The sequence below is a fragment of the Ensifer sp. R-19 genome (assembly GCF_049905105.1).
GTDB lineage: Bacteria > Pseudomonadota > Alphaproteobacteria > Rhizobiales > Rhizobiaceae > Ensifer.
Genome location: NZ_CP184570.1, coordinates 2,226,621 through 2,282,290, shown reverse-complemented (window position 1 = coordinate 2,282,290; position 55,670 = coordinate 2,226,621). Strand labels below are relative to the sequence as shown.

Here is a 55,670-nt window from a genome sequence, read left to right as displayed (position 1 = left end):
CTGCCCTGGGTCGTGACGGCCTATCTCCTGACCGCGACGGCCATGGCGCCTCTTTATGGCAAGATCTCCGATATTCACGGGCGACGGCCGACGATCTTCGCTGCCGTAATCATCTTCCTTGCGGGGTCGCTGATAAGCGCGCTGGCGCCGAACATGCTGACGCTGATCATCGGCCGTGCGGTTCAGGGCCTGGGCGGCGGCGGTCTCTTCGCCCTCTCGCAAACGGTGATCGGCGACCTCGTTCCTCCACGCGAGCGCGCACGCTACGCCGCCTGGATATCCGGAACATGGGCGGTGGCAAGCATCGCCGGGCCGCTGCTGGGTGGCACCTTCGCCGAGCATCTCCACTGGTCATTGATTTTCTGGATCAACATCCCGCTCGGCCTTGCGGCCCTGGCGATCATCAGCAATCCGTTGAAGAAACTGCCTGTTATAACCAGGGCGCACCGGATCGATGGAGCAGGTGCCACATTGCTCGTCGCCGCAACTGCGCTTCTGCTGCTGGCGCTGAATTGGGGCGGCAGCCGCTATGCATGGATTTCGCCGGCGATCGCCGGTTTGCTCGGCTGTTCGGCGCTTCTCTGGGGTGCGTTCGCCTTGCGCCTCCGGCGCGTGACCGAGCCTCTGATTTCGCTCGAAGTGCTCAGCAATCCGATCGTGCGTTATGGAACCCTGGCGATGTTTCTGGCGCAGGGTGCCAATGTCGGCCTTTCGGTCTATCTGCCGGTCTACGCGCAGTCGTTCCATGGCCTCTCCGCCGGTGGCTCGGGGCTGATCATGCTCGGCCTGTTGCTCGGCACCGTATTCGGAGCAACGACCAGCGCGCGGACGATACCGCGCCTCGTCCACTACAAGCGAATGGCGCTCGTCGGCAGCATCCTCAGCTTCCTCTGCCTGGCGGCGCTCGCCGCTCTCGCCGGGCGAACAAACCTATCGGTGCTGGTGCTATTGACCTCGGGCGCAGGCTTCGGCTCCGGCATGACGTTTCCGGTCGCGACCATTTCCGTGCAAAACGCCGTCGACCAGGCGCATCTCGGCGTTGCAACCGGCGTCCTGACCTTCCTGCGATCGCTCGGCGGCGCCCTTGGTGTCGCGATCCTCGGGGCGATCGCGCTCGGCAATGGCCTGCCGCTGGGTGGTGAAGCCATTCAGGCAATCAGTGTAACGACCGCCTCGGCACTGCCATTCGCCTATATTTTCGCCGCTTGCACCGCGGCGATGGTGCTGTCGCTCGCGATGTTCCATCTGATGCCGGAGAAGCCGCTGCGCAGCCGCGCCGAAACCGAGATGCCCGCCGCCATCGATTAGAGGCGCCGCAGAAAGCGCGCGGGCACTTACTAATCGGTGAGACAGGCCCGTTTTCAGATCGCCCGATGACAGAGCGAAGGCGCCCCGGAGTTGCCGCGGCGCCCTCGTCGTTTGATCGTTCGGCTGGCTCTTCCTCTCAAGCAAGAGCTTTCAGGAAAAGACTAGCGCAGCGGGAAGGCGACGGGGCGGATCGGTGCGGCATCGGCCCCGCGGAACTTGAGCGACGCGCCGACAAAGGCGAACTCGTAAATCCGGTCCTTCGACAACTCTTCGAGATTGATGAGCTCGATGATCGGCGCGCCCTGTTGGGCCAGTAGATAGGTGTGGACCGGGATGTAGTTGTTTTCGGTTTCTGCCGGAAACGCTTCGAAGCTCAGGTTGTCGGCACCGACGACCATGGCGCCGCCGTCTTCGACCAGGAACTTCGCCGCATCGATGCTCAGCCCGGGCGGGTTGCTCATATAGGCGGACTTGTCTTCGTAGTGCTGCATGCGCCCCGTGCGGATCAGCGCCACGTCGCCTTGCTGGAGCTTGACGCCCTGGCTGTCGAGCGCCTCCTGCAGGTCCTTGCGGGTGATGCGGTAGTTCTCCGGCAGCATCTGCATGCCCTTCGCCGCCGCGACATCGATCAGGACGCCGCGCGCAACGATCGGCGGCAGTTTCTCCGCGCCGGTGACGGTCCAGCCCTGGTCTCCCAGGTGATCGGCTGCCGCATAACCGTTCCATATCTTGCCGTTCAGGCCGAAGTGGTTCAGCGCATCGATATGCGTGCCCATATGCGCGTACATCGAAACGGCCGAACCGGAGTAACTGACGTGCTGGTTCATCTCCTTGCCGACTTTCATCGGGTCAGAAACCGTTGTGCCGTGCGGCGTGTGTGTCATCCACATCTGGTATGGCGGGTCGCCGGCCGCCTCCCAGCTTGGCATGCCGATGAAATACTCCACCGCGAGGTCGTAGGACTTGGCACCCTCGATACGCGACAGGATCGCAGCGCGCGAGGTGCGCGTAATCAGGTTGAGGCGCCCGATCTCGTCCTTCGGCCCCCAGGGGCTCTTGCCGACCTCCTGCGCGAAGGCCGCGCTCCCCAGCAATCCGGCCACGAGAGAGACCGCCACTGTGCGGCTGAACGTTGCGGTGTTGAACATGGTGAACTCCTTTTTCTGCATTGCCTGAACATCAGGAAGCTGAGCTCACTTTATTGCTGGCGGCATCGCGAATAATCAGCGATATGGAGAATAGATATTTTACTCTGGAGAAATTATGGATCTGCTGGCGGCCATGCGGGCGTTTCGGCGCGTCGTCGAGCTTCAAAGCTTCAACAAGGCGGCCGAAGAGCTCAGACAATCGAATGCGTCGATCAGCAAGCAGATCCGGCAACTCGAGCAACGCCTCGGCACCGTGCTCATTCTGCGCACCACCCGGCGCATGAGCCTCTCGGAGACCGGGCGTGGTTATTTCGCCGAGTGCTGCAGGCTCCTCGACGAACTCGACCAGTTGGAGCGTTCGACATCGGGCGAGGCCGGAGAGATCAATGGCCGGCTGCGGATCAACGCCCCCCTCTCCTTCGGGCTGACGGTCCTTGCGCCGATGCTCGCCCGCTTCATGGCGCTGCATCCGCAGTTGAAGGTCGACATGACGCTCGACGATCATGTACTCGACGTCGTCTCGGAGGGGTTCGATGTCTCGATCCGCGTGCGCGCAGCACTTGCGGATTCATCACTGATTGCCAAGCGGCTCGGCGAGGTCGAACAAATCATCTGCGCCGCGCCCGCCTATCTGTCGGCCAGGGGTACGCCGGCAAGCGTGAGCGAGCTCAAGAACCACGATTGCCTCAGCTACCGGCTCGCCGACCAGCCGGGAAGCTGGATCGTGGAAGGTCCCGACGGCGGGTCGAGCATCGAACTGCCAGCACGCTTCGTCGTCGACAACAGCCTGATGCTGAGCGAGATGGTCCAGGCCGGCATCGGTATCGGCGCCTTGCCATCCTTCATCGCCAACCCGCTGCTCGCCCAAGGCAAGCTCGTGCGGATCCTGCCGCAACACAAACTTGCTGAGCGCGGCATCTATATCGTCTATCCAACCAATCGATTGCTGCTGCCGAAGGTAAGGGCGTTTGCCGATTTCTTCGCCGGCGAGATCCGGCTGGCCGGGTTCTAGGGCGGAAGGTCGCCGGCCCACACGCCCCCATCGCGCCGCCCGAATGAATACCGTCACAGTTGTTACTCCCGCCATTTGATCCGCGGTGCCAAACTACCCTCGATGACGGCACGATAACCTGCATCCCGGCGCTCCGGCCCGCGCGACGCAGGCTTCGTCTAAAACGAGGAGATTGAAAGCCATGACCAAGACAGTCGAGAATGGGCAGGCAACCGACCAGCCAGCCATGCAGAAGCCGCAGGTGGTCTCGCAACAGGCCTGGGAAGAGGCACGCCAGAACCTGCTCGTCAGGGAGAAAGCACACACGCATGCTCGCGATGCGCTTGCTGCGGAGCGCCGGCGCATGCCGTGGATGGCGGTCACGAAGGAATATGTCTTCGAGGGCCCCGAGGGCAAGGAAAGCTTGCTTGACCTCTTTGCCGGCCGGCATCAGTTGATCGTCTACCGCGCCTTCTACGAGCCGGGCGTCTATGGCTGGCCCGAGCATGCCTGCCGCGGCTGCTCCATGGTCGCCGACCAGGTTGCCCACCTTGCCCATCTCAACGCCCGTGACACCACTCTGGTCTTCGCGTCGCGGGCGCCGCAGGCCGATATTGCCAGGCTGAAGGCGCGCATGGGCTGGACGATGCCCTGGTATACCATCACCGACAGCTTCGACCTCGATTTCGGCGTCGACGAGTGGCACGGCCACAACGTGTTCTTCCGCGACGGCGACCGGCTGTTCCGTACCTACTTCATCAACAACCGCGGTGACGAGCAGATGGGCGGCACCTGGAACTATCTCGACATCACCCCGCTCGGCCGACAGGAAGTCTGGGAGGACTCTCCCGAAGGCTATCCCCAGACGCCGACCTACAAGTGGTGGAACTGGAACGACAGCTATGTCGAAGGCGCCGCTCCCGATCGGCGCTGGGTCGAGGTCTCGGACGCGGGCGAGGCAGCGATGCGAAACCAGGACGCGGGCTCGGTGCGATGAGCGCGAGCCTCTCTGCGAGCGCGCGGGAGGTCCACCGGACGGCAGCACGGAGGGCGGCCGATGGGCTCGCCCTCGCAGCGTCGCCGACCTTCGCGCTCATGGCGATTTCGACCGGCGCATGGGGCGCCGACGTCGGGCAGATGTTATGTGCCGGCGAGCAGGGACTGCAGTTCGGCGGGATGACCGTGATGTACATCTTCATGAGCGTCTTCCACCTGACCCCATGGTTACGGCTTCTCCAAACCGGCAAGCGCGAAGCAGCCTAGAGGAGGCCGGTCGACATATCCCCCGGACAAGGCATCTCATCGGCCCTACTTGAAGGCGAAGTGGGGCCAATGTTGCAGACACTCAAAAGGTGTGGAAACGACCGGGACCATATGTCCCTGATATCGGCGAATGGGCATGCTGTTGATTCTGAGAGGTCGTGACCTCTTTGGATTGAAGCGGGGAACGGCTTCCGCAAAGCAGATCCGGCCGCCCACCAACAGCATTGTCTGTAATGGCTGCCGCTTAATGCCGCGCGAAAACGGTTCCGATAGCAGTATTTGATCGAATCGGGATAACGAACTTGAGTGTTGCAACACCTCAGCCGACGCCAACACGTTTCAAGCTGCGCCTGGTGCCATCGCTGGTCGGCGCCCTCCTCTGCGCCGCCGCCCTTGCGTCGTCGCTATACTATCTGGTTGGTCCCCAAAACATTTCCTCGGAAGTGGCGGCGATCGATCCGTCAGGGGCTCCGACAGGAGCAGGCGCTTCCCCGAACCAGCCGAGCTTCGAGATCCTTTACAGCAACGGTGATCAGGGTCTGATGGTTTACGAGGGCTACGTCTATGTCGTGCGACTCGGCGACAAGTTGCCGAACGGCCGTCGCATGATCGGTTTCCAAAAACGGGACGGAAACTGGAACGCGGTGACGCTTTGAGGCCTTCTGCCGGCCGCGCGTTGTGGATGTTAACTGTTTGTTAACGCTCGCTTGCGAGGCAGGAGGAACCCCCATTTAGCCACGGTTGCCACCCAGGGCGAACTGGCGCAACTCTTTGTTAAAGAGTCGTGAATCAGTGCTTTGGATGGTGCAGAATGATTAACAAGAAGCTACAGGATGAACTGGTCGAGCTCGATGAGAGACCTGCGCTCGAGAGCCGCTCGGTGATGAGCGAACGGGCGGTCCAGGGCATCCCGCTCGCGATCGAGGCGGTCATCGGTCGCGCCAGGCTGACGGTCTCTCAGATTTCGAAACTCCACCCTGATGATACGATCCATCTCGACCGCGATTTCGGCGATCCGGTCGAACTCAAGGTCAACGGCATGGTCATCGGCCGAGGGGAAATCGTCTATGACGAATCCAGCAACGCCGTCGGCATCAGGATCATCGATATATCGCCGATCGCGCAGCGCTAGTTTCAAGTTCGCGCCTTCCGCGCCGGAGAGACGCGCAGGCCCTTTTCTTCCGGCATTGATCCGGTCTCCACGCGGTTGTCCGTCGATTGCCTGTGGATCAACAACCAGAACGCGCAAGAGTTAATAGGTTGTTAGGACATACCGAACAATTTTAGCCGCACAGGCAAAGCCTATCCTCTTTTAATTCGCGTCCGAGAGCCTTCTTCGGTGTGCCGGCTGGCAGACCGATCCCATAGCTTCGGGTGGCTTAGATCTGGATGCGTTCGGAATGACATTGATCTCTCTCGCCGTCCGGCTGAAAAGCCGGGCACATTTTTCCCTGAAACGAAACGTCAGTGGCAAAAGCGGAGCGGTCGTCGGCATCACCTTGGGCCGGAGAACGCAGGCAAGGCAACGGCTTGGCATCATCATCGCCGGCTTTGCCGTGATCTTTCTGGTGATCATGGGGCGACTGGTCCAGTACGGACTGGAAAGACCTGTCGAGACGGCGTGGATCAACTACACCAACCACGCTGTGGCCTCCCGCCCTGACATCGTCGATCGGCATGGAGAACTGCTGGCGACCGACGTCAACATGGTGTCGCTCTATGCCGAACCACGAAAGATCGTCGATGCGGACGAAGTCGTCGAGAAGCTCGCGACCGTCATTCCCAATCTCGACTGGCGCGATACGCACCGGAAGCTGCGATCCGGCACCGCCTTCCAGTGGTTGCGGCGACAGCTCACGCCGCGCCAGCAGGCAGACATATTGGCACTCGGCATTCCCGGCATCGGCTTCCGGCCGGAAAAGCGGCGCTTTTATCCGGGCGGATCGACGGCCTCGCATATCCTCGGGCATGTCAACGTCGACAATCAGGGCCTGCAGGGCATGGAGCGCTACATCGATCAGCAAGGACTTGCCGATCTCCGGGCGGCGGGATTGACCGGCAACACCCCGCTCGAGCCGGTCAAGCTCTCGATCGACCTTCGCGTTCAGAGCATCGTTCGGGAAGCGGTTGCGCGCGCCATGATCGACTACCAGGCGGAAGCCGCCGGTGCCGTGGTCTTAGATGTGGAGACGGGAGAAGTTATCGCGATGGCTTCGGTGCCCGACTACGATCCGAACCAGCCTTCGCGCACGCTGCCGGATGGCAATATCGACAAGGAATACGAAAAGGGCTGGTTCAACCGGATGAGCAATGCGACGTTCGAGATGGGCTCGACGTTCAAAAGCTTCACCCTGGCAATGGGACTGGACGCCGGCAAGATCAGCCTCAACTCCGTGGTCGATGCATCGCGCCCCATCCGCATGGGCGGCTTCACCATCAAGGATTTTCGCGGCAAGTATCGCCCCCTCACCATTCCCGAGGTCTTTCAGTATTCATCCAATATCGGAACCGCCGCGGTCGCCGATATGGTTGGCATCGAGGGACATCAGACCTTTCTCACCAGGCTTGGGCTTCTTTCCAGGATGGAGACCGAGCTGCCGGGTGTCGCAACGCCCACGCAGCCCCGGAGCTGGAAGAAGATCAATTCGGTGACCATATCCTTCGGACACGGCGTTGCGACCACGCCGCTGCAAACCGCGGTCGCCGCGGCCGCTCTGCTGAACGGCGGCACCCTGATCTCTCCGACGTTCCTTCCGCGATCCTCCGAGACGGCGAAGGCACAGGCTCAGCAAGTCCTGCAGCCGACGACGAGCGCCGACATGCGCTACCTTTACAACCGCAACGGCCAACTGGGCTCCGGCCGCCACGCCCAGGTGCCCGGCTTCCATGTCGGAGGAAAGACGGGCACGGCGGACAAGGTCATCAATGGCCGATACGCCACAAACCTCAATTTCAATGCCTTTCTAGCGGGCTTTCCCATGGATAACCCGCGCTACATCGTCCTTTCGATCGTCGATGCACCGCTGACGGGCGAGAGAGGCGGCCGTCAGGCAGCGCACACAGCGGCGCCCGTCGTCCGGGAGATCATCAGTCGCGCCGGTTCCTTCCTCGGCGTCCAACCCCGCTTTGGACCCGAGCGCGAACCGCACCTGGTGGCGGACTTCTAAAGCGGTTTGCGGAAAGGAGGCGGTGACGCGGACCGGGAATGGACGCATCGCCGCACCCGCCACCCTTGGCTTCATGCCTCAGCAAGGCTATGTCCATGTCCTGCAGCGCCGCGCTTCTCGTTAGACGCGCTAAGGTCGCTGTAGCACTTTGACGTGCTGCATGTTTTTGCCCTTTGATCGGGCACGACTAAAGGAAACATGCACGAACGACACGATCCGGTACGGGAGGAGCCTCAGATGCTGATCGATGGAAAAGTCTTTATCGTGACCGGTGGCGGTTCGGGCCTCGGCGCAGCCGTCGCGCGGCGGCTGCATGGCGAGGGTGCCCGTGTGGTTCTTGCCGACGTCAACGCCGAGGCCGGACAGAAGATGGCCGAGGAACTTGGCAGCAACGCCCTCTTCCAGAAGACGGATGTCACCAACGAAGCGGATGGCGCCGCCGCCGTTGCAGCAGCTCTGGATCGCTTCGGCCATCTCCAAGGACTGGTGAACTGTGCGGGCATCGCGCCGGGCGAAAAGGTGCTCGGCCGCGACGGCCCGCATCGCCTCGAAAGCTTTTCGCGCGCGGTCGGCATCAACCTCATCGGTACGTTCAACATGCTGCGGCTTGCCTCCGAAGCAATCCAGCGGGAGGAGCCGGGCGAGGACGGCGAACGGGGCGTGATCGTCAACACCGCATCGGTTGCCGCGTTCGACGGCCAGATCGGCCAAGCCGCCTATGCCGCATCCAAGGGCGGCGTCGTCTCGATGACGTTGCCGATCGCCCGCGAGCTTGCGCGCTATGGCATCCGTGTCGTCGCCATTGCACCGGGCATCTTCGAAACGCCGATGATGGCCGGCATGCCGCAGGAAGTGCAGGATTCGCTCGGCAAGAGCGTGCCCTTCCCGCAGCGCCTCGGTAAACCGGAGGAGTTTGCGGCCCTCGTGCAGCACATCTGCGAGAACCGCATGCTGAATGGCGAAGTCATCCGCCTCGACGGCGCCTTGCGTATGGGCGCGCGCTGACAGGACCAGCACCGGCACCGCGCTCGTATTCAACCGGGCGCGGCGTCACGCCTTTACCAAGGCAGATCAGGCGGCCTGATCGACCATCCTGACGACATAGGCGCAGCGGCGGGCGCCGGCGAGGATGTGCTCGGCGCGCTCGACCTCGACCCCGGGGCCAAGCACTGCGCGGAACACGCTCAACTCCGCCCGGCAGAAGCCCTGGCAGCTCGTCGCAGCGGCGCAGATCGGACAATGGTTCTCGACAAACAGCAGCGTTCCGTCGCCGGGATCCTCGTAGGCCGCCATGTAGCCCTCCTGCGACCGCAACCGCACCAGTTCGTCCACCCGCTCGCGCAGGCTCTTCTTGTCACTCATCGCCGCGCTGTAGTTCTCCCGCGTCTCGTTCTCCCGTGCCGCGATCAGCCGATCGATCGCCGCCTCGCCGAGCGTCTGCCGGATCGTCCTCAACAGCTGGACGGTCAGCTCCGCATGCGTGTCGGGAAACTCAGCGTGTCCAAGTGCGGTCAGCCCCCAGAATTGCGACGGACGACCGACGCCTTTCGCCTCCGACCACGATAGGACGAAGCCATCCTCGGCAAGGCGGACGAGCTGCTGCCGGACGGCCTCGCCGGTAATCGTCAGACGCTTGCCCAGTGCCGCCGCCGTTTGCGGGCCATGCAGCTTCAGCGCCAGCATAATGCGCTCTCCCGGCGTGCGGCCGCTGCTTTGCTCCGGATTTAACAAGTGATCGCTTGACATATTCCCGCGCGCAGATTTACAAAGAATTGTCTTGCTAAATACACTCTCATCCATTCGCAGACAAGTGATCCGTCGAGAGTGTCCCGCCCGCAAAGGAATTGATCATGGCCTTCGAACTTCCCGCCCTTCCCTATGCACCCGCAGCACTCGCTGAAAACGGCATGAGCGCCGAGACGATCGAATTCCACCACGGCAAGCACCACCAAGCCTATGTCACGGCGCTGAACGGCTTCGTCGAGAAGGACGCATCGCTTGCCGGCCTGTCGCTCGAGGAGATCATTCGTCTCAGCCACGGCAAGGCGGAACTGGCGCCGGTCTTCAACAATGCCGGCCAACACTGGAACCATATCCTCTTCTGGAAAAGCCTTTCGCCCAAGGGTGGCCAGATCCCAGGCGCGCTCGAAAACAAGATCACCGAAGACTTCGGCAGCGTTCAAGGCTTCAAGGATGCCTTCAAGGCCGCCGCCACCGGCCAGTTCGGCTCCGGCTGGGCCTGGCTCGTACTCGGCCCTGACGGCAAGCTCAAGGTGACGAAGACCGCCAACGGCTCCAATCCGGTCGCAACCAACGAAGGCAAGGCCCTGCTTGGCCTCGATGTCTGGGAACATGCCTATTACATCGACTACCGCAACCGCCGACCGGACTACACCTCGAACTTCCTCGACAAGCTCGCCAACTACGAGTTTGCCGAAGCGGAATTGAAGTCCGCCTGACCTGCCGATGAGCACCGCGAGCCGGAACCGGCTCGCGGATCGGATGGTCAGAGAATTTGCGACGGCCCTCTCGCCCCCGCCTGCGCCTGGGCTTTCGCAAACCCCCGTGGCGTCTCCCCGCCGCCACGGGCTACCTCAGTTGGAACAAGACCCATGCGCCAGACATATTCGCTCTCCGTCGATATCGACGCCCACGCCGACCTGGCCGTGTCGAAACCGGAGTTCGCCGACACCCTGTCGCATCTCGCCGCTACCGTCTGCGTGGCAAGCTCCGGTAGGGGCGCCGATAGTCTCGGCCGGACCGTGACCGCCACTTTCTCGCTCTCCGCCAACCCGCCATCAATCGTCATTTCGATCAAGGCGGACAGTCCGCTCGCCACATTGATCGCCGCTGAAGAGGGGTTCTCGCTGGCCATGCTGGCTGAGGGGCAGGAACTGATCGCGGATGCCTTCGCCGGCAAGATCGAAGCGTCCAAGCGTTACCTCGTCGGCATCTGGGCCGACTGGCCGAGCGGACGGCCAAGGCTTCTCGGGGCCGCCGCTGCGCTCGACTGCGTGCTCAGCGCTTCGATGCAGGTCGGGGACCACACGCTGTTCGTCGGAACAATTGTCGCAACCGAGACTTCCACCCATGCCGACCCCTTGATCTGGAGCCGCCGGCGATATCAGTCTCTCGACAGGGCGAGATCGTTGCCGGCGCCGCCGGGCAAAGGACATGCGGTCCTCGCCCCAACCAAGCCTGCGGCCTGAATCGGCGATCGTGTAGGAGGAACGCCAGCAATGCGGCAAGTGCTCGAAAAGCTCTTACAAGACGGCAAGGATGACGCCCTGCTGCGCTTCACGCTCGGCAGTATCTGCCTTCAGGAGGCGGATCTCGAAACCGCACTTGCCCATGTCGAGCGGGCAATCGCCTTCGACCCGGATTACTCGGCAGCGTGGAAACTGCGCGGTGCCATCCTGCACAAGCTCGCCCGGTTCGAAGAGGCGATCCAGGTCTGGCGCGAAGGTCGCGTTGTCGCCGAACGGAAGGGCGATCTGCAGGCGGCAAAGGAGATCGGCGTTTTCCTGAAGCGCTTGGAGCGACAATGCATCGCTGCCAACAGGAACGAATAGCCGACCCATCGCGGGGGGTAGACCGGGCCGGCAGTGATGCCGAGCCCGAAAGCATCGAGACCGTCAACTCACTTGAAGACCGACGGCAGCCAGAGCGACAGGGCCGGGATGTAGGTGACCGCCATCAGCACCGCGATGCTGGCGCCGAAGAACGGCCAGATGGTGCGCATCGCCTCGCGAATGGAAATCCCGCCAACGGCACAGCCGACGAACAGCACCGTGCCGACCGGTGGCGTGTTGAGCCCTATGCCGGCGTTGAGGATCATCACCACGCCGAAATGCACCGGATCGATGCCGAAGGCCTTCACCACCGGCAGGAGCACCGGCGTGCAGATGATCACCATCGGCGCCATGTCCATGAAGGTGCCAAGGAACAGCAGGATGATGTTGATGACAAGCAGCACGATAATCGGGTTTTCCGAGATCGCGCTGATCGCGCTGATCATCAGCGCCTGCACCTGCAGGAACGCCATCAGCCAGCCGAAGGACGCCGCCATGCCGATGACCAGAAGCACCATGGCGGTGGTGCGCACCGCCCCCATCACCGCCTCGACGAAACCGGTCCAATCCAGCTCGCGGTAAACCAGCATGGCGACGAGGAAAGCATAGAGCACGGCGATGCAAGAGCTCTCGGTGGCGGTGAAGACGCCGGAGCGTACGCCGCCGAAAATGATTCCGATCAGCACGATACCGGGGAATGAGGCGAGCAGGTAATAGAAGACCTTGGAAAATCCCGGAAACGGCTCGGCCGGATAGCCTCTGCGCCTTGCAACGATATAGGCCGTCACCATCAGCGAAAGCGCAAGCAGCAGGCCGGGAATGATGCCGGCGGTAAAGAGATCGGCGACGGAGACATTGCCGCCCGCCGCGATCGAATAAAGGATCATGTTGTGCGACGGCGGCACCATCAGCGCGATGATCGCCGCATTGACCGTGACGTTGACGGCATAGTCGCGGTCATAGCCGCGCTTTGCCATTTGCGGGATCATCAGGCCGCCGACCGCCGAGGCATCCGCCACTGCCGAGCCGGAGATGCCGCCGAAGAGTGTCGAAGCGACGATGTTGACCTGGCCGAGACCACCGCGAAGGTGCCCGACGAGGCCGGCGGCAAACTGGATCAGCCGGTTGGCAATGCCACCGCGCACCATGAGGTCGCCGGCAAAGATGAAGAACGGGATCGCCATCATGGCGAAGATGTTCATGCCGGAATTCAACTGCTGGAACACCACCACCGGCGGCAGGCCGAGATAGAGAACGGTGGCGAAGGAGGCAATGCCGAGGCAAAACGCGATCGGCGTGCCGATGAACATCAAGAGGGTGAAGACCCCGAAGAGGATAGTGTAAGCCATTCAGGCCATCTCCTGCACGACGACATCTGCGGCGACATCGACACCCAGAACCAGATCGATCAAACGCTCGGCGGCAAACAGGGCAATCATCACACCGCCGACAATGAGCGGAAAAAAGTCGACCCCTCCCGGCCAGCCGAGAACGGGAATGGTGGCCGTCCAAGTGCCGACGCAAAGAAGCAGGCCGTAATAGGCCATGGAAGCGCCGAAGATGACGATCAGGCCAAGGCTCGTCAGGTCCATGGCCATTTGCACTGAAGGCTTCATCACATGACGGATGACATCGAGCCCGAGATGCACACTTTCGCGCACGCCGACGGCGGCACCGAGCATGATGAACCAGGCCATGAGATGAAGGGCCAAGGGTTCAGACCAGCTTGGCGAGTCGTTCAAGACGTAGCGGGCAAAGACCTGCCAGCCGACGATCAACGTCATAGCGACCATGCCGGTGCCGGCGATATAGAGCGACGCGCGGCTTAGCGCTCCGAGAACCGGGCGCATCGCCCGCATGAAACGACGCATGTCTCTTCCTCCTCCGCAAAAGCGATCAATGGACAGTTGCGAAAGCCGGCTCCATTCTCGGAGCCGGCCCGCCGTCTGCTGTCACTTGACCGCCTTCACCCGCTCGAGAAGGTCCTTGAGTTTCGGGTCGCTGACGAACTGGTCGTAGACCGGCCCCATGGCGGCGGCAAACTCTTCCTTGTTGACCTTGATGACGTTTGCACCGGCGGTGCGAACCTTCTCTTCCGAGACTTTTTCGCGCGCGCTCCACAATTCGCGCATCTTGCCGACGGAATCCTTTGCCGCCTGGCGGATCAGGCCCTGGTCATCGGCGGAGAGCTTGTCCCAGCTCATCTTGGAGATCACCAGGATTTCCGGGTTGAGAGAATGTTCGGTGAGCGAGTAGTTCTTGGCCACCTCGAAATGACGGGCGGACTCGTAGGACGGCCAATTGTTCTCGGCACCGTCGACGACACCGGTCTCGAGCGACGAGTAAACCTCGCCCATCGGCATTGGCGTCGGGTTGGCGCCGAAGGCCTGCATCATCGCGATCCAGAGATCAGACTGCTGCACGCGGATCTTCAGCCCCTTGAGATCGGCCAGTTTCTCGATCGGCTTTTTGGTCGTGTAGAAGGAACGGGCGCCGGAATCGTAGAAGGCGAGACCGATCAGACCGTGCGGCTCGAAAGCGGCGAGAACCTCCTCGCCGATCGGGCCGTCGACCGTCTTGTGCATGTGCTCGGTCGAGCGGAACAGGAATGGCATGCCAAGGACCATCGTCTCCTTGACGAGGTTGTTGAAGGGCGCCGCATTGACCCGGTTCATGTCGATGACGCCGAAGCGGGTCTGCTCGATCGTGTCCTTCTCGCCACCGAGCACGCCGTTGTTCATGACCTCGATCTTGATCCGGCCGTTGCTGCGCTCGGACAGCAGCTGCCCCATGTACTTCACGGCCTCAACCGTCGGATAGCCGTCCGGGTGGATGTCCGCCGAACGCAAGGTGATTTCCTGCGCCTGCGCCGCTGTGCCGGCAAACGCCAGCCCCATTGCGACGCAAAGCATGCCTGCAATTTTCTTCATGTTTTCCTCCTCCTCTAATCGTGCTTCGGCCTCTCCCAAGGCCGAGTTGCTGCCCGTCCGGGCCGGCATGCGAAATCTCATGTCCTTGGGCCCGACAGGGAGCCTCCCGGCTCCGGCCGCGGGTCGAAGTCACGCCGCCGCGAAGGCCGGCAGCTTGAACAGGTGTTCCGGGTTCTCAACGAGGGCCAGATGCTTTGCCCGGTCGTTGGCAAGCCAGCCGAGGACCAGTTCGGCGAGCCGCGCGTCATTGGGATAGTCTTCCGTTTTCCGGATCATGTTGTGCGGCCAGTTCGAGCCCCAGATGATACGTTCCGGGGCATGGTCGGCGATCCTGCGCGAAAAGGCGGCCACGTCTGCATAGGGCCATCCCGCTCGCGAACTCTCGTAGGCGCCCGCGAACTTGAACCAGACATTGCCCCTGTCGATCAGTTTGAGAAGTGCTGCAATCTCCGGCCCATCCGGGTCGACGCCGGCGAAGAATTTGCCGTGGTGATCGAGCACCCAGCGCGAACGGATGCGCTCCAGCCGCGGCAGGTGGTCAAGTATCCTGTTGCCATCGAACTGCACGGCGATCATCCAATCCGCCGCGTGTGCCCGTGCGTCGATCGCTTCCAGCGCGTCGAGCCCCACCGCGCCACCGGGCAGATCCATGATGCGTGCGCCGACGGCGCCGGATGCGCTCAGCCCGTGCATGTCCGCATCGGACGTGGTTTCGTCGATGACGACGACGGCACGTGCTGCATCCCTCATGGCGGCGACACAGGCAAGCGTGTTGGCGTTGTCCCGCTGGTGGGCATTGCCCTGGGTGATGATCACCCTGTCGATACCGAGCCAATCCATGACCCCGCGATAGGCCGTGACGTCTGGCAACGGTTCAGCCGGTAAAGGCGGACCGCCGGGAAGCGACGGAAACCCCGGCAGATACATGTGCATTTGGGCATCGACCGTGCCCTTCGGCAGACGGGGTTCAGGAGGACAGCCGGAGAGGGTGCGCTCGATCATCTCAAGCCTCGGGCATCTTGAACTGGGCGAGCGCACCGCGATCGATCTCGATGCCGAGACCGGGCGCGTCCGGGATGGCAACGACACCATTCACGGTTTCGATCGGCGCCTTCAGCACCGCCTGGCGGAAGGGATTCTCCGTCCGGTCGAACTCCATGATCGGCTCTATCGGGTTTACCCGCACCGGATCTGGCGTCATCGCCGCCATGAACTGTAGCGCAGCGGCAAGATGCACGCCGGTACCCCAGACATGCGGCACGATGCGCACGCCGTGCAACGTCGCAAGACTTGCGATCTTCGCCATCTCGGAGAACCCGCCGCAGCCGCAGAGATCCGGTTGCAGGATATCGACGGCACGGCTCTCGATCGCCGCCCAAATGCCATAGCGGGTGTGCCAGGTCTCGCCGCCGGCAACCGGGATGGGCTGCCCGGCTCTCACCTCGCGATAGGCCGAAAGCTGTTCCGGCACCACTGGCTCCTCGAACCAGTCGATATCGTAGTCCGCCGCCGCCTTGCCGAGGCGGATCGCCTCGGTGACGGTGTAGCCGTGATTGGCATCGATCATCAGCCGCATTTCATCGCCGATCGCTTCGCGCACGGCACGGATGACGCGCAGGTCTTCGTCGATGCTAAAGCCGATCTTGATCTTGCAGGCGTGAAACCCCTGCGCCCGGCGTTCCGCCATCTCCATGGCATTGTCGGAGACGCGATCGACGCCGTCGCGCTTGAAGCTGCCGGTCGCATAGGCGCGCACGCTCTCGCGCCAGCGGCCACCAAGCAGCATCGAGACGGATGCGCCGTAATGCTTGCCCTTGATATCCCAGAGCGCGATGTCGATGCCGGACAGCGCCGTGATCGCCAGACCGCGCTGCCCCTGATCACGCAGCGCATTGTAGAGAATCGCCCAGAGTTTTTCGGTCTGGCGCGGGTCCTGGCCGATCAGCCAGGGGGAATAGGCCGCGACCACGGCCGCATTGGGTCTCGCCGGCCCAAGGCATTCGCCCCAGCCGACGGTCCCGTCATCGCATTCGATCTCGACTAGCACATGCGCGCGCCGATCAAAGCGCATCGACGCGCTTTCGAAGGGCACCGCCAGCCGATGCTCGAGGAGATGCGTGCGGACGGCGGTGATCTTCATGCCACTCCTCCCTGCCCGTCACGCTTTGCGCTTGTGACTGCCGATGAGGGCGTCGAGCATCTCGACTTCCTCATCCGTCAGGTCCTTGAGCGGGCTGCGCACCGGACCCGCATCGAACCCCTGCAGGCGCACGCCCGCCTTGACCGCCGAAACGGCATAGCCCTTGGCGCGGTTGCGGATGGCCATGAACGGATAGAAGAAATCGTTGAGGATGCGCTCGCAGGTGGCGCGGTCGCCGCTGCGCAGCGCCGCATAGAACTCGTTGGCAAGACCCGGAACGAAGTTGAAGACGGCGGACGAATAGGTGGTGAAGCCAGCACCGAGATAGGCTTCGGCGAACAGTTCCGCCGTCGGCATGCCGCCGAGATACATCAGCCGGTCGCCCATCTTGGCGGTGACCTGGCGCACGAGGCCGATATCACCGGTGCCATCCTTGAAGCCGATCAGGTTCGGGCATTCGTCACAGAGCCGCGCCAGCGTGTCGGGCTGCAGCACGGAGTTGTCACGGTTATAGACCATGACACCGATGCCGACCGACTGGCAGATCTGCTTCACATGGGCGTAAAGCCCTTCCTGCGGCGCATCGATCAGGTAGTGCGGCAGGAGCAGGATGCCATCGGCACCGACCCGCTCGACCGAGCGGGCGATATCGACCGCCATCTCCGTGCCATAACCGCAGCCGGATACGATAGCCGTATCGCCGGCAACCTCCTTGGCGGCGGCGACGATGCCGGGAATTTCATCGGGCTTCAGCGAGAAGAATTCGCCGGTGCCACCTGCCGCGAACAACACCGGCGCCTTGTAGCCCGCCAGCCACTCGACATGCGCCTTGTAGCTTTCCGGCGCAAAGCGACCGTCCTTGTCGAAGTGCGTGACCGGGAAGGAAAGGAGGCCCGATCCAAGCGAGGCCTTGATCTGTTCTGGGGTCATTTCGCGCAAGTCCTCCCTAATACTCGACGCGCCCTACTAAGCAAGTCATCACATACATGTCAATATGTTATAATACAAGTTATCATATGACCTTCGAAATTCAATGACCCCGCACCTTTGGCACCGAATCTCGTTTCATCTTGCCACGCAACACAGAACCCGAGCCAGATAGGGTATTCAAACGCGCAAGCTCTCCATTCATGTTGCAGAGAACATGTATTATATGTTAGCCGGTATTGTATGATGTGATTGACTGATGGTCGACGGGACCCTACCCGCCGACATGAAGGAGATGGGCGATGGAACGACTTCTGATCACCGGCGCAGCAGGCCAATTGGGCCGCGTCATGCGCAAAAAGCTCGCCCCGATGGCAAAGGTGATCCGACTTTCCGACCGTTCGCCGCTCGACCCACCCGGCGAGAACGAAGAATGCGCTCAGTGCGACCTCGCCGATGCCGGCGCTGTCCATGACCTTGTTGCCGGCTGCGATGCAATCCTGCATCTCGGAGGCATATCCGTCGAACGGCCCTTTTCCGAAATCCTCGACGGCAACATTCTCGGCCTCTACAACCTCTACGAAGCTGCACGCGCCAACAACAAGCCGCGCATCCTGTTCGCCAGCACCAACCACACGATCGGCTACTATCCGCAAAACGAGCGGCTCAGCCCGAATGCCCCCTACCGGCCGGACGGGCTCTACGGTGTGTCGAAGTGCTTCGGCGAAGCACTTGCCCGCATGTACTTCGAGAAGTTCGGCCAGGAGACGGCGCTGGTGCGCATAGGCTCGTGCCTGCCGGAGCCCATCAACTACCGCATGCTTTCCACCTGGCTTTCGCATGACGACTTCGCATCCCTGATCGAAGCCGTATTCCGCGTCCCGATTCTTGGCTGCCCGGTCGTCTGGGGCGCGTCTGCCAACGACGCAGGCTGGTGGGACAATTCGCACATTGGATGGCTCGGCTGGCGACCGAAGGACAATGCCGAAGTCTTCCGCGATAAGATTGCCGCAAGCAGCCCGAAGCCGGACCCGGGCGATTCGCTCGTGCGGTATCAGGGCGGCGCCTTCGTCGATGATCCGATCTTTTAGAAGTAGGCCCTACGCCTTGCCAATGGATTGCGCCCTTGATCGGCAATGGCGTATCCAGAAACTCACACCAAGTCCCAGAAACGGCCATGCCCATGAGCAACGTCACCGCCCCCGACAACACAACGCCACAAGGCAAGACGCTGGTGGCCAGGGTGACCGACGCACTTGGCGGACAGATCGCCGGCGGACACTATAAGCCGGGCGATCGCCTGCCATCGGAGGCGCAGCTTACCCAGGAGTTCGGCGTCAGCCGCACGGTCGTGCGCGAAGCGATCGCGGCCCTACGCTCCGGCGGGCTGGTCGAAGCGAGACACGGTATCGGCGTTTTCGTGCTGGAACCCACGCCAGTGGCTCCGCTGCCTTTCCATGGTGTCGATCTCGCGCGCGTCTCTTCGCTGATCGAAATGCTGGAACTCAGGACCGCCGTCGAAGGTGATGCCGCCGCCCTTGCCGCCCTGCGCCGCTCGCCGGCACAGGAAGAAAAGATCGTCGAAGCCTTCGACAGCTTCTGTGCGAGTGCTGCCGAGGGTCGCCCCACGGCGGAAGCCGACTTCAATTTCCACCTGGCGATCGCCCAGGCGACCAACAATCCGCGGTTCAGCGAGTTCCTGCAGATGCTGGGCACCGCGCTTATTCCCCGCCGCGCGGTTTCCGAAAGCGGCGAGGAAACCGTGCTGGCGGCAGCGGAACTGTCGCGATTGATCTCGGAACACGAGGCCATTCTAATCGCGATCCAGGATGGCGACGAGGAACAGGCACGCAGCGCCATGCGCCAGCACCTCAAGAACAGCCAGGTGCGCTATCGCTCGATGTTGCGTGCGGCCCGCTGAAGAACCGCGCGGCTGCCGCGGGCTCAGTCGCGGCCAAGCCGGCGTATGTTGCTCGCAAGCTCGGCCGCCAGGCGAAGTGCGGCCGCCGTCGCGCCGGCCATCTGCGGCATGATCAGCCATTCGAGCGTCCAGGCGGCACCGGAGCGCTCCTGCTCGTGTACCAGCGCGTGGTGCATGCCGGAGAGCTGGGTTGCGTTGAACCGCGCCAAGGACACCAGAACCTCCGCCGCGACAGGGTTCTGCTTGTGCGCCATCGCCGAGGAACCACCGCCGCCGGCAAGCTCGATCTCATCGCCTTGCTGCGCCATCAGCGCGACATCCTGACCGAATTTGCCGAGGCTGCCGGTCACCAGCGACAGCGCGCTGGCAAAATCCGCGACCTCCGAGCGCTGGCTGTGCCATTGCGGAAAATCGGCAAGGCCGAGCTCTTCGGCGAGCGTGGCGCGCACTTCGTCGGCTCGATCGTCAAGTTTATCGAGCGTGCCCGCGGCGCCGCCGAACTGCACGGCGAACAGATCACGGTCCATCGCCTCCAGCCGATCCATATGATCGAGCAGCGGCTCGATCCAGCTGCGCAACCGGTCGGAGACGGTGATCGGGATTGCCGCCTGCATGCGGGTACGCCCCATCAGCGCGCGATCCCCCCATTCGCTGTCGCATTCTTCGAGCACCGAGACGACATTGCCGAGGCGCACGGCGAAAAGCTCGGCGACCGCCTTCATCCGCAACATCAGGCTGGTGTCGATCACATCCTGGCTGGTGGCACCGTAATGTACGTATTCCGCCGCCTCGCCACCGACGGCCGCCCGCAATTGCCGGACGAGTTCCGGCACGACCACGCCATCCACGCCCATGGCGCGCTTCAGTGCGATGACATCGGGCGAAAAGGCGCGGCAGGCTTCGGTGATCCGATCGGCAGCGCTCGGCGGGATGATGCCGTGCACGGCTTCCGCCCGCGCAAGCGCCGCCTCGAAGGCGAGCATCGCATGAATATCGGCGGAGGCCGAAAACTCGGCGGCAACCGCCTCATCACCCAGAAGCCCGGAGAGATAAGGATGGTCGAAGGCGGAATAGGTCATGGTTTCCCCGTTTCTTCTTGCCGAACGAAATGCCACCTGCTGCATGGGGGCATCAATCATCGCCCCCATGTCCAGGCGTGACATTCCTGTTCAGATGTCGAGGAAGACCGTTTCCTTCTCACCCTGCAGGTGAATGTCGAAAATATAATTAGGCGCGGCTCCCGTCGCGACAAGCGTCGCGACGCGATGACGATGTTCAATCCGCGCAAGCAGCGGATCGACGGCGTTGGCTTCCGCCTCGTCCGGAAAGTACATGCGCGTCTGCAGGCCGACATTGATGCCACGCGCCACGATCCAGAAGCTGATATGTGGCGCCATCTGCCGGTCACTACTGTAAGGTACAACCCCGGGCTTCACCGTTTCGAACGTGAAGACACCATCCTCGGCACCGGTCGCACAACGCCCCCAACCGGAGAAGTTCGGGTCGGCGGAGCCACGAATTTCGGTCGGCGAATTGTAGAGGCCGGCAGCATCCGCCTGCCAGATCTCGACGAGCGCGTCCCTGAGCGGCGCGCCGGCGCCGTCGATCACGCGGCCAGTAATGGTAATGCGCTGCCCTTTCGTCTGCTCATTCACCATGTGCGATCCGAGGTCGGCTTGATAAACGCCGCCGATCCCGCAGAAGTTTGGCGTCAGTCCGATGTGCACGTAAGGGCCGGCCGTCTGCGACGGCGTTTCCTTGAGGTAGTTCAGCTGCTGCACCATCAGTTGCCCTCCAGCCGGTTCTCGAACAGGGTCGAGCGGCGACCGCGCAGTACGATGTCGAATTTGTAGGCGCGCGCATCAAATGGGATCGTGTTTGCCCAGTCGAGCGGCGCGATCAGTTGCTCGATCGCCTGGCGATCCGGGATCGTGTTGACGATCGGACACTTCCAGATCATCGGATCACCCTCGAAGTACATCTGGGTGATCAGGCGCTGTGCAAATCCGTGGCCGAAGACCGAGAAATGGATGTGGGCTGGCCGCCAGTCGTTGACGCCGTTCGGCCAGGGATAGGGGCCGGGCTTGATCGTGCGGAAAGCATAGAACCCCTCGTCGTCAGTGATCGTGCGGCCGCAACCGCCGAAATTCGGGTCGAGCGGCGCGAGGTAGCTTTCCTTCTTATGGCGGTAGCGGCCGCCGGCATTGGCCTGCCAGAATTCGAGCAGCGCGCCCGGCACGGCGCGGCCGCGCTCGTCGAGCACCCGACCATGCACGATGATGCGCTCGCCAATGGCGCTCTCGCCTGCCCGCGCGAAATTGTGGATCAGGTCGTTGTCGAGTTCGCCGATGACAGAATGGCCGAAGACAGGGCCGGTGATTTCCGAGATCGTGCCGTCGAGCGACAACAATGCCATCTGTGGTGAGCGCAGCACCGAGGTCTTGTAGCCCGGCGTCAGCGCCGGCGCATGCCATTGCCGGTCGCGGGGGAAAAAGGCACCCGTCTCCGGTTTTCCGTTCGTTCTGTCGGTCATCATCTTCCCCCGTCAGGCAGCCTTGCCGGCATCGATCTCGGCAAAGACCTGCTTGGCGATCTTGATCGCGTGATTGGCCGCCGGCACGCCGGCATAGATCGCCACATGCAGCAGCGCCTCGCAGATATCGTCGCGGCTGGCGCCCGTGTTGACGGTCGCGCGCACATGCATGGCCACCTCGTCATCCTGACCAAGGGCTGCGAGCAGCGCGATCGTCACAATCGAACGCTCCCGCTTCGTCCAGGTCGGCCGCGACCAGACGTGGCCCCAAGCGGCCTCAGTGATCAGATCCTGAAACGGGCGATCGAAATCGGTGGAAGCCGACTGGGTCCGGTCCACATGCTTGTCGCCCAGAACGGCCCGGCGCGTGGCCATGCCCTGGCGATAACGGTCCGAGGGCGTGAAGGCGTCACTCATGCGGCTTGTCTCCATGCATTGCGATTTCGAAGAAGGCGCGAAGCACCGCGGTCAAAGCCTCCGGGTTTTCGACGCAAGGAATGTGGCCGGCGTCGCGGATGACTTCGTAGCGCGCGCCGGGAATGAGACGAGCGGTCGCAAGCACGACATCGGGCGGCGTCGAACCGTCCTGGTCGCCGACGACGCAGAGTGTCGGCACCGCGATGCGGGCAGCCGCCTCGGTATAGTCGGCATCGCGGATGGCGGCGCAGGTGGCGACGTAGCCGGTTACCGGCTGGCGCACCAGCATGTTGCGATAGCCGGCATAGGCGGTGTTTTCCGGCCGGCGGAAGGCCGGCGTGAACCAGCGCTCAAGCACGCCGTCGGCGATCCCCTCAATGCCATGTTCCTCGATGGCCGCGATACGTGCCGCCCACATCTCGGTGGTGCCGATCTTGTGCGCCGTGTCGCAAAGAACCAGCGCACGCACGAGATCGGGCCGCCGCTGATAGAGCGACTGCGCGATCAACCCACCGACCGATAGGCCGCAGACGATCGCCTGCTTGACGGAGAGCATGTCGAGCAGACCGGCCAGGTCGTTGGCGTGATCCTCGATCGCGTAAGGGATCGGCCCGATATCGGAAAGGCCATGGCCGCGCTTGTCATAGAGGACGATGGCATAGTCGCCGGCGAGCCGGACGACGACGTCGCGCCAGATGCGAAAATCCGTGCCGAGCGAATTGGCAAAAACCAGCACCGGCCGGTCGCCGGTCGCGCCGATCACCTGATAGTGGATCGTGATGTCGTTGATGCGGGCAAACTGCACGGGCTCTGTCCTCCATCACCAAATTGGATATTTAATCTGGTTAGGTAAAATGATATTTCATGGCATTTCATTAACTTGAGGGTTATGAATTCCATGGTCGACGCCCGGGTTAAGTTTCGCCATCTGCAGACTTTTGTCGAGGTCTCCCGGCAGAAGAGCGTGATGAAGGCGGCGGAGCTGCTGCATGTCAGCCAGCCGGCCGTGACCAAGACGATCCGCGAGCTGGAAGAGGTACTTGGCGTCGCGGTTTTCGAGCGCGATGGGCGCGGTATCAAGATAACACGTTACGGCGAGGTCTTCCTGCGCCACGCCGGCGCAGCGCTGACGGCGCTGCGGCAAGGGCTCGATTCCGTGTCGCAGGAACGCGCCGGCGACGGTGTGCCGGTCAGGGTCGGAGCGCTGCCGACAGTGTCGACACGGATCATGCCGCACGCCATGACGCTCTTCCTCCAGGAGGATACCGGCGCGCGCATCAAGATCGTCACCGGCGAAAACGCTGTCCTTCTCGAACAGCTGCGCGTCGGCGATCTCGATCTGGTCGTCGGGCGGCTTGCGGCACCGGAGAAGATGGCCGGCTTCTCCTTCGAGCACCTCTATTCCGAACAGGTTGTCTTTGCCGTCCGGGCCGGCCATCCGCTGCTTGCGGGCTCGCATTCCACGTTTGCGCGGCTCGCAGATTTCCCTGTACTGATGCCGACGCGCGCCTCGATTATCCGCCCCTTCGTCGAGCGTTTCCTGATCACCAACGGCATCGCCAGCCTGCCGAACCAGATCGAAACCGTGTCCGATGCCTTCGGCCGCGCCTTCGTCCGGGCGAGCGACGCGATCTGGATCATCTCCGCCGGCGTCGTCGCCAGCGACGTCGACGACGGAACGATCGCGATCCTGCCGATCGACACCAGCGAGACGAGGGGGCCCGTCGGCCTTACCATGCGCGCCGACGCGGCACCGTCACTGGCTCTCTCGATCCTGATGCAGACCATTCGCGAGGCAGCGACCATCGTCGCCACCAAACTCTGAGGGCGCATGCCGGGAATTCGCGGCTTTACAAGCCCCGGCCAGCGACCGAGATTGCCGGTTCCGACAGACTGGTGATCCCATGCCAACCGCTCCCCTCCTCGTTGAAGCCTTTTCCCAAAAGCACATTCCCGAAATGCTCGACTGGTTTTCGAACCTCGAAGCGCTAGTGCAATGGGGCGGCCCCGGCCTCTCGTTTCCACTGGAGGCCGCACAGCTCGAGGCGATGCTCGCAGAGACAACGGCTATCGAGCCCGCGCGCTCCATGTTCGCCGGCCTGGTCGACGGCAAGTTCGCCGGCCATGCGCAGGTGGCGCTCGATTGGCAGAACGGGGTCGGCCGCCTCAGCCGGGTTGCCATTAATCCGCGCATGCGCGGCCGCGGCCTCGCCCGGCCGTTTCTCCGTGAGGTGACCGAGCGCTTCTTCGCCGATCCCGCTTTCGAGCGGCTGGAGCTCAACGTCTACACCTTCAACGAGGCGGCGATCCGCACCTACCGCAGCCTCGGCTTTCGCGAGGAAGGTGTGCGCCGGTCGTCGGCCAAGGTCGGTGACGTCAGATGGGACACGGCGATCTACGGCCTGCTCCGGAATGAATGGAACTGACCGCGCGGCGAAGCGTCAGAACGGCAGTCCGACATAGTTCTCCGCCAGCGCCGTCTCGGCGGCGACCGAATGGGTCAGGTAGTCGAGTTCGGCCTCCTGGATGCGCTGGTCGAAATCGCCGGTATCCGGGAAACGATGCAGCATCGTCGTCATCCACCAGGAGAAACGCACCGCCTTCCAGACACGCGCGAGCGCCCGTGCCGAATAGGCATCGACGCCGGCATTCGAGCGATCCTGATAGTGTTCAAGCAGTCCCTCGAAGAGATAGTGCACGTCGCTGGCGGCAAGATTCAGCCCTTTCGCCCCGGTTGGCGGCACGATGTGGGCGGCATCGCCGACCAGGAAAAGCCGGCCGAAGCGCATCGGCTCGGCGACGAAGGATCGGAGCGGCGCGATCGACTTCTCGAAGGACGGTCCGGTCACCATCGCCTCGGCATGATGCTGCGGCAGCCGCCGGCGCAGCTCGTCCCAGAAGCGCTCGTCGGACCAGTCCTCGATCTTTTCGTTCAGCGAGCATTGAATGTAGTAGCGGCTGCGCGTCTGAGAGCGCATCGAGCACAGTGCGAAACCACGCGGATGGTTGGCGTAGATGAGTTCGTGATCGACCGGCGGCACGTCGGCGAGGATGCCGAGCCAGCCGAAAGGATAGACCTTTTCGAAGGTGTGCAGGGCCGTTTCGGGAACTGACTTGCGGCTGACACCGTGAAAGCCGTCGCAGCCGGCGATGAAGTCGCAATCGATACGCCGGGTCGCACCATCCTTCTCAAAGGTGACGTAGGGTTGATGGCTGTCGAAATCATGCGGTTCGACATTGGCAGCTTCATAGATCGTCGTCGCCCCGGAGTGCTCGCGATGCTCCATCAGATCGCGCGTCAGTTCCGTCTGGCCATAGACCATGACGCGCTTGCCGCCGGTCAGATGCAACAGATCGATGCGGTGGTCGCGGCCGTCGAAGGCAAGCGAGAAACCGTCATGCGGCAGCCCCTCCTTGTGCATCCGCGCGCCGGCCCTGGCGCGATCCATCAATCCGACCGTGCCTTCCTCAAGCACGCCGGCGCGCACGCGGCCAAGGATGTAATCCTGGCTGACGCGGTCGAGAATGACGTTGTCGATGCTGGCTTCCGTCAGCAATTGCCCAAGCAAGAGCCCTGATGGGCCTGACCCGATGATGACGACCTTGGTTCGCATGCTCTCCTCCAGAATTGTCTTTTGACAAAATCTGCGCCGAGCGGGCTTCGCTCTCAATGGACAAATCCGCCATGAAATTGCACAAATCGAACATGACTTCAGGGAACGTGATATGAAGAAGACGGTTCCGACCTATGAGCTTTACGGCGAACGGACCGGCGAACGGCCGGATTTCTGGCTGCATTGCGAGACTATTCCGTCACGAAGCAGCCTCTACCACTGGGAGATCGGGCTGCACCGCCACGAAAGCTTCTTTCAGATCTTGTACATTGCCGGCGGCTCCGGCGACGCGGTCTTTGGCAACGCGGTGCACACGATCGAGCCGCCTATGGTTATCACCGTTCCGCCAGCCCTCAGCCACGGCTTCCGCTTCTCGCGCGACATCGACGGCTTCGTCTTCACCATCCTGGCGTCGCATCTGAAGACAACTCCCGGGGAACGCAGTCGTCTCGGCTCCTTTCTTGCGACCCCGCATCTGACCCGGCTCGATGGCCGCGAGGATGCGGCCTATGTCGCAGCAACCCTCACGCGTCTGGCCGGGGAATGGGAAACCAACCGCAGCAATCGCACCGACCTGTTGGATGCCTACCTTACCTCCGTGCTGACGCTGGCGGCACGTCTCGACGAGGCCAGCGACAGCCGAGACGATACAGCCGATAGCGAAAACGAACAGCGGGTCCAGCGCTTCCAGGCTCTTTTGCAGCAGCACCACCGCTCGCATCGGCCGGCCGCCGCCTATGCCCGCGAACTCGGCCTGTCGCTGACGCATCTGAACCGGATAACGCGTATCATCATGGGGCTCAGCGCCCACGAGATGATCTCGCGAAAGCTCATCGGCGAAGCGAGGCGCGAACTCGTTTTCACCAGGGCCAGCGTGCAGGAAATCAGCTTCCGCCTCGGCTTTGCCGATCCCGCCTACTTCTCCCGCTTCTTCCTGCGCCAGACGGGCATGACACCGCGCGCCTGGCGCATGGCTGAGCGGGAAAGGCTCGGCGCATAGAAGCACCGCCGACGCAATAGACGCTGGGATTAAGGAGCGGTCGTCCAATCCTCGACCCGGAGACCGGGCACACGATCGAATTCCCGCCTGTTGTTTGTCACCAGTATCAGGCCCTGCGATCGCGCGTGACCGGCAATCAATTGATCGTAAGGGCCTATCGGCGTCCCACTGCGCGCGAGTTCGGCGCGCAACTGGCCTGTATGGGTCGCTGCTGCCTGATCGTAGTTGAGAACCTCAAGACGCGCAGAAAAGCCTTCTATGACGGAAAGGTTGCGCTCGGGCATGGCGGATCTTTCCGCGCCATAGATCAACTCCATGAGACTGATCGAGCTGATGCATAGTTGGCCGTGGTGCCTGTTGAACGCCTCGCGAACCTGCTGTGGCCGGTTCTTCACCGTAAAAATACAGATATTGGTGTCGAGCATATATTTCAGCATCAGAGAGCCTCGCGCTCCTGTGGCGCCGGCTGCTCTCTCTCTGTCATGAAATCGGTCGTTACGGACTCGCCATCGAACCAACTGTCCCAGGCTTCGCCTGCGGGCGCAATGATCCGCGTTCGCCCCACCGCGACGATATCGACGCGTCTGACATCCTCTGGAAGTGCGACGGCCTTCGGCAGCCGGATCGCCTGACTACGATTGCTGAGGAAAACAGCGCCTTGCTCCGACATCTCTATCTCCGGGATATGCTTTACGTATATCCAAGATGGTATCGGTTGCGGGATATGTCAACGGGATATACAAAATCACTCGCAGCGATAGCATCTTCATCGACGTTGGCAGGGGCCGCGTGGCCCACCGCTGGTCGCCATAGGCCCGCTCGCCTTCCCACGGTCAAAAAGATTTTTGCAACGACTCAAAACAGGAGCAGAATCAATACTGGGGTCCGAGGGGGACCCGGAGGATATACGGAGGAAGACATGGCAGTACGCGATCCGTCGCCCTCGTTGTATAACGAGGATCTGGCACCGGCCGAGGAACGCCGGTGGGGCGCTTTCAGCATCTTCAATGTGTGGACATCCGACGTGCATAGCCTGTGGGGCTATTACCTCGCAGCAAGCCTGTTTCTGCTCTGCGGCAGCTTCGTGAACTTCGTCATCGCGATCGGCATCGGATCGCTGGTGATCTTCTTCCTGATGAGCCTCGTCGGAAATGCGGGCGTGCGCACCGGCGTGCCCTTCCCCGTGCTCGCGCGCGCCTCCTTCGGCACGTTCGGCGCCAACGTCCCGGCACTCGTACGCGCGGTCGTCGCCTGCTTCTGGTACGGCGCACAGACGGCCGCCGCGTCCGGCGCAATCGTCGCCCTTCTCATCCGCAACGAAGGCATGCTGGCCTTCCACCAGAATAGCCACATGCTCGGCCATTCGACGCTTGAGGTCATCTGCTACGTCGTCGTCTGGTCGCTGCAGCTGCTGATCATCCAGCGCGGCATGGAGACCGTTCGCAAATTCCAGGACTGGGCAGGCCCTGCGGTCTGGGTCATGATGCTGATCCTCGCCGTCTATCTCGTCGTCAAATCGGGAACCTTCTCCTTCGGCTCGGAAATCCCGCGCGACGTCCTCATCGAGAAGACCAAGGACGCGGGCGTTCCCTGGGAACCAGGCACCTTCCCGGCACTCGCGGCGGTCGCTGCCACCTGGATCACCTATTTCGCCGCGCTCTACCTGAACTTCTGCGACTTCTCGCGCTACGCGACGGATGTAAAGACGCTGCGTAAGGGCAATCTCTGGGGCCTGCCGATCAACCTGCTCGCCTTCTGCCTGGTCGCCGGCGTGACGACGACGGCGGCCTTTGCCGTCTATGGCGAAGTGCTGCTGCATCCGGACCAGATTTCGGCGAAGTTCGACAGCTGGTTCCTGGCTCTGCTCGCAGCGCTCACCTTTGCGGTCGCGACCCTCGGCATCAACGTCGTGGCAAACTTCGTGTCCCCGGCCTTTGACTTCGCCAATGTCTTCCCGCGGCAGATCAACTTCAAACGCGGCGGCTACATCGCCGCCCTGATTGCCCTCATCCTTTATCCCTTCGCGCCGTGGGAAACGGGTGCGGCACATTTCGTCAACTTCATCGGCTCGACGATGGGGCCGATCTTCGGGGTGATGATGGTTGATTATTATCTCATCCGCAGGGGCCAGCTCGATGTCGAGGCGCTTTACCACGAGAATGGCGAATTCCGCTTCCAGGGCGGCTGGCACGGCAGCGCCTTCATCGCCTTTGCGATTGGGGCGCTGTTTTCGTCGATCCTGCCGACGTTCACGAACATCCTGCCGGCCTGGTGGGGGACCTACGGCTGGTTTTTCGGCGTCGCGATCGGTGGGGCAATCTACTACGTCTTAAGGATCGGCGCACGCAAACCTGCCTTTGCCTCCTAGTCGTTCAATGCCGTACCCGGTCGGACGATCGGGTACGGCATCCACGACATCACGAGCCTCGGCTTGGGCGACCGAGAATTTGGCGGACACCTTCTTTGGTGAAGGGCTGAGCCAGTTGCTTTAGAAATCCCGGTGCGATCTGTCCCTTGATGCCGATATCGATCGAGGATGGACGGTTGGGGTTGTAGTAGGTCCTGAAGATCAAATCCCAGATCACGACGTTCTCGCCGTAGTTCATGTTGCCTTCGCGAAGGTCTTTCGAATGATGCCAGCGATGAAGGCGCGGCGTGCTGAAGACGAGATCGAAAATGCCGGTGCGCATATCGACGTTGCAATGGGTGAGGATGCCCATGAAGGCCGTAACGGCCCCAAGCCACCAGAAAACGTGGAGCGGCGCACCGAGGCAATAGAGCGGGATCTGGCTCATCGCGAGCTTGAAGAGCGAATCGGCAACGTGGAAGCGGCCGGTATTGATGACCCAGAGCCGGACGACACTGTGGTGCAGCGCGTGGAACCGCCAGAAGAACAGTTTTTCATGGGCAATGCGGTGCGCCCAGTAGAGTCCCAGTTCGGCTGTCACCACTGCCAACGCCACCTGAACCACCATTGGCCAATCCGAGGGCCACAATCCAAACTTCAGCGCGGCAAGCGGCTGCAGAATGTTGGCGGCGTACATGGGGAAGACGGCGGCGATCAACCCGGCCAGTTGCAGCAACCCCTTCGTCGCCAGCGTATGCCCGATGTCGTTTACCGTCTCGCCATCCGACAACAACCAGCGTCGCTCGTAGGGGATGTAGCGTTCGAGAAGGAACAGGACAAAGACCGCGGCGGCATAGACCGTCGCGAAGGCGATCATCGGGTGGGTGCTTGCGAAGGCAAAATAAGAACCCAACAGTCCAGAGAAGAACACCAAAGGCCAGGACAGATATCGCAGTATTCGCTTTAGCAGATACCTGGCCTTCGAAAGGGCGCAGCTGCGCTCTGAAATCATCAATTACGCTCCATCCATTCCAGCAACTCGCGGCATGTGCGCGGGCGGCCATCGCTGACGCGCCCGTCCGAACATGCATCCAGGCTAAGGTCCGGATCCGGCCAATCACCCCACCTCGTGCCGCCGTACATGCGCCTGATCTCGGCACAAGTGCGCGGCTTTCCGTCACTTAGCCGACCATCACGACAGGGATCGTACAGGTGCTGTGCTGTGCGTTGCGGATCGTCCGCAATCCACAGCCCTTTGTCGTCGGCATGCCCCGAACCCGCGCCGAACAGCATCATCCACATCGGCAAGACGACCAACCGCATCGACAACCGTCCTTGTTTGAAAACGTTATTGCCGAACTTTGGGGGGAGCGGATTACACGAGCATTGCGGGAAGCCGCAGGATGCAACCTGGTGCGTCCCGAAGCAACCTTTCATTGATTGGCGGCAGATGCCCGGGGCTCGGAGCACGCGCGCGCCCTGCTGGCGTTCTGGATCAAGCAGCGGCTCGTCGTCCTTCGCGAGATGACCCGGCTTGCGTGGCGATACATGATCGAAACACAGGGCGAGGCAGCGCTGTCGCCCCTGATGCCCTTCGTGCTGGAGCGCGCCTTACCCCAACCATCGACACCATTGCCGACACGCTCGGCCAATATGAGGACGGACCGTCCTTTCAGGCGGCGATCGACCTCGTCTGGCGCTACCAGCTGGCAGGACTGAAGTCGCTCATGGCTCCCAAGCATTGAGGTAAGGGTGGGCCAGGCTCTCAGTCGTCCGAATAGCGCTCCTCGCGCCACGGGTCGCCACGCATGTGATAGCCATTCTTCTCCCAGAACCCAGCGGCATCACCCGCGCGAAAATCAATCCGCGTCAGCCACTTGGCGCTCTTCCACAGATAGAGATGCGGAACAACGAGCCGCATCGGTCCGCCATGGGTGCGGCTGATCGGCTGCCCCTCCCAGTCCGTCGCCAGGATCGCGTCCTCGGAGGCGAAGTCTTCAAGCGGCAGGTTGGCAGTGTAACCGTCATAGCTCGTCAGCATGACGTGGCTGGCCTCGGGCTTCGGCATCACATGATCCAGCAGGTCGCGGGTCGCGACACCCTGCCAGCGGTTGTCATAGCGCGACCAGGTGGTGACGCAGTGCATGTCAGAAAGCCTGTCGCTTTGTGGCAGCGCCTTGAAGGCCGCCCATCCGAGCGACAAGGAATGCTCGACAAGGCCGGTAACATCGAGCCGCCAGCTTTCCGTCCGAATGATCGGCTGCTGGCCGAGGTCGAGCACCGGCCAATCCTTGACCAGGTGCTGGCCGGGCGGCAGGCGTTCGTCTTCCGGCCGGGCGATCCGTCCGGTCAGGAACTTGCCGTCTGCGGCCCAGCGTCGCTTCGTCGTCGTGAGTTTGGTTTCCGGCGGATGCGTGTCGTCGGTCATGAATCTTTACTCCCGGCCCGAATTCACTCGCCAAGCGGAAATAAGAAGGGCGCCGCTGCAGAACGTCAAGCGCAGGAGCGCGAAGTTGCTATCTTAGGACCAAGCGCAACGCGGCTTGCGTTTCCTTGAGCAGCGGCAGGTAACGCTCCGCCATCTCCGCTGCGGCCACATGCGCGGCCGGCGCACCGATGTTCAGCGCCGCAACGATCCGGCCGCGGTCGTTCTCGAGCGGAACGGCGATGGAGCAGAGACCAAGTTCCAGTTCCTGATCGATGAGGGCATAGCCCTGATCGCGCACCCGACGAAGCTCGGCGATCAAATCGTCAGGATCGGTTTTCGTATGGGGCGTGTTCGCCTTCAGGTTCGAACGCGCCAGGATCTCGCGCGCCTCGTGCTCCGGCAGTGCCGCCAGCCACACCCGCCCCATCGACGCGCAATAGGCCGGTAGACGCGAACCAGTCGTCAGGTTGATCGACATCACCCGCTTTTGCGAGGCCCGGGCAATATAGACGATTTCGGTACCATCAAGCACTGAGGCCGACGCGCTCTGCCCGGCGCGATCCGAAAGCTGGTCGAGGTAGGGCTGTATGATTGTCGGCAGCGGCGTCGCCGAGAGATAGGCATGGCCCAATCTCAGGATCTTTGGCGTCAGCGCGAAGAACTTGCCGTCGTAGTCGGCATAGCCGAGCTCGGAGAGCGTCAGAAGCGACCGTCTGACGGTCGCCCGGTCAAGGCCCGTGATCTTCGACGCCTCGGCGATCGACAGCTTCGGACGGGTCTCGTCGAAGGCTTCGATCACCGTCAGCCCTCGCGCAAAGCCGCTGACGAAATCCGTCTCTCGCATCTGACATCCCTCGATCTATCCGCCGGCATTTTGTGCGATATACGAACAAAAGTCAAATATCGCACAAAATATTTGACGGTTCGGTTCGATCGGCGCTTATTGGCATGCGGAAGAGAGCAAGCCGCCCCGCCGCCCGACAGGCCGCAGGCGCACCAAACAGCAGCGAAGAGAGGAAACATGGCGAAGATCGTTTCGCTCGCCGAGGCCGTCGGCGACAATGTCAGGGATGGCGACACCGTCGCCATGGAAGGCTTCACCCACCTGATCCCCTATGCCGCGGGCCATGAGGTGATCCGCCAGGGCCGCAAGGATCTCTATCTCGTGCGCATGACGCCTGACATTCTCTACGACCAATTGATTGGCGTCGGTGCTGCGCGTGGCATGAAGTTCTCCTGGGGCGGCAATCCGGGCGTCGGCTCGCTACACCGCTTCCGTGATGCTGTCGAAAACCAGTGGCCGCGTCCGCTGGAGATCGAGGAACATTCCCATGCGGCCATGGCCAACGCCTATGAGGCGGGTGCTGCCAACCTGCCCTTCGCGACGCTGCGCGGCTACATCGGCGCCGACCTGCCGAAAGTGAACCCCAACATCAAGTCGGTCACCTGCCCCTTCACCGGCGAGGTGCTCGCCGCCGTGCCGGCGATCCGCCCTGATGTGACGATCATTCACGCCCAGCGCGCCGACAGGAAGGGCAACGTGCTGATCGAAGGCATCGTCGGCGTGCAGAAGGAAGCCGTTCTCGCGGCCAAGCGCTCGATCGTCACGGTCGAGGAGATCGTCGACGAACTCAACCCGCCATCTCCCAACTCCCTCGTGCTCCCGGGCTGGGCGGTTACATCAGTTGCCCAAGTCCCGGGCGGCGCCTTCCCATCCTATGCGCACGGCTACTACCCGCGTTCCAACGCCTTCTACATCGGCTGGGACGAGATCGCCCGCGACCGCGACAGCTTCACCGCATGGATCAAGGAAAACGTGCTCGACGCCAAGCCGGAAGACTTCGCCAAGCATGCCGGCACCAAGCCGGCAAGAGCGGCCTAAAGGGAGGATAGAATGAGCGACTTCACCCCCACCGAAATGATGACCATCGCCGCCGCGCGGGCGCTCTCCAATGACGATGTCTGCTTTGTCGGCATCGGCGCGCCTTCTGCCGCCTGCAACGTCGCGCGGCTGACGCATGCGCCGGATATCACCTTGATCTACGAGAGCGGTACGGTCGGAACCAAGCCGGACGTGCTGCCGCTTTCGATCGGCGACGGCGAACTCTGTGACACGGCACTTTTCACTGTCTCGGTGCCAGAGATGTTCCGCTACTGGCTGCAGGGCGGCCGCATCACCACCGGCTTCCTCGGCGGCGCCCAGATCGACAGGTTCGCCAACCTCAATACCACGGTCGTCGGCCCCTATGACCATCCGAAGGTGCGGCTGCCCGGCGGCGGCGGCGCTCCGGAGATCGCTTCCAATTGCGGCCGCATCTTCATCACCATGGCACTGTCGAAGCGCGGCTTCGTCGAGAAGCTGCCGTTCATCACCTCCATGGGCCATGGCGAGGGCGGCGATCAGCGCGAGCGGCTGGGCATGAAGACCAAGGGACCGACCCGCGTCATCACCGATCTTTGCATCCTGGAACCGGATCCAGAGACGAAAGAACTGACGGTCGTTTCGATCCACCCGGGCGTGACCCGCGAGCAGATCGTCGAGAACTGCGGCTGGGCGATCAAGTTCGCCGCGCATGTGATCGAGACGCCAGCGCCGACGGAACTGGAATTGACAACCCTTCGCGACATCAATGCCCGCACCAAGAAGGCGCATCAGGGCGACAAGGAGGCTGCGTAATGGCCGAGGCATTCATCTGCGACTACATCCGCACCCCGATCGGCCGCTTCGGCGGTTCACTCTCCTCGGTGCGAGCCGACGACCTCGGCGCGATCCCACTCAAGGCACTCCTCGAACGCAACACCGATGTCGACTGGGACGCGGTCGATGACGTGATCTTTGGCTGCGCCAACCAGGCGGGCGAGGACAACCGCAACGTCGCGCGCATGTCGTTGCTGCTCGCCGGCCTGCCGGTCGGCGTGTCCGGCACGACGATCAACCGGCTCTGCGGTTCCGGTATGGATGCGGTGATCGCTGCAGCGCGGGCGATCAAGTCGGGCGAAGCCGAGTTGATGATCGCCGGCGGCGTCGAGAGCATGTCGCGCGCACCCTTCGTCATGCCGAAGGCGGATACCGCCTTCTCGCGCAACGCCGAGATCTACGACACGACGATCGGCTGGCGTTTCGTCAACCCGCTCATGAAGAAGCAGTACGGCGTCGACTCCATGCCCGAGACCGGCGAGAACGTCGCGGCGGATTTTCACGTTAGCCGCGAAGACCAGGACGCCTTTGCCGTCCGCAGCCAGGCGAAGGCTGCTGCAGCTCAAGGCAATGGCCGGCTGGCAAAGGAGATCGTCTCGGTGACGATCCCGCAGCGCAAGGGCGAGCCTGTCGTCGTCGACCGCGACGAACACCCGCGCGCAACGACGATGGAGGCGCTCGCCAAGCTTGGCACGCCTTTCAAGAAGGAAGGCGGTACGGTGACGGCCGGCAATGCCTCCGGCGTCAACGATGGCGCGACCGCCCTGATCATCGCGTCGGAAGCAGCAGTTAAGAAATATGGGCTGCGGCCGATCGCTCGCATTCTGGGCGGCGCGACCGCTGGCGTACCGCCGCGCATCATGGGCATGGGCCCGGCCCCCGCATCGAAGAAGCTGATGGCGCGCCTCGGCCTCAAGCAGTCGCAGTTCGACGTCATCGAACTCAACGAAGCCTTCGCGTCGCAGGGCCTTGCCGTGCTGCGCGACCTCGGCATCGCCGACGACGATGCGCGCGTCAACCGCAACGGCGGCGCCATCGCACTCGGCCATCCGCTCGGCATGTCCGGCGCGCGCATCACCGGCACGGCGGCCTTGGAGCTGCACGAAACCGGCGGGCGCTATTCGCTGTCCACCATGTGCATTGGCGTCGGCCAGGGCATCGCGGTGGCATTGGAGCGCGTCTAGCCGCCGCGCCAAGCTGCGACGCGGGACCCCGGTTGGCTCGGCCTCTCAATGAAGGCCGAGAAACTGTTTCAGTTCCGGTGTCTGCGGACGGGCGAAAACCTCTTCCGGCGGCCCGACTTCGTGGACACGGCCCTGATGCATGAACACGACCCGCGAGCAGACGTCGCGTGCGAATTTCATCTCATGCGTCACCATTAGCAGCGTCATGCCCTCGGCGGCAAGTTCGCGCACAACCGCCAGGACTTCCGAGACCAGCTCCGGGTCCAGCGCCGAGGTGATCTCGTCACAAAGCAGCGCGATCGGCTGCATGGCAAGCGCGCGTGCAATTGCCACGCGCTGCTGCTGCCCGCCTGAAAGCTCGTCGGGATAGGCGTCGAACTTGTGTGCGAGGCCGACGCGCTCCAGCATCTTGCGGGCGATCGCCTCCGCCTCTGGCTTCGGCGTCTTTTTCACGACCGTCTGCGACAGCATAACGTTGCCACCGACCGTCTGATGAGGAAAAAGATTGAACTGTTGAAAGATCATTCCGACCTTCAACCGCAGCGCCTTCAGATGCACCTCGTCGTCCAGGAGCTGCGCACCCGCAACTGAAATCGAGCCTCTGTTGATCGTCTCAAGGCCATTGATACAGCGAAGCAGCGTCGATTTACCCGAACCGCTCTTGCCAATGATGGCAATGACTTCGCCTGACGCGACATCAAGATTGATGCCTTTCAACACTTCCGTCGCGCCATAACTCTTGCGGACTTCAGTGATTTCGATGAGCGACATTGAGCTTCCTTTCGAGGATCTGGCTGCTCTTCGACAGGGGCCAGCAGAGCGCGAAATAGATGAGGGCCACGAGGCCGTAGACGGTGAAGGGCTGGAAGGTGGCGTTGGTGACGACAGTGCCGGCCTTCGACAGTTCGACAAAGCCGATGATCGAGGTCAGCGCGGTACCCTTTATGACCTGCACCGAAAAGCCGACGGTCGGCGGAACGGCGACTTTCATCGCCTGCGGCAGGATGACGTAACGCATCTGTTGCAGCCAGCCCATGCCGAGGCTGCCGGAGGCCTCCCATTGCCCCTTGGCGACCGCCTCGACACAACCGCGCCAGATTTCGCCCAGGAAGGCCGCGGTCCAGAGGACCAGCGCCAATCCTGCAGCAAGCCAGGCCGGTACGTCGATGCCAAATAGGCCGAGCCCGAAGAAGGCGATGAAGAGCTGCATCAGGAGCGGCGTGCCCTGAAACAGCTCAATGTAATATTTGGCGAGCGATCGCAGCGATTTGCGTTTGCTGATGCGCAGGAAAAGCAAAGCGAGCCCGACGATGCCACCGCCCAGGAAAGAGACGAGCGAAAGGACGACCGTCCAGCGAGTTGCGAGCAGCAGGTTGCGCAATATATCCCAAAGGGTGAACTCGATCATCGCGCGGTCCTCCGTGGGAAAATGAACCCGCCGATGATCGCCAGCGCTTGGCGAAGCAAGATCGCCAACGCGAGGTAGATGATCGTGGAAACGATGTAAGCCTCGAATGCGCGGAAAGTTCTCGACTGGATGAAGTTGGCGGCGAAGGTCAGGTCTTCGGCAGCGATCTGCGACACGACGGCGGAGCCGAGCATGACGATGACCACTTGGGATGACAGGGCGGGCCAGATGCGCTGAAGCGACGGCACCAGAATGACATGTCGAAAGGTCTCGAAGCGAGTCATGGCGAGACTGGCGCCAGCTTCAAACTGGCCCCTTGGCGTCGCCTGAATGCCGGCTCGAATAATCTCGCAACTATAGGCCCCGAGATTGACGATCATGGCGATATTGGCGGCTTGCAATTCGCTGAGCTGCAGGCCCAACGATGGGAGGCCGAAGAAGACGAAGAAAAGCTGGATCAGGAATGGCGTGTTGCGGATCAGCTCGACATAGGCTGCGACCACCGGCTTTAGCCAGGCCGGACCAAGCGCCCTCACCCAGGCGCAGCAGATTCCGAGCGAAATACCGGCGACTGCGCCAACCGCGATCAGTTCAGCGGTGATGCCTATCCCTTTGCCAATCTGAGGATAATATTCGAGCAGCCAGCCAAATTCGAAATGGTAATTCAAGATGCACCCCTGGTTTGACGAACATCCAGTGGCGCCGTCCCGCACTGCGGCGAGACGGCGCGGCGACGGTTGATCAGAGATCTGTCGGCAGGTCGGTGCCGAGCCACTTCTGCGCAATGGCGTTCAGCGAGCCGTCGGCCTTGGCGGCGGCGATGATGCCATTGACCTTTTCGAGAAGGGCGGGTTGCTCCTTGCTGAGCCCGATATAGCAGGGCGAGTTCTTGATAAGGAACTTCAGCTCCGGACGCTTCGGTGGGTTCTTGGCGAGAATGGCAGCGGCCACCACGTTGCCGGTTGCAACCGCCTCGACCTGCCCGGACAGGAAGGCAGAGATGGTGCCGTTGTTGTCTTCATAACGCTTGATGACGGTATCGGCCGGCACGATCTTGGTCAGTTCCAGGTCTTCGACCGCGCCGCGCGTGACGCCTACGACCTTGCCTGTAAGTTCCTCCGGCTTGGTGACCCCGAGTTCCGCGGGCGCGAACACGCCATTGAAGAAGGGGGCATAGGCGGCGGAGAAATCGATGACCTTTTCCCGATCTGGATTTTTGCCGAGGCTCGAAATCACCAGGTCGACCTTGTTTGTCTGCAGATAGGGAATCCGGTTCGCGCTAGTGACCGGTACCAGCTCGACCTTCACGCCGAGCTTGTCGCCGATCAGATTGGCCATGTCGACGTCATAGCCCATTGGCGCCATGTCCGTGCCAACGCTACCAAAAGGCGGAAAATCCTGGGGAACGGCAACGCGAAGCGTGCCGCGGGACGTGATATCGCCAAGCGCGTCGGCGTGGGAAACCGAGCCGAAGCCGATGGTGGCGGCCATCGCCGCCATGGCTATGAACAGTCGTCTTGCGAGCATTGGGTCATTCTCCTTTTTGGGTTCGCGGTGTTTTGCTGCGTGACGTCCTTGACGGCGGGGTCACGGTCTGGGGAGGAAGCGCGAGCGACCGCCGGAGGTCGGCCAGGGGATCGGGGTGTTGCGTCAGGTCCAGCCCGGTCTCCACCTCGTCCAGGTGCTCGACGGAAAGCGCGGCTGCTTTCGAAAAATCCCCTTGCTCCATCGCTTCGACGATGCGGCAATGCCCGAGGTGGGATTGCACGGCGTGAAAATCCGACTGATAGAGCATCGAGATCAGAATGGTTCTGGCCGTGAGATCGCGAAGGATCTCGATGAGAACGGCGTTATCCGCCAATTCGGCCACACGAATATGGAAATCGCCCATCAGGCAGGTGAGGCGCTGGCGATCGCCGGCTTCGATCGCCGCTTTCTCTTCGGCAAGGTGGGCATGCAGCCTGTCGCGGCCGCTCTCCGCCAGCCGCCGCATGCTGCGCAGCAGCCCAGCTTCGATGACGCGTCGCGCGCCGTAGACCATCGTCGCCTCTTCGGCAGACGGTTCCGCGACGAACCAGCCTCTACGCGGGCTGACATGAACGATGCAGCGTGTCTCGAGGCGCATCATCGCTTCGCGCACACGAGTCCGCGACACGCCGAAGAGAGAGGCCAGTTGGTTCTCGCTGAGCCGTGTGCCGGGCTTTATGCGGCCCGAGAGGATGCCGGAGACGATGGCCTTCTCGATCGGATTATGGAACGTCGGTGCTGCTCTATCTTGCATACAAGACAGGAATGCAAAGCCTGTGCCAGTCTCATATACCCGCGTCTTCAAAGGCTTGCGGGAGATCCGTTCTCATCTTTCGCCTATCCGGATGCAGTCAGCTCGCTTTCTGGGCACCGTTTTTCAGGCAGCAGATATCGGCGCGCCACCCACGTCCGGTCGGAGCGAGCATTCTCCTCTGCGCTGGCTGCCACTCATCGCATCCTCAGGTCGAAGCCGACCCGGACGTGAGTCTCGCGCCAAAACAGGCCATCGTCGCCACACCGCGCACCCGGATCTATGCACGGCGTGACGAGCGAGATCGGTTGGAAAGCGGGTCTGTTGCCCGCTTCCCTATCACTCCGTCCAGATCGCGACGTCGACCGGATCGAGCCTGCGGCCGCCGACATGGAAGGTCGCACCGGCCGCTGCCGGCACGTCGACGGCCGTCTTGCCGTAGTTGAAGGCGAAGGTAAGCTTGCCGCGACGGGTGATGCGCAGATCGCCGAGATCTGCGAGCGCCTCGACCGAAGCCCAACCAAGCGCATCGCCGATCACCTTGCTCAAGAATTCACCGCGTGCCGCGGTTGCCAGATACCGCGCCTTGTCGTTGCCGACTAGCGCCGGGGCACCATTGCGGTAGTCACCCTCGAAGGTCGCAAGCACGCTCTCTCTGGTCCTGACCGTCTCGCGCCAGACGCCAGCCGGGTAAGTCTCGTTGCCGTAAAGCACGCTCTCGGCATGAAACTCCGGAAGCGACTCGACGCGCGCGACGCTGACGTCGATCAGCGAGGCGAGCGGCCCTGGCGGCAAGCCTTCGGGAATGTGCATATCCTCGGTCTTGCTTCCACTGCGCGGTCCGAACAGAACCTTGGCGCCGGAAGCGGCTAGGTTCTGAACGAACGCCTGATCCGGAATTACGAGGTCGGGCGCCAGCACCAACTGGTAGCCCTCGAGATCCGAGTGCTGGCCGATGATGTCGACGTCGACGCCGAAGCGAGCGACGGTCGAGTACCAGTCGAGCGCGATCTGCGACGCCAGATAGGTGCGGCCCTGCGGCAGCGCCCGGGTCGCCCAGCGCGAATTATAGTCGAGCAGGATCGCGAGCTTGGCCTTCTCGCGGCGCTCGCCCTTCGGCAGCCGCTTCATCTCCTCGGCGACCTGCGCAACTTCGAGATATCCCTGGTCCGCCTCGCTGTTCGGCAAGAGCAGTCCGGCATGGAACTGTTCCTGCGCAAACGGCACCTGGCGCCAGCGGAAATAGGAAACCATGTCGACGCCATGGGCATAGGCGAGCCAGGTCCAGAGCCGGACCATGCCGTCGGCCGGCGACTGGTTGTGCGAAGCCCAGTTCACCGGACCCGGCTGCTGCTCCATCACCCAGACGCGACCGTTGCCGACGGCGCGGTAGAGGTCGTGGTTGAAGGCCGGCTGATCCGGATCGCCGACGCGGAGGTAACGGCCCTTGTCTTCGGAGGAGAGACGGCCGTTGAGCAGTCCACCCATCGGATAGACGTCCCACGACGCGATATCGATGTCCTCGCCGACCTTGTAGTGATCGAAATCGGTATTTTGCGACATGAAATTGTGCGTCACCGGACGGCCCGGCGAGTGTTTGCGGATGATGTCGACCTGCGCCTTGTTGAAGCTCTTCACCTGGTCGGAGGAGAAGCGGATATAGTCGACGATATGAGTCGGGCTCGGCTCTTCCACAAGATTGTTGGGAAGTTCGACCTCGTCGAAGCTCAGATAGTTCATTGCCCAGAATGCCGTGCCCCAAGCCCGGTTCAGTTCCTCGACCGTGCCGTAGCGCTCAGCCAGCCATTCGCGGAAGGCGCGCAGCGCCTCGTCGGAATAGCTGTAGATCGTGTCGTGGTCGCCATATTCGTTATCCGTCTGCCAGGCGTGCACGAAGGCATTATCGCCGTAGCGCTCGGCCATGGCTTGCGAGATGCGCGCCGCTTCGATGCGGTAGCGGCGGCTGGAAAAGCAGTAGTGACGGCGGGCACCGAACTTGCGCACCACGCCCTTGACGTCGACGGGCAGGATGTCGGGGTAGCGATCGATCAGCCACTTCGGCGGTGCTGCCGTCGGGGTTCCGAGGATCACCTTGAGGCCAGCATTTCCGAGCACCTCGATCGCTTCGTCGAGCCATTCCCAATGGAACTCGCCCGACCTCGGCTCGATCTTCGCCCAGGCGAATTCGCCGATGCGCACCCAGGCAAGCCCGAGCTCGACCATGCGGCGCGCGTCCTCTTCCCACTTCGCGCGCGGCCACTGCTCCGGATAGTAGCAGACGCCGAGTTCCAGCATGTCCGTCTGCTGCTCTTTGGCGTTGAAGCGGTTCGATCTCGTCAGGGGCATGTGCACGGGTCCGGTCCTTCGTCATTTCATTCGGCCGGTTGGTTCCAGCCTCGGGTTTTGTCTGTCTCGTCTTGAATATAAACGTTTATATTCAAGAACATGAAAGGGCGCCCTAATCGGGCGAAAAGTTCGTCAACGGTTCGGGTTCAAGCGATCGTCGCAGCGTTCGATGAGGTTTGGCATCAGGAGCGTCTGCAGCGCCTCCGGCGGCTCGCCCTCCATGCGCCTCAGGATATAGGCACCGAGCAGGCTGCTCGGTTCGCTGATCGGCAGGTAATAGGTGGTGATCGGCGGCGCGAAATACTGGCTGACATTGAGGTCGTCGGTGGCATTGATCACCGCATCACGCCCATGCACCAGACCGCGCTCATGGAAGCCGGAGAAGGCACCGAGCGCCGAGGCTTCATTGGCGCAGATATAGGCGGTCGGCGCATTGCTGAGCTCCGACATCGTCAGCACGTTTTCGCGGCCGAAGGCGGGCGTCAGCCGGCCGTGGGCAACGAGGGCCGGATCGTAGGGCAGGCCAGCGACTTCAAGGGCACGCTTGTAAGCTTCGAGCCGGGTGATGCCATAGCTCAATTCCGAGAGCGGGTTGAGCAGTGCGATACGGCGATGGCCGCGCTCGACCAGCCGCGCCATCGACACCCGGATCATCTGCTCGTTGTCGGCATCGACATAGGCATGCGGCGCGTTGTGGATGCTGGTGCCGTAGGTGACGAAAGGAAAGTCCGCCGCCTGCATGGTGCGGATGCGCGGGTCGTCGGCGCGAGTGCCCGAAATGATGATGCCGTCGGCCTTCTTCAGCGACACGATCTGCTTGATGACCGCCTGACTTTCCTCGAAATTGCGAACGGCATAGAGCGAAACGCGATAGGGGCTGTCTTCCAGCGCCCAGGAAATGCCGCTCAGGAGCTGGGCGTATTCGACGCCTTCCCATTCGTTCTGTTTCGGGCCCGGCGCCGTCATGATCGCGGCGACCTGGTAGGTCTTGCCGGTGCGCAACTGTACGCCATGCATGTTCAGTTCGTAGCCGACGCGTTCAGCCGCCTCGATCACGATCGCGCGCGTCTCCGGGCGAACCTGAGGCGAATGCTTCAGGGCCTTGGACACGGTGGCGATGGAAAGCCCCGTCTCCAGCGCGATGGTCTTGATCGTCGGTCTCTGCATGGCGTCTCTGCTCGTCACGGGTTGCTAGATCACGATGATTTGGGTCGGCTGAGCGATGCCGCCAGCTGAAGATAGACTGCGGATGTCCAGGCGAATGCCCGATCGCGAAGGCCCCTCCCCGAGCGCGCATCGAAGTTTTCGGCCATACCGCTTTTGCTGGCAAGTGAACAGAACTTTTCCGCGACTTCATGCGCAAGTTCAATCTGCCCTTGCCGGCGAAGACCGTCCCAGAGAAGCAGCGTGGTCGGCGCCCAGATCGGCCCGCGCCAATAGCCGTCGTCCTCGTAGAAGGAACTGAGCGGGCTCTCTGTCGCCGGTCCCCATTCGGTGATGAAGCCGCCAGCAACGAGTCTTGCAACGAGCTTCTCGCGCATCTCAGGCACCAGTCGCGCGCCCAAGAGCAGCGGCATGAACTGAATGAGGTTTTCTCCCGGCAGGATCCGCTCCGGATCCGCGGCGAGCCGCGCGCCAAAAGTCTCGCCGGTCCACAGACGTTCGAACAGCAGGGTCTGCAGCTCATCCGCCTTGCGGCGCCACATCGCCTGACGCTCCGCGTCTTCCTCCAGCAGGTTCGCGAGCGTCTCGCAGGCGAGGACCAGGAAAACCGGCAGGTCCGGCGAGATCACCGGGCCGCCTTCGGCAAAGAAGGTGGCGTTGTCCCAGCCGCTGTCGTTGCCGTGGAAATAGGACGGCAGGCTCGCCGCATCCTTGCGGCCATGAGTCAGCCAGTAGTCGACCTGGCGGCCGATGGCATCGCGCAGGTAAGACTTGCGCTCTGCCGTGAGGAAAGACGGGTCGGCAGCCGAAATCAACGATACCGCCCAGCCGTGCACAGGCGGCTTGGTAAAAGCGAAGAGCACGTCGCGGTCGTTGATATAGTCAGGCAGCAGGCCGGAGGCATCCTGGTGATCGAAGATCGCCGCGAACTGGTCGAAGGCGAGATCCGGGTCGAAGGCGGCGACGCCGAGGGCGGAAAAGGCGTTATCCCAACTCCAGATGTTGATCATGTGGTTCTTGGACATATAGATCGCCGGCCGCGTCAGCGCACCGCCGGCGGGCACGCCGTTAGCCCAGAGCAGATAGCTCGCGAGACGATGCGCCTCGTCCTGGCCTGCGACGCCCTTGGGACCGCGTGTGTGCCATTCGGCGAATTCGGCCGCGGCGCCTGAAAGAGCCTCGGCGAAACGCCCGGGCCGATCGACTGGCGGCACGGTGCGGAAGAAATCGACATTGCCCTCGAAGGCTCCCGCGCTGGAGAAGGCGAAGGAGACGTCTTCCGAATGATCGCGCTGCCAGGCACCGGTGACCTTCAGCTCGCCAGCGATCGCCCGGGGGATGAACTTGACGTTCTCGACCGCGGCGACCAGGCAATCCTCGCCCTTCGGCGTGCGGTAGACGTAGTCGTAGCGCGATCCTTCGAGATGGAAGCGGACGCCCGCCTTCTTGCCGGCGACGTGCAGCCTTTCCCCTTCGCCGATGACGAAGGTGACTTCTCCTTCGCCGACGCGGGCGTCGAGCCGCTCCGGTGAAAGCACGAGCACAGGCGCCATGGTCTCGCCATCAGCATCGAGAAACTCGACGCGGCAGAGACGCCCGAGCGACGGCCGTTCGTCGCCGCCGGCGACATGGCGCAGATAAAGCGCGCGCTCGCCATCGCGGCCCGGCACCCGCATCATCGAGAGCGTCAGGAACCGGCCTCTGCGGCTGAAGGGCACGAAGTCGATATCGAACAGCATGCCGTTATCCCTTCACCGACGATCCGACCGCGCCATCCATGATGTAGCGCTGGGCGACGAAGAACAGCGCGAGTGGCGGCAGGCAGAGGATGACGGTGATCGCGGCAATCGAGGTCACGTCCACCTCGTGCAATCCCTTGAACATCGAGAGGCCGAGCGTCAGCGTGTATTTCGACTGGTCGTTGAGGAAGATCAACGGGCCAAGATAGTCGTTCCAGGCGTTCATGAAGTGGAAGGTGCCGACCAGCACCAGCGCCGGCATCATCAGCGGCAGATGGATGCGCCAGTAGATGTCGAAGGCGTTGGCGCCATCCATGCGCGCGGCCTCGTCGATCTCCATCGGCACGGTCATGATGTACTGCCGGAGCAGGAAGACGAAAAAGGCGTCGGCAAAGTAGGCCGGCACGATCAGCGGCTTCAGCGTGTTGATCCAGCCGAGCAGGTTGAACTCCATGTAGAGCGGGATCATTTTCACGTCCCAAGGGATCATCATGGTCGCCAGCAGCAGGATGAACAGCGGATCGCGACCGGGAAAGCGGAAGCGGGCAAAACCATAGGCAACCAGCGACGAGGAGATCAGCTGGCCGATCGTCGACAGCACCACCACGATCAGTGAGTTGGTGAGGTAGGTGCCGAATGGCTGCTTGTTCCAGGCGGCGGCAAAGTTCTCCCAATGCCATTCGGACGGCCAGAAGACCGGCGGGAACTGGTAAAGCTCGGCGGAGCTTTTGATCGCCGTCATGAAGGTCCAGTAGAACGGCGCGATGAACAGCGCCGAGAGCAGGATGAGCGTGGAATAGAGCAGCGTCTTACGCATTGTTCTCTCCATCGTTCTGGCGAACTTCGCCTTCGTAATAGACCCAGGCGGCCGACCAGCGCATGACGCCGAGGCTGAGCATGAGCACGATGATGAACATCACCCAGGAGCCGGCGGCGGCGTAGCCCATGTCGAAATACTTGAAGGCGTTGTCGTAGATGTACATGGCGAAGAAATAGGTGGAGCCGAGCGGTCCGCCCTTGGTCAAGAGAAGCGCGATCGTCAGCTGCTGGAAGGCCGAGATGATCGAGGTAATGAAAGTGAAGAGCAGCATCGGACCGAGCATCGGCAGGGTGATGAACACCATCTGCGCCCAGCCGGGAACGCCGGAGACGGTCGCCGCCTCGTAGAGTTCCTTCGGGATGGCTTTCAGGCCGGTGAGCAAGATCAGCATGGTGCCGCCGAGGCCCCAGAGGCTGGCGATGATGATTGCGACGATCGCAAGGTTCGGATCGCCGAGCCAGTTCGGACCGTCAATGCCGACGAAGGACAGCATGAAATTCAGAAGACCGTATTCCCTGCTGTAGATCCAGCTCCAAATCGTCACCAGGGCGACGCCGGAAATGACGCTCGGCAGGTAGAAGGCGGTGCGGAAGAAGCCGCTCGCGAAGGTGATGTGATGCAGCATCAGCGCCAAAAGGAACGACATGACGATGTTGAACGGCACGTAGATCGCCGCAAACTTCACCGTGATCCACAGGCTCTCCCAGAACTGCGGGTCCTCGAACAGCATGGAACGATAGTTTTCGAGCCCGACGAACGTGCGTTCACCGACGACCGGCCAGTCGTAGAAGCTCATCGTCAGCGAGAAGACGAGCGGGCCGAGCGTGAAGAACAGGAACCCGAGAACCCACGGGGAGATGAACAGATAGGGTGCTGCATAGCGCGCGATGGCGGAGCGCTTGCGCCTTGCCACCTTTGGCTCTGCACCGGCATAGGTCATATCCATCTCCCCGTACTCCCTTTTCTTACTTCATCAGCCGCTTCGAGCGGTTGACCGCATCATCGAGATGCTGCTTGGCATTGCCCTGGTCGATCATCGTCGCTTCGATGGCGCGGGCGAGATTGTCCTGGACCTTGCCCCAGTTGGCGTTCTTCAGGAACGCATGGGTCTCGGTGTTCGAGGTGGCGAGAATGTCGAAGAAGGGCTTGTAAATCGGGTCTTTGGTCATGCCCTTTTCTTCTGCCACGCTGGTGCGCACCGGCAGGTCGTTGACGCGCATGGCGACGGCTTCCGGCGAAGAGAAGAACTTGACGAATTCCCAGGCGAGATTCGGATGGGCCGCGTCCTTGGCGATCGAGATCGCCGAGACGCCGAGCGCGGAATGCGCGGTCTTGTCGCCGAACTTCGGCAGTGGTGCCACGCCATACTTGACGCCGGAAGCATCGATGCCGGACTTCGACCACATGGCGCTCTGGAACATCGCGATCTTGCCGCCCTTAAAGAGCGTGCTGCCTGACGTGTCGTCGCCGAGGTTCAGCGTGATCGCTTCCTGCTTCTTGGCCATGTCGCCGAACATGTCGAGCACCTGAGCGGCGGCATCGCTGTTCATGTAGCCGTCGATCTTCTTGCCGTCGTCGGAGATGTATTTGGTACCGTTCGACCAGAGGAACTGCTCGAAGTCATAGGGATCGGGCTTGGCGTCGACGGCAAAGCCATAGACCTTGTTCGGCTCGTCGCGGAATTTGGCTGCCTTGGCGCGCAGGTCGTCCCAGGTCCAGCCGTCCTTCGGCTCCTCGACGCCGGCCTTGGCGAACATGTCCTTGTTGTAGAAGACAACCTGGGTGGTGAAGCCCGACGGCATGCCGTAGGTCTTGCCCTCGACACGAACAGTGTTCATCAGGCCCTTGGGGAAATCGTCGGGCTTGAGCTCGGCCGCGTCCTTGGCGATCAGGTCGTCAAGCGGCTTCAGCGACGTGTAATACTGCGGGAAGTTCCACATATACATGACGTCAGGCGGGTTGCCGGCACCGAAGGCGGCGATCAGCTTCTGATCGTAACCATCGGCATAGGGCTCGACCTGCACCTTCACGCCCGGGTGCTTTTCCTCGAACTTCTTGGCGATTTCCTGCTGGATCGCCAGGCTTTCGTCCGTGTCCCAGGTCGCAAAGCGCAAGGTCTCTTCCGCGCGGGCCGTGGCGGTTCCGGCCATTGCCAGAACCATCAGCGAGCCGATGATCGACTTCCTGTTGAGCATGCTTCTCCTCCTCATTCGGGTCACGCGACCCGCTTTGCCTTTTCCTGATTGATGAGCGCCTGCGTCTCGGCATCGAGCCTGCGCGCGACCGCCTGGCCGTCGCCGTCGAACAGATGGCAATGTTCTGCCGGCAGGCGCAGGTGCACGCGCTCGCGGGCGGAAACCGGATGCGTGCCGCGGACGACAGCGGTCATGTCGCCGCCGTTCTCAAGGCTGATATGGACGTGGCTTTCGGTGCCTAGCCGCTCGACCAGGCGCACGTCGCCGACGAGATGGCTTTCTTCGGCCGAGACCAGCTCGATCTTGTCGGGGCGAATGCCGAGCGTGACGGATTTGGCTTTGGCAATCGGGGCTGCGGCCAGCATCTCGAGCTTGAGCGGATGGGCGAGACCGCCGCCGTTGAGCGTCACCGATGTATCGACCTGCCCGGTCACTTCGGTGGTGACGAAGTTCATGCGCGGCGAACCGATGAAGCCGGCGACGAACAGATTGGCCGGCTGATAGAAGAGTTCGAGCGGCGTGCCGAATTGGCTGACCTTGCCCTTGTCGAGCACCACGACGCGGTCGGAGAGCGTCATCGCCTCCACTTGGTCGTGGGTCACGTAGATCATCGTCACGCCAAGGCGCTCGTGCAGAGCGGCGAGTTCGACGCGCATGGTGACACGCAGGCCGGCATCGAGGTTCGACAGCGGCTCATCGAGCAGGAACAGCTTCGGTTCGCGCACGATGGCGCGGCCGATCGCCACGCGCTGGCGCTGGCCGCCGGAAAGCTGGCGCGGCTTGCGGGAAAGCAACTCCTTGATACGCAGGATGTCGGCGGCGTTGTCGACGCGGCGGTCGATCTCGTCGCGCTTCATGCCGTTCAGCGCCAGGCCGAAGGACAAGTTCTTGCGCACGTTCATGTGCGGATAGAGTGCGTAGTTCTGGAAGACCATGGCGATGTCGCGCTTGGCCGAGGAGACGTCGGTGATGTCGCGCTCGCCGAGGCGGATGGAGCCGCCATCCAGATCCTCAAGCCCGGCAATGGAGCGAAGCAGCGTGCTCTTGCCGCAACCCGACGGGCCGAGGAAGCACACGAACTCGCCGTCGGCGATATCGAGGTTGATACCCTTCAAGACTTCGAGCGAACCAAAGCCTTTGCGCAAATTTTCGATACGGATCGCTGCCAACGGGCCCTCCCTGCCGGCAAGCGCTTAGCAGAGGCCACCGGCACGAGCTTTGCGCTTAGTTAAACGTTTATATGCACGATAAAAACGTTTAACTTTCTTGTAAAGCGGAAAATCGCAGCGATCCTATTTTGCTGTTGAAGGCCGAAGGCAATGGCAAAACGGCCGCCCGGAGGCGGCCGTTTTTGGCTTTCTATCTCAGACGCTTAGACGCCCCAGCGTTTCATCGAGCGCATTGAGGAAGCAGTCGCAATCCTCGGCGCTGAAGGGTGCTGGCGGCTTCACCTTCAGCACATTGTGGTGCGGCCCCTCGCTGCTGAGCAGGATTCGGTGCTTGCGCTTCATCTCGGCAATGACGAAATCGAGTTCGCGGGCTGCCGGCTCCAGCGTCTCGCGGTCGCGCACCAGTTCGATGCCGTTGAAGAGGCCATGGCCCCTGACGTCGCCGATGATCGCGTGTTTGCTGGCGAGCGCCCGCGCACCGTCCATCAGCCGGTCGCCGACGACGCGGCAATGGTGCATCAGCCGCTCGTCGCGGATGACGTCGAGCACGGCAAGGCCGATTTCGGCCGAAACCGGATTGCCGCCGAAGGTGTTGAAGTACTCCATGCCGTTGGCGAAGGAAGCCGCGATCGCCTCTGTCGTGACGACGGCCGCCATCGGGTGGCCGTTACCGATCGGCTTGCCCATGGTGACGATGTCAGGCACGACGCCCTGCAGCTCGTGCGCCCACATATGACTGCCGACACGGCCAAAACCGACCTGCACCTCGTCGGCGAGGCAGAGACCGCCGACCGCGCGCACATGTGCATAGGCTTCCCGGAGATAGCCTTCCGGCAGCGATAGCTGCCCGCCGGTTCCGAGAATGCCCTCGCTGAAGAACAGTGCAGGGCGACGACCATCGGCCGCAAGTGCTGCCACCTGGTTGCGCACGTCCTCGGCATATTTCCTGCCCGCGTGCTCATCACCGTAGCGGTAACGCCCGCGATAAAGGTCGGGCATCTCGGCGACCTTCACATGCGCCGCCTGCCCTTCCCCGCCCTTGCCGGCAAACTTGTAGGGGCTGACGTCGATCAGGCTCGACAGATGGCCGTGATAGGCATGATCAACCGTGATGATGTCACGGTTGCCGGTGTAGGCGCGCGCCAGGCGGATGGCGAGATCGTTCGCTTCGCTGCCGGAATTGACGAAGAAGCAGACGTCCAAGGGCTCCGGGAACTGCGCCGCAAGCCGGCGGGAATATTCGACCAGCGAATCGTGCAGATAGCGCGAATTTGTGTTGAGCCGCTGCATCTGCGTCTGCGCCGCCTTGACGACACGCGGGTGGCAATGGCCGACGTGGCAGACATTGTTGACCATGTCGAGCCAGCGCGTGCCGTCCTCATCGATCAGGTGCGCGCCCTCGCCGCCAACGATCTTCAGAGGTGCTGAGCTATAGGCGAGACTGAGCGACCGGCCGATACGGCGATGACGCTCGCGCACCAGGAATTCCTTGTCGCGCGACACGATCACCGAGACTGGCACGGAGAGGCCAAGCACCGCGCTCGGGTCCGGGCTCACTTCGCGCCACACCTGCCACTGGTCGCGCACGCCGACGCCATGCATTTGACCGCCGAGGCCGAGATGATCGGTGACGATCTGGAAATGCAGATGCGGCGCCCAGTTGCCATTTTCCTCGGCCGCGCCGAAGGCGGCGAAGACCTCGCCCTTGGCGATCGCCTGCCCCACGGAGAGCTTGGCGACGCTTTCGCGTGACAGGTGGCCGTAGAGCGTCCAGAAGCAGACACCACCATCGATCTCATGCTCGAGCAGCACGGTCGGGCCGAAACCGTAGGGGACGGCGTCATCGTGAATGAAGGCGACCTTGCCGGAGAAGGGTGCCGAAACCGGCTCGTGCGCCGGCGCGAAGATGTCGACGCCGAGATGTACCGAGCGACGCGCGCCTTCCACCGATGTTTCGTAAGCCTCACCCTGATAGATGCCCCGGTCTTCGCCATAAAGACCGATGCCAAAGGCCGCACGCTCGCTGCCGATCTGCGCGGCTATGCGCGCCTCGGCTTCTGCGGCATCGAGGCTCGCCCATCGCGCGGCCTCCGGGGCGGATGCGGAGAAGTCGAACACAGCGACCTTCGGCTTAGCGACGTCAGGACGTACCATCGGCGCAAAATCGTGCGCGTTCTTCTCGAGCCAACGGACGACCGCGGCCGCATGCGGAAGCGGCGCCAAACCGCAGGCATCGCGGATGCGGGCAATGGCGATCGCCCGGTTCTCGCTCCGGAGACGTTTCAGTTCGCGCCAGACATCCTCCTGGCTGACGAGCAGGTAGGTATTCTCGGGGTTCTCGCGGATCTGCTTCGCCGCCATGCACATGCTGACGGCGTAGCGGGTAAGCACGAGATCGAAGACCAGCTCGACTTCGACTTCACTCAGCGGGTTTACCTGATGATAGGCACCGCTGAGTGCAGCGATGGTTCCGACCGGATCGGCCGATCCAATCAGCGCATAGGCCGCGGCGACCGCGATTTCGATAACGCGCCAGGTCTCGACCATGTCGCCGAAATCGAGCAGGCCGCTGACCTCGCCCTTCCCATCAAGCAGCACGTTGTAATCGTTGGCATCGTTGTGAATGACCTGCATCGGGCAGGCCGCCAAGCGCGGCAGCACCGTTGACGCAAAATGATCGAGGATCGCGGCGACTGCCGCACGCTTGTCGGTGCCGTCGATCAACTCCACGTGCTTGCGATGCATGTCGGCCCGGCCGATATCCCAGGCATAGAGCCGCTTGGCGCCGGCATGGGAAAAGCCTTCGAGGCTGCGGTCGAGGCCTGCCAGCAGGCGGCCGAGGCTTTCGGCACTGGCGGCGTTGCGTATCGGCGCTTTCGCCCAGATATCGCCCGGCAGCCAGGAGAGTAGCCGTGCCGTGCGCGGGCCGCGAAGCTCGATCTTGCTGGTGACGGCGCCGGCGCGGTCGCGAAGCGCGCGCGAGACCGACAGATCGGATGCCTTGGCGGCAAGATGTTCCAGCACCGCCACCTGCATGTCGAGCTCGTCGGCGTCGCCGGTCGCGTGCAGCTTCAGCAGGAACTCCTGGCCATCGGCGGCCGAGACCCGGTAGTTGAGATCGTGCTCGCCCGGCAGCGGCGAGAGGCTCGCCTCGATGCCGTAGGTGTCGCTGAGCCAGGCGCGGATCGTCGCCAATTCCGGCTCGGTTCTCAAATCTCTCTCTGCCATTTTCTCTGTCCTGTCACCACGAAACCTGCCGCCCGTCAAAGGCGCGAAAACTGCCGCTATCGGCCAAATCTGCCCTGTCGATGATCGCCTTCAGCCCGGCCGCACTGGACGCGACGGAAACGACGGCGTCGCTGCCGCCCATGTCCGTCTGCACCCAGCCGGGATGCAGCGACAGCACCGAAATCCCGTCGCCCTTCAGATCCTGGGCGAGCTTGACCGTCGCCATGTTCAGCGCCGCCTTCGAGCAGCGATAAGCGTAGTCGCCGTCGTCGTCGTCGAGCGTGCCCTCGGCGAGTGAGCCGGCGCGGCTGCTGATGTTGGCGACGACCCGACGCTCTCCATCCTTAAGGCTGGCAAGAAGCGCCCGCGTCACCAGAAGCGGCGCCAGCGCGTTGACGCGCATGACAGTGAGAAAGTCGTCCGTCTCAAGCGTTGGAAGGCCGCCCGTGTCGCCGCGCACGGCGGCATTGTTGATCAGCACGTCGATCGCCACGCCCTGAAGCGCCCGTCCAACAGCCTCGATCGAGGCGGGGTCGGCGACATCCAGGTGAAACCGATCCGTTTCGTCCGTGCGCGGAATGGACCCCCGCGCACAGCCGAGAACGCGCCAGCCGTCCTCGGCATAGATCCGCGCCAGTTCTGCCCCGAGCCCGCGGGAAGCGCCTGTAATCAGCACGGTGCGATGTCTAGCGGTGCTTGATGTCATATTTCCGCTCGATCATGTTGACGAGGCTGGCGGCAGCCAGCGTCAGGAAGATGTAGAAGATCGCCGCCGAGTTATAGGGCGCGAACGGCAGGAAGCTTGCCGACTGGAACTCGCGCATGCGCTGGGTGATGTCGCGGATCGACAGGATCGACAGCAGCGACGTGTCCTTGAGGATCGCGATCAGTTCATTGCCGAGCGGCGGAATGATGATGCGGAAGGCCTGCGGCAGAACGACGAGGCGTGCCGTCTGCCAGCGGTTGAGGCCGATGCTGCGCGCCGCCTCGACCTGGCCGACCGGAATGGCGTTGATGCCCGAGCGGAAGATTTCGGCGAGATAGGCCGAGTAGGCAAGCGCCATCGCGACGATGCCGCGCATCAGGTTCGGCGGGTCGAGCACGCCTTGGGTCGCATCCTTGAGCGCGCCGCTCAAGGGCAGGCCGACATAGAGCACGATCACAAGCATGGGGATGCCGCGGATCGTATCGACGATGAATTCCGAACCGATCGCCAGCGGGTGGCGCTGATGCAGGTAGCCGCCGAAGGTCAGCAGGCCAAGAATGATGGCAAGCACGGCAACGGTGACACCCGCTGCCCGATCGCGGTCGTTCAGTGCTTCGGTCTTCCAGAGCACGGGCATGTCGGCTGGCGCGGAGGCTGCCGGCAGCAGTGCTGCCGAAACGCCCTCGCCCTTGGCGATCGAGGCCAGCGCCTCGGTTGGGCCGACAAAGGTGCGCACCGGGGTCTCCGCTTGCGGCGCGCCGTCATACTGGCCGAAACGCACGGCGCCGATCAGGCCCGCCGGTGTGTTGGTGACGATGCCGACCTTGCCCCCAAGCGTGCCGGCGAGCACATAGGTATCGCGCGGCTGCAGCAGGAACCAGCCGGCGGCCAGCGCCAGCACCAGCGTAGCAATGGCGAAGTAGAGGCTGGTCCTGACCGTCGATCTGAGTTGCAGCAACCCGACCCAGACAAGGCCCATCAGCGCTGCCAGGATGTAGGCCGCTATCGCCGCACGGATGGTGGTCGCGACGCCCGCGGCAAATGCGATGTGGGCGAAGAAGAAGACGAAGACCAGACCCGCACCGTTGACAATACCGAGGATCCAGCGGGCAAGGCGCCGCACCCGGTCGTCAGGCGCTGAGCCTGAACGTTTGCTCAGGAAGAAAAGGCCGAGGCCGATCACGGTAACCGCGAAATAAAGTGGGAACAGCCACGCTTCGACGCCACGCACCATCAGATCGGCCGCCTCGGTCAATTGCCGTGGCGTCACGCCCTTGGCGATCAGTGTCGACTTGAACGGATCGACACCGTTGGCAACGACGGATGCGACGAAGGGATGGATGTTGTGGCCGATGACGAGGACGGCCGCCGCGGCAAGATTGAGCACGGCTGCGACATTGGCCAGTCGCGGACGCGGCGCCTTGGCGCGCGAGAAAACGAGCAAAGTGATCCCTGACGCAAACGCGATCGCCAGCGCCAGAAAGCCCGGCACGAAGGCCGACGAGCCGTTTTCGACACCGAGGATCGCTCTCAGCGAGCGTTGGTAGTCGCCGGAGGAAATGAAGAGATAGATGATGAAGGGCAGCGCGGTCAGGATGATGAGATTGCTCGGACGCACGCTTCTCAGGAACGACATTCATTCCTCCGGGGCATAGTAGACAGACGGAAGACCCGGAGTGCGAGCACGCGCTCCGGGTCCGATCGGCATTGTGAGCTTACTTGAGGCCCCAGTATTTGTTGACGAGCTGGTCGAGCGTGCCGTCGTCCTTGATCATCTTCAGGCCCTCGTTGAAGGCCGCAACGTTTTCGTCGCCCTTGCGGAAGACGAGACCGAGCGGATCGGATTCAAGGTCCTTGATCGCAACGACGAGCTCCCCGGCGAATTCGCGTTCGTAGGCGGCCGCATTGGCGCCGTTGATGACGACGCCGTCGACGTCCTTGTTCTTGAGCGCGATGATCGCGGCGCTGAAGGTATCGTAGGCGGCGACGTTCTCCTTGCCGACGACACCCTCGGCAACCTGGGCATCTGTCGTGTTCGCCTGGGCGGAAAGCTTTCTGCCGGCGTCCTTGAAGCGGTCGAGCGTGATGCCCTGGTCTTCAACGCGCATCAGCACCGCCTGGCTGTTGACGATGTAGGGATCCGAGAAATCCATCGCCTTCTTGCGCTCCTCGGTGATCGAGACGCCCGACGCGACGAGGTCGAAGCTGCCCTGGTCGAGGGCTGCGAAGATGCCGTCCCAGCCAGTCGTGACGAATTCGGCCTGGCAGTTGATCTTGGCGCAGACGGCGTTGACCACATCGACATCGAAGCCGACGACCTGTCCGGTCGCCGGATCGATGCTCTCCATCGGTGGCGAGGTCGTGTCGGAGCCGACCTTCAGCAGTTTGCCGCCGAGATCGGCGGCGTGAGACACGCTCGAAGCAAGGGCTGCTACAGCCAGGGCAATCATCAGTTTTTTCATGGTTCTCCTCCTTGGATAATTAGCTTTGGGTCAGGCGGCCGCCGAGATTGTCAGGCTGCCGCGCGATCAACGTCGGCCTGAAGACCTGCCGCAACGCCCCAGGGTCCTCCCCCTCCATGCGGCGCAGCAGGAACTGTCCGAGCGTGCGGCCGAGCACCTCGATCGGCTGGTAGAAGGTGGTGATCGGCGGCGTGAAGTAGGCGCTGACATTGATGTCGTCATAGGCGATGACGTCGACATCGACGCCGACCTGGCGGCCAAGGCTGCCAAGTCCCGAGAGCACGCCGAGCGTTGTGGATTCGTTGATGCAGACAAAAGCGGTCGGGGCATCGTCGAGCTGCAGGAAGTCGATCACCGTCTTCCGGCCGAAATGGGTCGAGAGGTCGCCCTCGGCGATCAGTTCCACCGGCGCATCGAGACCCGCCTCGCGGAACGCCCGGACAAAACCGTCGATCCTGTCGATCGCGTACGAGAGCCGCCGCTCCGGATTGACAAGCGCAATGCGACGGTGGCCACCGGCGATCAGTCGCGCGGTCGCCGCATGGGCGGCCCATTCGTTGTCGATGT

At 62.5% G+C, this 55,670-nt stretch carries 58 protein-coding genes (2 of these 58 cut by a window edge); 21 read left to right on the top strand and 37 right to left on the bottom strand.

Translation table 11 applies throughout. The features are described from left to right. Positions 1-1,308, top strand: partial view of an MDR family MFS transporter gene (locus ACN9MO_RS29770; RefSeq protein ID WP_112997358.1) — the 3' portion only. 177 nt of this gene lie to the left of the window's left edge; only the last 1,308 of its 1,485 coding nucleotides appear in the window; its start codon lies off the left edge, out of view; it ends in the stop codon at positions 1,306-1,308. A gap of 161 nt (positions 1,309-1,469) precedes the next feature. On the opposite strand, the gene ACN9MO_RS29765 is transcribed toward ACN9MO_RS29770, so the two are convergent. Beyond that, the gene (locus ACN9MO_RS29765) at positions 1,470-2,456 is read right to left on the bottom strand and encodes a cyclase family protein (RefSeq protein WP_112997366.1); all 987 of its coding nucleotides are present in this window, start codon (positions 2,454-2,456) and stop codon (positions 1,470-1,472) included. A gap of 115 nt (positions 2,457-2,571) precedes the next feature. Between ACN9MO_RS29765 and ACN9MO_RS29760 the strand changes: the two genes are divergently transcribed. The 7 genes from ACN9MO_RS29760 to ACN9MO_RS29730 all read left to right on the top strand — a co-directional run bounded on the left by ACN9MO_RS29760 (position 2,572) and on the right by ACN9MO_RS29730 (position 8,882). Continuing rightward, a complete protein-coding gene (locus ACN9MO_RS29760; protein ID WP_112997357.1) occupies positions 2,572-3,468 on the top strand; it encodes a LysR family transcriptional regulator in 897 nt (298 codons plus the stop codon). Positions 3,469-3,649: 181 nt separating this feature from the next. Continuing rightward, the gene (locus ACN9MO_RS29755) at positions 3,650-4,444 is read left to right on the top strand and encodes a DUF899 domain-containing protein (protein WP_057251680.1); all 795 of its coding nucleotides are present in this window, start codon (positions 3,650-3,652) and stop codon (positions 4,442-4,444) included. Further along, complete coding sequence (locus ACN9MO_RS29750) at positions 4,441-4,710, top strand: hypothetical protein (protein WP_057251681.1); 270 nt, start codon at positions 4,441-4,443, stop codon at positions 4,708-4,710. Before ACN9MO_RS29755 ends, ACN9MO_RS29750 begins: the two co-directional genes overlap by 4 nt. Before the next feature lie 302 nt (positions 4,711-5,012). Beyond that, on the top strand, positions 5,013-5,366 hold the full coding sequence (locus ACN9MO_RS29745; protein ID WP_057251682.1) for a hypothetical protein: 354 nt from the start codon (positions 5,013-5,015) through the stop codon (positions 5,364-5,366). A gap of 155 nt (positions 5,367-5,521) precedes the next feature. Continuing rightward, a complete protein-coding gene (locus tag ACN9MO_RS29740; protein WP_057251683.1) occupies positions 5,522-5,842 on the top strand; it encodes a FliM/FliN family flagellar motor switch protein in 321 nt (106 codons plus the stop codon). Between the two features lie 268 nt (positions 5,843-6,110). Next, complete coding sequence (locus ACN9MO_RS29735; protein ID WP_162728213.1) at positions 6,111-7,877, top strand: peptidoglycan D,D-transpeptidase FtsI family protein; 1,767 nt, start codon at positions 6,111-6,113, stop codon at positions 7,875-7,877. A gap of 237 nt (positions 7,878-8,114) precedes the next feature. Next, entirely contained in the window at positions 8,115-8,882 is a 768-nt protein-coding gene (locus ACN9MO_RS29730; protein WP_057251685.1) for a 3-hydroxyacyl-CoA dehydrogenase, read from the top strand. A 66-nt stretch (positions 8,883-8,948) separates the two neighbouring features. Here ACN9MO_RS29730 and ACN9MO_RS29725 read toward each other — a convergent pair whose 3' ends face one another. Beyond that, the gene (locus tag ACN9MO_RS29725; protein ID WP_082615899.1) at positions 8,949-9,560 is read right to left on the bottom strand and encodes a helix-turn-helix transcriptional regulator; all 612 of its coding nucleotides are present in this window, start codon (positions 9,558-9,560) and stop codon (positions 8,949-8,951) included. Positions 9,561-9,727: 167 nt separating this feature from the next. Here ACN9MO_RS29725 and ACN9MO_RS29720 point away from each other — a divergent pair, with 167 nt between their 5' ends. From ACN9MO_RS29720 to ACN9MO_RS29710, 3 genes are all read left to right on the top strand, one after another. Continuing rightward, entirely contained in the window at positions 9,728-10,336 is a 609-nt protein-coding gene (locus ACN9MO_RS29720; protein ID WP_112997356.1) for a superoxide dismutase, read from the top strand. Positions 10,337-10,489: 153 nt separating this feature from the next. After that, a complete protein-coding gene (locus ACN9MO_RS29715) occupies positions 10,490-11,086 on the top strand; it encodes a flavin reductase family protein (protein ID WP_112997355.1) in 597 nt (198 codons plus the stop codon). Positions 11,087-11,116: 30 nt separating this feature from the next. Next, complete coding sequence (locus tag ACN9MO_RS29710; RefSeq protein ID WP_058323222.1) at positions 11,117-11,449, top strand: tetratricopeptide repeat protein; 333 nt, start codon at positions 11,117-11,119, stop codon at positions 11,447-11,449. A 68-nt stretch (positions 11,450-11,517) separates the two neighbouring features. Here the strand turns inward: ACN9MO_RS29710 and ACN9MO_RS29705 are convergent, their stop codons facing one another. The 6 genes from ACN9MO_RS29705 to kdgD all read right to left on the bottom strand — a co-directional run bounded on the left by ACN9MO_RS29705 (position 11,518) and on the right by kdgD (position 17,449). Continuing rightward, complete coding sequence (locus ACN9MO_RS29705) at positions 11,518-12,798, bottom strand: TRAP transporter large permease (RefSeq protein WP_058323221.1); 1,281 nt, start codon at positions 12,796-12,798, stop codon at positions 11,518-11,520. Next, entirely contained in the window at positions 12,799-13,320 is a 522-nt protein-coding gene (locus tag ACN9MO_RS29700; RefSeq protein WP_065376842.1) for a TRAP transporter small permease, read from the bottom strand. A gap of 81 nt (positions 13,321-13,401) precedes the next feature. After that, complete coding sequence (locus ACN9MO_RS29695) at positions 13,402-14,379, bottom strand: TRAP transporter substrate-binding protein (RefSeq protein ID WP_112997354.1); 978 nt, start codon at positions 14,377-14,379, stop codon at positions 13,402-13,404. Positions 14,380-14,508: 129 nt separating this feature from the next. After that, the gene (locus tag ACN9MO_RS29690; RefSeq protein WP_244495650.1) at positions 14,509-15,381 is read right to left on the bottom strand and encodes an amidohydrolase family protein; all 873 of its coding nucleotides are present in this window, start codon (positions 15,379-15,381) and stop codon (positions 14,509-14,511) included. Position 15,382: 1 nt separating this feature from the next. Further along, positions 15,383-16,519, bottom strand: a complete 1,137-nt coding sequence (locus ACN9MO_RS29685; RefSeq protein WP_113133625.1) for a mandelate racemase/muconate lactonizing enzyme family protein — start codon at positions 16,517-16,519, stop codon at positions 15,383-15,385. Positions 16,520-16,537: 18 nt separating this feature from the next. Next, positions 16,538-17,449, bottom strand: coding sequence for a 5-dehydro-4-deoxyglucarate dehydratase (gene kdgD, locus ACN9MO_RS29680; protein WP_218373142.1), 912 nt, complete (start codon positions 17,447-17,449; stop codon positions 16,538-16,540). Between the two features lie 299 nt (positions 17,450-17,748). Between kdgD and ACN9MO_RS29675 the strand changes: the two genes are divergently transcribed. Continuing rightward, positions 17,749-18,537, top strand: coding sequence for an NAD-dependent epimerase/dehydratase family protein (locus tag ACN9MO_RS29675; RefSeq protein WP_112995165.1), 789 nt, complete (start codon positions 17,749-17,751; stop codon positions 18,535-18,537). A gap of 92 nt (positions 18,538-18,629) precedes the next feature. After that, the gene (locus ACN9MO_RS29670; protein ID WP_110879091.1) at positions 18,630-19,367 is read left to right on the top strand and encodes a FadR/GntR family transcriptional regulator; all 738 of its coding nucleotides are present in this window, start codon (positions 18,630-18,632) and stop codon (positions 19,365-19,367) included. 23 nt (positions 19,368-19,390) lie between these two features. Here ACN9MO_RS29670 and ACN9MO_RS29665 read toward each other — a convergent pair whose 3' ends face one another. The 5 genes from ACN9MO_RS29665 to pcaD form a co-directional block, all read right to left on the bottom strand. Next, on the bottom strand, positions 19,391-20,446 hold the full coding sequence (locus ACN9MO_RS29665; RefSeq protein WP_057252090.1) for a 3-carboxy-cis,cis-muconate cycloisomerase: 1,056 nt from the start codon (positions 20,444-20,446) through the stop codon (positions 19,391-19,393). A 90-nt stretch (positions 20,447-20,536) separates the two neighbouring features. Then, on the bottom strand, positions 20,537-21,151 hold the full coding sequence (pcaG, locus tag ACN9MO_RS29660) for a protocatechuate 3,4-dioxygenase subunit alpha (protein ID WP_113132214.1): 615 nt from the start codon (positions 21,149-21,151) through the stop codon (positions 20,537-20,539). Further along, a complete protein-coding gene (gene pcaH / locus ACN9MO_RS29655; protein ID WP_113132215.1) occupies positions 21,151-21,900 on the bottom strand; it encodes a protocatechuate 3,4-dioxygenase subunit beta in 750 nt (249 codons plus the stop codon). The genes pcaG and pcaH overlap by 1 nt, the downstream gene beginning before the upstream one ends. Before the next feature lie 12 nt (positions 21,901-21,912). Next, on the bottom strand, positions 21,913-22,317 hold the full coding sequence (gene pcaC / locus ACN9MO_RS29650) for a 4-carboxymuconolactone decarboxylase (RefSeq protein ID WP_113132216.1): 405 nt from the start codon (positions 22,315-22,317) through the stop codon (positions 21,913-21,915). Next, positions 22,310-23,122 (bottom strand): 3-oxoadipate enol-lactonase, encoded by an 813-nt coding sequence (pcaD, locus tag ACN9MO_RS29645; protein WP_057251698.1) that lies wholly within the window; start codon positions 23,120-23,122, stop codon positions 22,310-22,312. Before pcaD ends, pcaC begins: the two co-directional genes overlap by 8 nt. A gap of 93 nt (positions 23,123-23,215) precedes the next feature. Here pcaD and pcaQ point away from each other — a divergent pair, with 93 nt between their 5' ends. Then, positions 23,216-24,142 carry a pca operon transcription factor PcaQ gene (pcaQ, locus tag ACN9MO_RS29640; protein WP_057252091.1) on the top strand — a complete coding sequence of 309 codons (927 nt, stop codon included), beginning with the start codon at positions 23,216-23,218 and terminating at the stop codon, positions 24,140-24,142. A gap of 79 nt (positions 24,143-24,221) precedes the next feature. After that, positions 24,222-24,743, top strand: coding sequence for a GNAT family N-acetyltransferase (locus tag ACN9MO_RS29635; protein ID WP_057251699.1), 522 nt, complete (start codon positions 24,222-24,224; stop codon positions 24,741-24,743). Positions 24,744-24,758: 15 nt separating this feature from the next. Here the strand turns inward: ACN9MO_RS29635 and pobA are convergent, their stop codons facing one another. Beyond that, positions 24,759-25,931, bottom strand: a complete 1,173-nt coding sequence (gene pobA / locus ACN9MO_RS29630) for a 4-hydroxybenzoate 3-monooxygenase (RefSeq protein ID WP_057251700.1) — start codon at positions 25,929-25,931, stop codon at positions 24,759-24,761. A gap of 112 nt (positions 25,932-26,043) precedes the next feature. Here pobA and ACN9MO_RS29625 point away from each other — a divergent pair, with 112 nt between their 5' ends. Next, positions 26,044-26,931, top strand: a complete 888-nt coding sequence (locus ACN9MO_RS29625; protein WP_057251701.1) for a helix-turn-helix domain-containing protein — start codon at positions 26,044-26,046, stop codon at positions 26,929-26,931. Positions 26,932-26,960: 29 nt separating this feature from the next. Here the strand turns inward: ACN9MO_RS29625 and vapC are convergent, their stop codons facing one another. Together vapC and vapB are read right to left on the bottom strand one after the other, a co-directional pair. Next, positions 26,961-27,368 carry a type II toxin-antitoxin system tRNA(fMet)-specific endonuclease VapC gene (vapC, locus tag ACN9MO_RS29620; protein WP_057251702.1) on the bottom strand — a complete coding sequence of 136 codons (408 nt, stop codon included), beginning with the start codon at positions 27,366-27,368 and terminating at the stop codon, positions 26,961-26,963. Next, a complete protein-coding gene (gene vapB / locus ACN9MO_RS29615; protein WP_113132218.1) occupies positions 27,368-27,601 on the bottom strand; it encodes an antitoxin in 234 nt (77 codons plus the stop codon). Before vapB ends, vapC begins: the two co-directional genes overlap by 1 nt. A gap of 249 nt (positions 27,602-27,850) precedes the next feature. On the opposite strand from vapB, the gene ACN9MO_RS29610 reads away from it, so the two are divergent. After that, positions 27,851-29,299, top strand: a complete 1,449-nt coding sequence (locus ACN9MO_RS29610) for an NCS1 family nucleobase:cation symporter-1 (RefSeq protein ID WP_093236477.1) — start codon at positions 27,851-27,853, stop codon at positions 29,297-29,299. A gap of 49 nt (positions 29,300-29,348) precedes the next feature. Here ACN9MO_RS29610 and ACN9MO_RS29605 read toward each other — a convergent pair whose 3' ends face one another. Then, on the bottom strand, positions 29,349-30,290 hold the full coding sequence (locus ACN9MO_RS29605; protein WP_057251705.1) for a sterol desaturase family protein: 942 nt from the start codon (positions 30,288-30,290) through the stop codon (positions 29,349-29,351). Further along, complete coding sequence (locus ACN9MO_RS29600) at positions 30,290-30,601, bottom strand: hypothetical protein (protein ID WP_057251706.1); 312 nt, start codon at positions 30,599-30,601, stop codon at positions 30,290-30,292. The genes ACN9MO_RS29605 and ACN9MO_RS29600 overlap by 1 nt, the downstream gene beginning before the upstream one ends. A gap of 215 nt (positions 30,602-30,816) precedes the next feature. Between ACN9MO_RS29600 and ACN9MO_RS29595 the strand changes: the two genes are divergently transcribed. Then, the gene (locus ACN9MO_RS29595; RefSeq protein ID WP_156414669.1) at positions 30,817-31,023 is read left to right on the top strand and encodes a hypothetical protein; all 207 of its coding nucleotides are present in this window, start codon (positions 30,817-30,819) and stop codon (positions 31,021-31,023) included. 20 nt (positions 31,024-31,043) lie between these two features. Here ACN9MO_RS29595 and ACN9MO_RS29590 read toward each other — a convergent pair whose 3' ends face one another. Together ACN9MO_RS29590 and ACN9MO_RS29585 are read right to left on the bottom strand one after the other, a co-directional pair. Then, positions 31,044-31,706, bottom strand: coding sequence for a sulfite oxidase-like oxidoreductase (locus tag ACN9MO_RS29590; RefSeq protein WP_057251707.1), 663 nt, complete (start codon positions 31,704-31,706; stop codon positions 31,044-31,046). A gap of 88 nt (positions 31,707-31,794) precedes the next feature. Next, positions 31,795-32,550: an IclR family transcriptional regulator gene (locus tag ACN9MO_RS29585; protein ID WP_057251708.1), complete on the bottom strand. Its 756-nt coding sequence runs from the start codon at positions 32,548-32,550 to the stop codon at positions 31,795-31,797. Positions 32,551-32,727: 177 nt separating this feature from the next. On the opposite strand from ACN9MO_RS29585, the gene ACN9MO_RS29580 reads away from it, so the two are divergent. The 3 genes from ACN9MO_RS29580 to pcaF are packed head-to-tail and all read left to right on the top strand — an operon-like array spanning position 32,728 to position 35,588. Continuing rightward, positions 32,728-33,588, top strand: coding sequence for a CoA transferase subunit A (locus tag ACN9MO_RS29580; protein ID WP_057251709.1), 861 nt, complete (start codon positions 32,728-32,730; stop codon positions 33,586-33,588). 12 nt (positions 33,589-33,600) lie between these two features. Continuing rightward, the gene (locus tag ACN9MO_RS29575) at positions 33,601-34,383 is read left to right on the top strand and encodes a CoA-transferase subunit beta (RefSeq protein WP_113132220.1); all 783 of its coding nucleotides are present in this window, start codon (positions 33,601-33,603) and stop codon (positions 34,381-34,383) included. Then, complete coding sequence (gene pcaF / locus ACN9MO_RS29570) at positions 34,383-35,588, top strand: 3-oxoadipyl-CoA thiolase (protein WP_057251711.1); 1,206 nt, start codon at positions 34,383-34,385, stop codon at positions 35,586-35,588. Before ACN9MO_RS29575 ends, pcaF begins: the two co-directional genes overlap by 1 nt. A 45-nt stretch (positions 35,589-35,633) precedes the next feature. Here pcaF and ACN9MO_RS29565 read toward each other — a convergent pair whose 3' ends face one another. From ACN9MO_RS29565 to ACN9MO_RS29485, 17 genes are all read right to left on the bottom strand, one after another. Further along, entirely contained in the window at positions 35,634-36,359 is a 726-nt protein-coding gene (locus tag ACN9MO_RS29565; protein ID WP_057251712.1) for an amino acid ABC transporter ATP-binding protein, read from the bottom strand. Further along, on the bottom strand, positions 36,337-36,996 hold the full coding sequence (locus ACN9MO_RS29560; protein ID WP_425987335.1) for an amino acid ABC transporter permease: 660 nt from the start codon (positions 36,994-36,996) through the stop codon (positions 36,337-36,339). The genes ACN9MO_RS29565 and ACN9MO_RS29560 overlap by 23 nt, the downstream gene beginning before the upstream one ends. Next, complete coding sequence (locus tag ACN9MO_RS29555) at positions 36,993-37,664, bottom strand: amino acid ABC transporter permease (RefSeq protein WP_057251714.1); 672 nt, start codon at positions 37,662-37,664, stop codon at positions 36,993-36,995. Before ACN9MO_RS29555 ends, ACN9MO_RS29560 begins: the two co-directional genes overlap by 4 nt. 73 nt (positions 37,665-37,737) lie before the next feature. After that, the gene (locus ACN9MO_RS29550; protein ID WP_057251715.1) at positions 37,738-38,523 is read right to left on the bottom strand and encodes a transporter substrate-binding domain-containing protein; all 786 of its coding nucleotides are present in this window, start codon (positions 38,521-38,523) and stop codon (positions 37,738-37,740) included. Positions 38,524-38,527: 4 nt separating this feature from the next. Then, the gene (locus ACN9MO_RS29545; RefSeq protein WP_058328119.1) at positions 38,528-39,277 is read right to left on the bottom strand and encodes a GntR family transcriptional regulator; all 750 of its coding nucleotides are present in this window, start codon (positions 39,275-39,277) and stop codon (positions 38,528-38,530) included. A gap of 336 nt (positions 39,278-39,613) precedes the next feature. Further along, positions 39,614-41,626, bottom strand: coding sequence for a beta-galactosidase (locus ACN9MO_RS29540; protein ID WP_057252092.1), 2,013 nt, complete (start codon positions 41,624-41,626; stop codon positions 39,614-39,616). Positions 41,627-41,752: 126 nt separating this feature from the next. Next, on the bottom strand, positions 41,753-42,787 hold the full coding sequence (locus tag ACN9MO_RS29535; protein ID WP_113479781.1) for a LacI family DNA-binding transcriptional regulator: 1,035 nt from the start codon (positions 42,785-42,787) through the stop codon (positions 41,753-41,755). Between the two features lie 29 nt (positions 42,788-42,816). Further along, complete coding sequence (locus tag ACN9MO_RS29530; protein ID WP_425987331.1) at positions 42,817-44,523, bottom strand: amylo-alpha-1,6-glucosidase; 1,707 nt, start codon at positions 44,521-44,523, stop codon at positions 42,817-42,819. 4 nt (positions 44,524-44,527) lie between these two features. Next, positions 44,528-45,340 carry a carbohydrate ABC transporter permease gene (locus tag ACN9MO_RS29525; protein ID WP_057251719.1) on the bottom strand — a complete coding sequence of 271 codons (813 nt, stop codon included), beginning with the start codon at positions 45,338-45,340 and terminating at the stop codon, positions 44,528-44,530. After that, entirely contained in the window at positions 45,333-46,289 is a 957-nt protein-coding gene (locus ACN9MO_RS29520; protein ID WP_113479783.1) for a carbohydrate ABC transporter permease, read from the bottom strand. The genes ACN9MO_RS29525 and ACN9MO_RS29520 overlap by 8 nt, the downstream gene beginning before the upstream one ends. A gap of 19 nt (positions 46,290-46,308) precedes the next feature. Then, entirely contained in the window at positions 46,309-47,538 is a 1,230-nt protein-coding gene (locus tag ACN9MO_RS29515; protein ID WP_113479784.1) for an ABC transporter substrate-binding protein, read from the bottom strand. 20 nt (positions 47,539-47,558) lie between these two features. Continuing rightward, positions 47,559-48,707, bottom strand: a complete 1,149-nt coding sequence (locus ACN9MO_RS29510; protein ID WP_425987328.1) for an ABC transporter ATP-binding protein — start codon at positions 48,705-48,707, stop codon at positions 47,559-47,561. Between the two features lie 195 nt (positions 48,708-48,902). Then, positions 48,903-51,935, bottom strand: a complete 3,033-nt coding sequence (locus ACN9MO_RS29505) for an aminotransferase class III-fold pyridoxal phosphate-dependent enzyme (RefSeq protein ID WP_425987326.1) — start codon at positions 51,933-51,935, stop codon at positions 48,903-48,905. Between the two features lie 13 nt (positions 51,936-51,948). Then, positions 51,949-52,611, bottom strand: a complete 663-nt coding sequence (locus tag ACN9MO_RS29500; protein WP_425988283.1) for an SDR family oxidoreductase — start codon at positions 52,609-52,611, stop codon at positions 51,949-51,951. Positions 52,612-52,621: 10 nt separating this feature from the next. After that, a complete protein-coding gene (locus tag ACN9MO_RS29495; protein WP_057251725.1) occupies positions 52,622-54,277 on the bottom strand; it encodes an amino acid ABC transporter permease in 1,656 nt (551 codons plus the stop codon). A 79-nt stretch (positions 54,278-54,356) separates the two neighbouring features. Beyond that, positions 54,357-55,103 carry a transporter substrate-binding domain-containing protein gene (locus tag ACN9MO_RS29490; protein WP_057251726.1) on the bottom strand — a complete coding sequence of 249 codons (747 nt, stop codon included), beginning with the start codon at positions 55,101-55,103 and terminating at the stop codon, positions 54,357-54,359. 19 nt (positions 55,104-55,122) lie between these two features. Beyond that, positions 55,123-55,670, bottom strand: partial view of a LacI family DNA-binding transcriptional regulator gene (locus ACN9MO_RS29485; protein ID WP_113479788.1) — the 3' portion only. It continues 526 nt past the right edge of the window; only the last 548 of its 1,074 coding nucleotides appear in the window; its start codon lies beyond the right edge, outside the window; its stop codon occupies positions 55,123-55,125.

Bases quoted from the DNA above. Each gene is read 5' to 3' on its own strand.
- ACN9MO_RS29765 (WP_112997366.1), bottom strand. From the start codon at position 2,456: ATGTTCAACACCGCAACGTTCAGCCGCACAGTGGCGGTCTCTCTCGTG.
- ACN9MO_RS29760 (WP_112997357.1), top strand. From the start codon at position 2,572: ATGGATCTGCTGGCGGCCATGCGGGCGTTTCGGCGCGTCGTCGAGCTT.
- ACN9MO_RS29755 (WP_057251680.1), top strand. From the start codon at position 3,650: ATGACCAAGACAGTCGAGAATGGGCAGGCAACCGACCAGCCAGCCATG.
- ACN9MO_RS29750 (WP_057251681.1), top strand. From the start codon at position 4,441: ATGAGCGCGAGCCTCTCTGCGAGCGCGCGGGAGGTCCACCGGACGGCA.
- ACN9MO_RS29740 (WP_057251683.1), top strand. From the start codon at position 5,522: ATGATTAACAAGAAGCTACAGGATGAACTGGTCGAGCTCGATGAGAGA.
- ACN9MO_RS29735 (WP_162728213.1), top strand. From the start codon at position 6,111: ATGACATTGATCTCTCTCGCCGTCCGGCTGAAAAGCCGGGCACATTTT.
- ACN9MO_RS29730 (WP_057251685.1), top strand. From the start codon at position 8,115: ATGCTGATCGATGGAAAAGTCTTTATCGTGACCGGTGGCGGTTCGGGC.
- ACN9MO_RS29725 (WP_082615899.1), bottom strand. From the start codon at position 9,560: ATGCTGGCGCTGAAGCTGCATGGCCCGCAAACGGCGGCGGCACTGGGC.
- ACN9MO_RS29720 (WP_112997356.1), top strand. From the start codon at position 9,728: ATGGCCTTCGAACTTCCCGCCCTTCCCTATGCACCCGCAGCACTCGCT.
- ACN9MO_RS29715 (WP_112997355.1), top strand. From the start codon at position 10,490: ATGCGCCAGACATATTCGCTCTCCGTCGATATCGACGCCCACGCCGAC.
- ACN9MO_RS29710 (WP_058323222.1), top strand. From the start codon at position 11,117: ATGCGGCAAGTGCTCGAAAAGCTCTTACAAGACGGCAAGGATGACGCC.
- ACN9MO_RS29705 (WP_058323221.1), bottom strand. From the start codon at position 12,798: ATGGCTTACACTATCCTCTTCGGGGTCTTCACCCTCTTGATGTTCATC.
- ACN9MO_RS29700 (WP_065376842.1), bottom strand. From the start codon at position 13,320: ATGCGTCGTTTCATGCGGGCGATGCGCCCGGTTCTCGGAGCGCTAAGC.
- ACN9MO_RS29695 (WP_112997354.1), bottom strand. From the start codon at position 14,379: ATGAAGAAAATTGCAGGCATGCTTTGCGTCGCAATGGGGCTGGCGTTT.
- ACN9MO_RS29690 (WP_244495650.1), bottom strand. From the start codon at position 15,381: ATGATCGAGCGCACCCTCTCCGGCTGTCCTCCTGAACCCCGTCTGCCG.
- ACN9MO_RS29685 (WP_113133625.1), bottom strand. From the start codon at position 16,519: ATGAAGATCACCGCCGTCCGCACGCATCTCCTCGAGCATCGGCTGGCG.
- kdgD (WP_218373142.1), bottom strand. From the start codon at position 17,449: ATGACCCCAGAACAGATCAAGGCCTCGCTTGGATCGGGCCTCCTTTCC.
- ACN9MO_RS29675 (WP_112995165.1), top strand. From the start codon at position 17,749: ATGGAACGACTTCTGATCACCGGCGCAGCAGGCCAATTGGGCCGCGTC.
- ACN9MO_RS29670 (WP_110879091.1), top strand. From the start codon at position 18,630: ATGAGCAACGTCACCGCCCCCGACAACACAACGCCACAAGGCAAGACG.
- ACN9MO_RS29665 (WP_057252090.1), bottom strand. From the start codon at position 20,446: ATGACCTATTCCGCCTTCGACCATCCTTATCTCTCCGGGCTTCTGGGT.
- pcaG (WP_113132214.1), bottom strand. From the start codon at position 21,151: ATGGTGCAGCAGCTGAACTACCTCAAGGAAACGCCGTCGCAGACGGCC.
- pcaH (WP_113132215.1), bottom strand. From the start codon at position 21,900: ATGACCGACAGAACGAACGGAAAACCGGAGACGGGTGCCTTTTTCCCC.
- pcaC (WP_113132216.1), bottom strand. From the start codon at position 22,317: ATGAGTGACGCCTTCACGCCCTCGGACCGTTATCGCCAGGGCATGGCC.
- pcaQ (WP_057252091.1), top strand. From the start codon at position 23,216: ATGGTCGACGCCCGGGTTAAGTTTCGCCATCTGCAGACTTTTGTCGAG.
- ACN9MO_RS29635 (WP_057251699.1), top strand. From the start codon at position 24,222: ATGCCAACCGCTCCCCTCCTCGTTGAAGCCTTTTCCCAAAAGCACATT.
- pobA (WP_057251700.1), bottom strand. From the start codon at position 25,931: ATGCGAACCAAGGTCGTCATCATCGGGTCAGGCCCATCAGGGCTCTTG.
- ACN9MO_RS29625 (WP_057251701.1), top strand. From the start codon at position 26,044: ATGAAGAAGACGGTTCCGACCTATGAGCTTTACGGCGAACGGACCGGC.
- vapC (WP_057251702.1), bottom strand. From the start codon at position 27,368: ATGCTGAAATATATGCTCGACACCAATATCTGTATTTTTACGGTGAAG.
- vapB (WP_113132218.1), bottom strand. From the start codon at position 27,601: ATGTCGGAGCAAGGCGCTGTTTTCCTCAGCAATCGTAGTCAGGCGATC.
- ACN9MO_RS29610 (WP_093236477.1), top strand. From the start codon at position 27,851: ATGGCAGTACGCGATCCGTCGCCCTCGTTGTATAACGAGGATCTGGCA.
- ACN9MO_RS29605 (WP_057251705.1), bottom strand. From the start codon at position 30,290: ATGATTTCAGAGCGCAGCTGCGCCCTTTCGAAGGCCAGGTATCTGCTA.
- ACN9MO_RS29600 (WP_057251706.1), bottom strand. From the start codon at position 30,601: ATGCGGTTGGTCGTCTTGCCGATGTGGATGATGCTGTTCGGCGCGGGT.
- ACN9MO_RS29590 (WP_057251707.1), bottom strand. From the start codon at position 31,706: ATGACCGACGACACGCATCCGCCGGAAACCAAACTCACGACGACGAAG.
- ACN9MO_RS29585 (WP_057251708.1), bottom strand. From the start codon at position 32,550: ATGCGAGAGACGGATTTCGTCAGCGGCTTTGCGCGAGGGCTGACGGTG.
- ACN9MO_RS29580 (WP_057251709.1), top strand. From the start codon at position 32,728: ATGGCGAAGATCGTTTCGCTCGCCGAGGCCGTCGGCGACAATGTCAGG.
- ACN9MO_RS29575 (WP_113132220.1), top strand. From the start codon at position 33,601: ATGAGCGACTTCACCCCCACCGAAATGATGACCATCGCCGCCGCGCGG.
- pcaF (WP_057251711.1), top strand. From the start codon at position 34,383: ATGGCCGAGGCATTCATCTGCGACTACATCCGCACCCCGATCGGCCGC.
- ACN9MO_RS29565 (WP_057251712.1), bottom strand. From the start codon at position 36,359: ATGTCGCTCATCGAAATCACTGAAGTCCGCAAGAGTTATGGCGCGACG.
- ACN9MO_RS29560 (WP_425987335.1), bottom strand. From the start codon at position 36,996: ATGATCGAGTTCACCCTTTGGGATATATTGCGCAACCTGCTGCTCGCA.
- ACN9MO_RS29550 (WP_057251715.1), bottom strand. From the start codon at position 38,523: ATGCTCGCAAGACGACTGTTCATAGCCATGGCGGCGATGGCCGCCACC.
- ACN9MO_RS29545 (WP_058328119.1), bottom strand. From the start codon at position 39,277: ATGCAAGATAGAGCAGCACCGACGTTCCATAATCCGATCGAGAAGGCC.
- ACN9MO_RS29535 (WP_113479781.1), bottom strand. From the start codon at position 42,787: ATGCAGAGACCGACGATCAAGACCATCGCGCTGGAGACGGGGCTTTCC.
- ACN9MO_RS29530 (WP_425987331.1), bottom strand. From the start codon at position 44,523: ATGCTGTTCGATATCGACTTCGTGCCCTTCAGCCGCAGAGGCCGGTTC.
- ACN9MO_RS29525 (WP_057251719.1), bottom strand. From the start codon at position 45,340: ATGCGTAAGACGCTGCTCTATTCCACGCTCATCCTGCTCTCGGCGCTG.
- ACN9MO_RS29520 (WP_113479783.1), bottom strand. From the start codon at position 46,289: ATGGATATGACCTATGCCGGTGCAGAGCCAAAGGTGGCAAGGCGCAAG.
- ACN9MO_RS29515 (WP_113479784.1), bottom strand. From the start codon at position 47,538: ATGCTCAACAGGAAGTCGATCATCGGCTCGCTGATGGTTCTGGCAATG.
- ACN9MO_RS29505 (WP_425987326.1), bottom strand. From the start codon at position 51,935: ATGGCAGAGAGAGATTTGAGAACCGAGCCGGAATTGGCGACGATCCGC.
- ACN9MO_RS29495 (WP_057251725.1), bottom strand. From the start codon at position 54,277: ATGTCGTTCCTGAGAAGCGTGCGTCCGAGCAATCTCATCATCCTGACC.
- ACN9MO_RS29490 (WP_057251726.1), bottom strand. From the start codon at position 55,103: ATGAAAAAACTGATGATTGCCCTGGCTGTAGCAGCCCTTGCTTCGAGC.